The 57,671-nt window shown below is 53.8% G+C and carries 40 protein-coding genes (1 of these 40 running past the window's edge); 24 read left to right on the top strand and 16 right to left on the bottom strand.

All coding sequences use genetic code 11. The features are described 5' to 3' along the window. From VK738_06280 to VK738_06260, 5 genes are all read left to right on the top strand, one after another. Positions 1–177, top strand: partial view of a hypothetical protein gene (locus tag VK738_06280; GenBank protein HTD22240.1) — the 3' portion only. The gene continues 510 nt to the left of window position 1, outside the view; 177 of the gene's 687 nt are visible here — the last part of the coding sequence; its start codon lies beyond the left edge, outside the window; it ends in the stop codon at positions 175–177. Between the two features lie 195 nt (positions 178–372). Then, positions 373–909 (top strand): hypothetical protein, encoded by a 537-nt coding sequence (locus VK738_06275; protein ID HTD22239.1) that lies wholly within the window; start codon positions 373–375, stop codon positions 907–909. 326 nt (positions 910–1,235) lie between these two features. After that, positions 1,236–3,338, top strand: a complete 2,103-nt coding sequence (locus VK738_06270; GenBank protein HTD22238.1) for a hypothetical protein — start codon at positions 1,236–1,238, stop codon at positions 3,336–3,338. Next, a complete protein-coding gene (locus VK738_06265) occupies positions 3,335–5,056 on the top strand; it encodes a flippase activity-associated protein Agl23 (GenBank protein HTD22237.1) in 1,722 nt (573 codons plus the stop codon). Before VK738_06270 ends, VK738_06265 begins: the two co-directional genes overlap by 4 nt. 158 nt (positions 5,057–5,214) lie before the next feature. After that, on the top strand, positions 5,215–6,681 hold the full coding sequence (locus VK738_06260) for an RNB domain-containing ribonuclease (GenBank protein ID HTD22236.1): 1,467 nt from the start codon (positions 5,215–5,217) through the stop codon (positions 6,679–6,681). Between the two features lie 98 nt (positions 6,682–6,779). On the opposite strand, the gene VK738_06255 is transcribed toward VK738_06260, so the two are convergent. The 4 genes from VK738_06255 to VK738_06240 form a co-directional block, all read right to left on the bottom strand. Then, positions 6,780–7,346, bottom strand: a complete 567-nt coding sequence (locus VK738_06255; GenBank protein ID HTD22235.1) for a DinB family protein — start codon at positions 7,344–7,346, stop codon at positions 6,780–6,782. A 162-nt stretch (positions 7,347–7,508) separates the two neighbouring features. Beyond that, positions 7,509–10,220: a hypothetical protein gene (locus tag VK738_06250; protein HTD22234.1), complete on the bottom strand. Its 2,712-nt coding sequence runs from the start codon at positions 10,218–10,220 to the stop codon at positions 7,509–7,511. A 568-nt stretch (positions 10,221–10,788) separates the two neighbouring features. Further along, positions 10,789–11,268: a hypothetical protein gene (locus tag VK738_06245; GenBank protein HTD22233.1), complete on the bottom strand. Its 480-nt coding sequence runs from the start codon at positions 11,266–11,268 to the stop codon at positions 10,789–10,791. Positions 11,269–11,485: 217 nt separating this feature from the next. Further along, positions 11,486–13,393, bottom strand: coding sequence for a glycoside hydrolase family 97 N-terminal domain-containing protein (locus tag VK738_06240; GenBank protein ID HTD22232.1), 1,908 nt, complete (start codon positions 13,391–13,393; stop codon positions 11,486–11,488). A 248-nt stretch (positions 13,394–13,641) separates the two neighbouring features. On the opposite strand from VK738_06240, the gene VK738_06235 reads away from it, so the two are divergent. The 8 genes from VK738_06235 (at position 13,642) to VK738_06200 (ending at position 25,739) form a co-directional block, all read left to right on the top strand. Further along, the gene (locus tag VK738_06235) at positions 13,642–16,080 is read left to right on the top strand and encodes a glycoside hydrolase family 88 protein (protein ID HTD22231.1); all 2,439 of its coding nucleotides are present in this window, start codon (positions 13,642–13,644) and stop codon (positions 16,078–16,080) included. 267 nt (positions 16,081–16,347) lie between these two features. Continuing rightward, positions 16,348–16,602, top strand: a complete 255-nt coding sequence (locus tag VK738_06230; GenBank protein ID HTD22230.1) for a hypothetical protein — start codon at positions 16,348–16,350, stop codon at positions 16,600–16,602. 585 nt (positions 16,603–17,187) lie between these two features. Further along, positions 17,188–17,676, top strand: a complete 489-nt coding sequence (locus VK738_06225) for an HTH domain-containing protein (protein ID HTD22229.1) — start codon at positions 17,188–17,190, stop codon at positions 17,674–17,676. Positions 17,677–17,897: 221 nt separating this feature from the next. After that, the gene (locus VK738_06220; protein ID HTD22228.1) at positions 17,898–18,884 is read left to right on the top strand and encodes an IS1595 family transposase; all 987 of its coding nucleotides are present in this window, start codon (positions 17,898–17,900) and stop codon (positions 18,882–18,884) included. 818 nt (positions 18,885–19,702) lie between these two features. Next, entirely contained in the window at positions 19,703–20,401 is a 699-nt protein-coding gene (locus VK738_06215) for a hypothetical protein (protein HTD22227.1), read from the top strand. A gap of 346 nt (positions 20,402–20,747) precedes the next feature. Continuing rightward, positions 20,748–22,739 (top strand): DUF3857 domain-containing protein, encoded by a 1,992-nt coding sequence (locus VK738_06210; protein ID HTD22226.1) that lies wholly within the window; start codon positions 20,748–20,750, stop codon positions 22,737–22,739. A 79-nt stretch (positions 22,740–22,818) separates the two neighbouring features. Then, positions 22,819–24,735 carry a DUF3857 domain-containing protein gene (locus VK738_06205; protein HTD22225.1) on the top strand — a complete coding sequence of 639 codons (1,917 nt, stop codon included), beginning with the start codon at positions 22,819–22,821 and terminating at the stop codon, positions 24,733–24,735. Between the two features lie 473 nt (positions 24,736–25,208). Further along, positions 25,209–25,739 carry a GNAT family N-acetyltransferase gene (locus tag VK738_06200; GenBank protein HTD22224.1) on the top strand — a complete coding sequence of 177 codons (531 nt, stop codon included), beginning with the start codon at positions 25,209–25,211 and terminating at the stop codon, positions 25,737–25,739. A gap of 159 nt (positions 25,740–25,898) precedes the next feature. Here VK738_06200 and VK738_06195 read toward each other — a convergent pair whose 3' ends face one another. Next, a complete protein-coding gene (locus VK738_06195) occupies positions 25,899–26,024 on the bottom strand; it encodes a helix-turn-helix domain-containing protein (protein ID HTD22223.1) in 126 nt (41 codons plus the stop codon). A gap of 424 nt (positions 26,025–26,448) precedes the next feature. Between VK738_06195 and VK738_06190 the strand changes: the two genes are divergently transcribed. Together VK738_06190 and VK738_06185 are read left to right on the top strand one after the other, a co-directional pair. Next, complete coding sequence (locus VK738_06190; GenBank protein HTD22222.1) at positions 26,449–26,835, top strand: hypothetical protein; 387 nt, start codon at positions 26,449–26,451, stop codon at positions 26,833–26,835. 119 nt (positions 26,836–26,954) lie between these two features. After that, a complete protein-coding gene (locus VK738_06185) occupies positions 26,955–27,500 on the top strand; it encodes a peroxiredoxin (protein ID HTD22221.1) in 546 nt (181 codons plus the stop codon). Between the two features lie 95 nt (positions 27,501–27,595). Here the strand turns inward: VK738_06185 and VK738_06180 are convergent, their stop codons facing one another. Further along, positions 27,596–28,975 (bottom strand): sorbosone dehydrogenase family protein, encoded by a 1,380-nt coding sequence (locus VK738_06180; GenBank protein HTD22220.1) that lies wholly within the window; start codon positions 28,973–28,975, stop codon positions 27,596–27,598. A 471-nt stretch (positions 28,976–29,446) separates the two neighbouring features. Between VK738_06180 and VK738_06175 the strand changes: the two genes are divergently transcribed. Further along, a complete protein-coding gene (locus VK738_06175; GenBank protein ID HTD22219.1) occupies positions 29,447–30,214 on the top strand; it encodes a hypothetical protein in 768 nt (255 codons plus the stop codon). 99 nt (positions 30,215–30,313) lie between these two features. Here the strand turns inward: VK738_06175 and VK738_06170 are convergent, their stop codons facing one another. The 4 genes from VK738_06170 to pqqB all read right to left on the bottom strand — a co-directional run bounded on the left by VK738_06170 (position 30,314) and on the right by pqqB (position 33,800). Continuing rightward, positions 30,314–30,703: a response regulator gene (locus tag VK738_06170; protein HTD22218.1), complete on the bottom strand. Its 390-nt coding sequence runs from the start codon at positions 30,701–30,703 to the stop codon at positions 30,314–30,316. Positions 30,704–30,714: 11 nt separating this feature from the next. After that, positions 30,715–31,455: a PilZ domain-containing protein gene (locus VK738_06165; protein HTD22217.1), complete on the bottom strand. Its 741-nt coding sequence runs from the start codon at positions 31,453–31,455 to the stop codon at positions 30,715–30,717. A gap of 273 nt (positions 31,456–31,728) precedes the next feature. After that, positions 31,729–32,676 (bottom strand): transporter, encoded by a 948-nt coding sequence (locus VK738_06160; protein HTD22216.1) that lies wholly within the window; start codon positions 32,674–32,676, stop codon positions 31,729–31,731. A gap of 194 nt (positions 32,677–32,870) precedes the next feature. Beyond that, positions 32,871–33,800: a pyrroloquinoline quinone biosynthesis protein PqqB gene (gene pqqB, locus VK738_06155; protein HTD22215.1), complete on the bottom strand. Its 930-nt coding sequence runs from the start codon at positions 33,798–33,800 to the stop codon at positions 32,871–32,873. 216 nt (positions 33,801–34,016) lie between these two features. Here pqqB and VK738_06150 point away from each other — a divergent pair, with 216 nt between their 5' ends. Continuing rightward, the gene (locus tag VK738_06150; protein ID HTD22214.1) at positions 34,017–37,430 is read left to right on the top strand and encodes a carboxypeptidase regulatory-like domain-containing protein; all 3,414 of its coding nucleotides are present in this window, start codon (positions 34,017–34,019) and stop codon (positions 37,428–37,430) included. Between the two features lie 85 nt (positions 37,431–37,515). Here VK738_06150 and VK738_06145 read toward each other — a convergent pair whose 3' ends face one another. Beyond that, the gene (locus VK738_06145) at positions 37,516–38,508 is read right to left on the bottom strand and encodes an aldo/keto reductase (GenBank protein HTD22213.1); all 993 of its coding nucleotides are present in this window, start codon (positions 38,506–38,508) and stop codon (positions 37,516–37,518) included. 191 nt (positions 38,509–38,699) lie between these two features. Between VK738_06145 and VK738_06140 the strand changes: the two genes are divergently transcribed. Beyond that, on the top strand, positions 38,700–42,323 hold the full coding sequence (locus VK738_06140) for a hypothetical protein (GenBank protein HTD22212.1): 3,624 nt from the start codon (positions 38,700–38,702) through the stop codon (positions 42,321–42,323). 542 nt (positions 42,324–42,865) lie between these two features. On the opposite strand, the gene pqqE is transcribed toward VK738_06140, so the two are convergent. From pqqE to VK738_06120, 4 genes are all read right to left on the bottom strand, one after another. Further along, positions 42,866–43,984, bottom strand: coding sequence for a pyrroloquinoline quinone biosynthesis protein PqqE (gene pqqE, locus VK738_06135; GenBank protein ID HTD22211.1), 1,119 nt, complete (start codon positions 43,982–43,984; stop codon positions 42,866–42,868). Then, positions 43,984–44,262, bottom strand: a complete 279-nt coding sequence (gene pqqD, locus VK738_06130; protein ID HTD22210.1) for a pyrroloquinoline quinone biosynthesis peptide chaperone PqqD — start codon at positions 44,260–44,262, stop codon at positions 43,984–43,986. Before pqqD ends, pqqE begins: the two co-directional genes overlap by 1 nt. A gap of 11 nt (positions 44,263–44,273) precedes the next feature. Continuing rightward, positions 44,274–45,035 carry a pyrroloquinoline-quinone synthase PqqC gene (gene pqqC, locus VK738_06125; GenBank protein ID HTD22209.1) on the bottom strand — a complete coding sequence of 254 codons (762 nt, stop codon included), beginning with the start codon at positions 45,033–45,035 and terminating at the stop codon, positions 44,274–44,276. 224 nt (positions 45,036–45,259) lie between these two features. After that, positions 45,260–47,968 carry a glycoside hydrolase family 2 protein gene (locus VK738_06120; GenBank protein ID HTD22208.1) on the bottom strand — a complete coding sequence of 903 codons (2,709 nt, stop codon included), beginning with the start codon at positions 47,966–47,968 and terminating at the stop codon, positions 45,260–45,262. A gap of 254 nt (positions 47,969–48,222) precedes the next feature. Here VK738_06120 and VK738_06115 point away from each other — a divergent pair, with 254 nt between their 5' ends. The 6 genes from VK738_06115 (at position 48,223) to VK738_06090 (ending at position 56,750) form a co-directional block, all read left to right on the top strand. Beyond that, a complete protein-coding gene (locus tag VK738_06115) occupies positions 48,223–49,296 on the top strand; it encodes a LacI family DNA-binding transcriptional regulator (protein ID HTD22207.1) in 1,074 nt (357 codons plus the stop codon). Between the two features lie 337 nt (positions 49,297–49,633). Further along, a complete protein-coding gene (locus tag VK738_06110; protein ID HTD22206.1) occupies positions 49,634–53,095 on the top strand; it encodes a TonB-dependent receptor in 3,462 nt (1,153 codons plus the stop codon). 359 nt (positions 53,096–53,454) lie between these two features. Further along, positions 53,455–54,447 (top strand): ROK family protein, encoded by a 993-nt coding sequence (locus VK738_06105; protein HTD22205.1) that lies wholly within the window; start codon positions 53,455–53,457, stop codon positions 54,445–54,447. 220 nt (positions 54,448–54,667) lie between these two features. Continuing rightward, complete coding sequence (locus VK738_06100; protein ID HTD22204.1) at positions 54,668–55,795, top strand: isomerizing glutamine--fructose-6-phosphate transaminase; 1,128 nt, start codon at positions 54,668–54,670, stop codon at positions 55,793–55,795. Positions 55,796–55,820: 25 nt separating this feature from the next. Beyond that, the gene (locus VK738_06095) at positions 55,821–56,321 is read left to right on the top strand and encodes a DinB family protein (protein ID HTD22203.1); all 501 of its coding nucleotides are present in this window, start codon (positions 55,821–55,823) and stop codon (positions 56,319–56,321) included. Between the two features lie 51 nt (positions 56,322–56,372). After that, the gene (locus VK738_06090) at positions 56,373–56,750 is read left to right on the top strand and encodes a VOC family protein (GenBank protein HTD22202.1); all 378 of its coding nucleotides are present in this window, start codon (positions 56,373–56,375) and stop codon (positions 56,748–56,750) included. A 404-nt stretch (positions 56,751–57,154) separates the two neighbouring features. Here the strand turns inward: VK738_06090 and VK738_06085 are convergent. Then, the coding region (locus VK738_06085) for an AraC family transcriptional regulator (protein HTD22201.1) at positions 57,155–57,671 on the bottom strand (517 nt) is incomplete at its 5' end.

Below are 57,671 nucleotides of genomic sequence, written 5' to 3'. Positions count from 1 at the left end.
CATCGGGCACGTAGCTCTCTGGCCATGAGTATGAACGCCGCTTTTGTGACGCCGCTCCCGGCGCTGGTGCTGAGCGGCCTGGCTGCGGCTGTCGTCTGGTGGCGTCGAAGCCGTAAGAAGGCCTCAGTCCTCAGTTCCGAGTCCTCAGGAAGACAATCGCAAGAGGAGCAGCGATAAGGTGCAAACTACAAAGACACTTTTTGATTTCAGCCGTAGCCTTTCCAGCAATCGCGTCCTCTGAGGTAAACTTTTAAAAATCAAATACTTATGAATTTACCTCTGGATTAGAGTGAGTTGATCTCTAATTTACCCGTCGTGTATTGCCGGTTTTTTGCTGATCAGCGATGCTGGGGGGCACAGGAGGAACCAACCATGCATCTTTGTTCAAGACTGAGTATCAAGCTGACTCTTTTATTGCTTCTCATTTTTATTCTCACAGGCTCATCGCTGGTCTGCTTCGCGCAAAGCGACAGTCACTCGAGCAGTGCGCCCGGCGAGCTGGTGCCTGCGACGACATCAGACGAGATGTCCGATAGGTCAGACGCCCTGAAAAACTCGAAAGATCGAGATTTCATCTTGCGGCGTTTCAGAACTATGTATGTGGACGCGCGGGAGGCCACCTATTTCGGCAGCGACTTGATGAAGTCCGCGCTCGCGAGAAACGACGATTTCGAGGCGTTGAATATCCGCATCGTAGATGACCCCAACGTCGCCGACGTGGTGCTTGTGGTGGGCTATACCTTTGCATGGGATTATCCTTTCGAACTGAAGCACCAGAACACCACCATGGTGCTGCTGGCCGGTCAAGGCGAAGGGCCGTTCTCAGGACCCCTTGGCGCTGCCAGCGTCGCCGATGAGTTCGTAAAACTCGCCAAGCGCTATCGGACTCCAGCGGAGAAGAAGAAATAAGTCATTGTTGATTGAGTCATTGGGTCATTGAGTCATTGTGTCTGGCAACAGCGAAAGCTTGAGGACTGTCGACTGAGGACTCAGTTTGCCGGTACTTTTACCGGAACTGAGAACTGCCTTTCAATCCGCGTGATCCGTGAAAATCCGCGGTAGGCTTTTGCTGTTGCTTTTGTTTTTGAAATCCCCACTAAAAATTCAAGTTTTCAAGTTTGGCCTACGAGATATAATGCAGCCAACGAAATAACCCCAAAACCGTGCTTCCCATCCTCATATTATTAATAGCCATTGCCAGCGGCACACTTCTTACTTATGTGTATTGTTCAAGAATGCATTTTGCCGCCCGCCTCTGTGGCGGCACATGCACTGGCTTTGTCCTCCTCGCAACGGTGGGTTTTGTTGCGGCCTCGTTTTTGGGACTGAACCACGAATCCATTGGGATTGCCGCCGGTCTGGTTTCACTTCCTTGGCTTTTACTGTTAAGGGCAGGCTATAGATCGCAGGTTGCAAGCGATCTGGGGGAGACTTGGCAGGGAACCAAGCAAGCGGTTTTGCATCCTGGAAGGGCGGCGAGCGGTTACGCCATCTTCTATATATCAGTTGCGGTACTGTTGGGAGTGATTTTTGGCGACGTCATGTTTCAGCGCGCGGATGGCATTTATACCGGCTTTACCAATAATCTGGGCGATTTGCCCTTTCACCTGCAGATCATCTCCAGCTTCGCCCACGGCCAGAACTTTCCGCCCGAGGATCCGGCTTTTTCCGGGGTGCGCTTTGCCTATCCTTTCCTCGCGGATTTTCTCACCGCTATGCTGGTGCGCAGCGGCGCGTCATTGATCTTCGCGATGTGGATCCAGAACTTCGCCTTGGGTCTGGTCCTGGTGGGCATGATGCATTACTGGACTTTGCAGTTGACCCGCGACCGGCTGGCCGGAGTGATTGCGCCGATTCTTATTTTATTGAGCGGTGGGCTGGGGTGGTGGCTGCTGTTAGGCGATGCGCAGGCCGGAGACTCCGGTCTCATAGGGGTGCTGCAACATCTTCCGCGCGATTACACCATCGCGGGGGATACGATCTGGCGCTGGGGCAACTCTTTGACAACGTTGTTTATACCCCAGCGCAGCATCCTGTTCGGCGTGCCGCTGGCAGTGTTTATATTTTCGCAGTGGTGGCTGGCTTTGAACGACGGAGAACAGAATCAGACAGCGTGGCAGACGCCGGCTTCCACCAGCACCGGCACCAGAAAGAATCCAGCGCCAAAGAATTGGGAAGCGGTTTCGGTTTCAGTTCCAACTTCGGCTCCCACTCCGAAACGAGTTTCAAGCAAAGCCACTAAAGCGCAATCATCCGGCGAAGCGACTGCAGTTGCGATCCAACCCGGAGTGGAGGCCGAAAATGCAGTGGTGTCGAAGGAAGATATTGCGTCTCCCGCTTCTGCGGTTCGCCGCCGCATGATCGCAGCCGGTGTGTTTGCAGGAATGTTGCCGCTGGTGCATGCCCACAGCTTCATCGTGGTCATGGGAATGGCGGGATGCCTGGCGCTTTTGTTCCCGCAGTGGCGCGCCTGGATTGCGTTTTTTGTGCCTGCGCTGGTGATCGCCTTGCCCGAGATTTTGTGGCCCACGCACCGCAGCGGAATCAACGCGCAAACGTTTTGGGGCTGGGCGGTGGGCTGGGACCGGGGCAACAATAATGCAATCTGGTTCTGGCTGGCCAATACTGGAGCTTTCATCCCGCTGCTGATCGCGGCAATTTTTTGGCGCAAGCAAGGGCGCGACCTGGTCTCTTCAAAATTATTGCGCTTCTATCTACCGTTTCTGCTGTGCTTCCTCGTACCGAACCTCATGAAGCTGGCCCCGTGGGCGTGGGACAACATCAAAGTCCTCTTTTACTGGTATGTGGCCTCCGCGCCACTGGTGGCGCTCATGCTGGCCTCGTGGTTCAGAGAAGCAAAGTGGCGCTGGGCCGCGGCGACTTTGCTGGCAGTCCTCACACTGGCCGGGATGCTGGACATCGCGCGGGTCTTAACTGGCACGACGGAATATCGCGAGTTCGATTCGGATGGTGTTGCCATCGCGGAACAGATTTTGCAGCGCACCGAGCCGCGGGCGCTGGTGCTGCATGCGCCTATTTATAATCCTCCGGTGTTTTTGACGGGAAGAAGGTCGCTGCTGGGATATCCGGGAAGCATCTGGTCGCGTGGCCTGGACTATGGGTTGCGGGAAAGCGATATCCGGCAGATCTATTCCGGTTCTCCCGAGGCGTTGTCTATATTGCGGCGCTACAAAGTCAATTATGTTTTGCTCAGCCCGCTGGAGCGCGATTACCTGAATGGAAACAACCTGAGCGTGAATGAGAATTTTTGGAACCAGTTTCCTGTGATTGCACAATCGGGCGAATATCGTCTTTATAAAATCGAGTCTGGGCGATGAGTAATATTAGAACCCGTAATTTGTTGAACAAAACTCCGGCAAAGGAGCAGGAAACAATCGAACCGCAGCCGTCGCTAACCCGAGCGGCCGACACAAAAGCCACAATTGAGGAAAGTGATTCAGGCGTGGGCTTGTCAGGACGTCGCTGGTGGCTGGCAAGCATAGCGATCTTGATCGTGGCTGCAGGCCTGCGTTTTACCTACCTGGAATCAAAGCCGCTGCATAACGACGAGGGCGTCAATGGCAACTTTATGACGCAACTCTTTCGCGAAGGCTATTACCGGTACGATCCGGAGAACTATCACGGGCCGAGCTTGTATTATCTGGCGCTGATTACTTCAAAGGTGAATGCTCTCCTGTACGGCAAAGCGGGGCTGAGCACGGTTTCGCTGCGGATTGTTCCAGCCATCTTTGGGGTGGGGATACTGTGGCTTATCCTGCAATTGCGGCGCTACCTGGGCAGCTACGGAACCCTGGGAGCGGCTGTGCTGGTGGCGCTCTCACCCGGCGCAGTTTATTTTTCCCGCTACTTCATCCACGAGATTCCGTTTGTATTTTTCACGCTGGGCATCGTGGTAGCTGCCCTGCGCTACTACGAGACTACACGTCCGATTTACCTGATGCTGGGTGCGGCTTGTGCAGCGCTGCTGGTAGCGACCAAAGAGACATCCATCATCTCGATCGCAGTGCTGGGGTTAGCGTATGCGTGCGCTGTGCTTTACCAGGCCTGGAGAAAAACCTGGGGAAGGGGTGAGCAGAAGGCGAGCGCACGGAAGTCCCGCGTTCGGGCTTCCCGTGGAGATGAACATATAGAAGATAACCCGCAGGAAGAGCTAGTTGCTCGTTTCGGCGGCAGACGCAGACTGGCGGTCCTGCTCCTCATTGCCTTAGTGCTGTTTTTAAGCATTCATGTTCTGCTGTACTCGTCGTTTTTCACCAATTTCCCAAAAGGCATTTACGATTCAGTGGGCACCTACCGGACTTGGCTGGGAACCGGGCTAACAGACGACCGGCACGATATTTACACCTATCTTTTGTGGCTATGGGAGGAGGAGATGCCCTCGCTATTGCTGGGCGTCGCAGGTTTTGCCCTGGCCTTGTATCGTGGGAACAATCGCTTTGTACTCTTCGCTGGTTTTTGGGCGATGGGAATTCTGGCAGCGTATTCGCTGATTCCATATAAGACGCCATGGTTGACCCTGAATATCAGCATCCCATTGGCGATTGTCGGTGGGTATTGTATCGAGGAGGTTTACAACAAATTCCGGCAGAGCCAGCGGCAACGAGTGAGAGTAGCGCTGGTTGGTTTAGCGGGGATCATCGTCGCGGTTTCTGCGTACCAGGCAATTGACATCAGTTTTTTCCGCTACGATGATGATTCGGTTGCCTACGTTTACGCTCACACCACGCGCCAGATATTTTCTTTGCTCGACAAAATCAATGAGATTGTGGCCCGCGGCGGCAAAGGAGAGAAAACCGGCATCATGATTACGGCTCCAGATTACTGGCCGCTGCCGTGGTATCTGCGGGAATTTCCTAATGCGGGTTATTGGGGCAAGGTCATGACGCCCACCGAAGAGGCCATGGTCATCGGAGAAGACACGCAAGAAACTGAACTGCAACAAACCTTGGGCGACAAGTATGAGCGGATTGGTTCTTATGAATTGCGGCCAGGTGTGACGTTAATTGCGTATGTGCGCCGGGATTTGCAGAAATAGATTAACCACAAAGTCACAAAGGCATTTTTTAATCGCGGAGAAGGATTGGGAAATTCCTGGACCGAGGCCTCATTCGCCTAAGCTGGCGGCAGCGTGTTAGGCTTAGTGCTTCCATATATTCTGGGTTCTAAATTTCTGGGGTTCTTTCACTAACATCCATGGACAATAAAAGCGTCTCTCACGTTGATTTGCAGGCCATAGCCAAGCAAGTCATGCTGGAAAACGGCTTTGAGCCGGAGTTTCCAGCGCCAGCCCAACAGCAGCTTTCCCAACTGCAGGCGCATCCGCCGCGAGTTGCCGCAGATGGAAACATTCGCGACCTGCGCAATCTGCTTTGGTCTTCGATTGACAATGATACGTCTCGCGACCTTGACCAGATTGAATTTGCCGAACGCCAACCTGACGGACAAACCAAGGTCCTGGTGGGAATTGCCGACGTGGATGCCTTCGTTCCCAAGAGTTCCCCGATTGATGGACACGCAGCAAAGGAGACCACAACGGTTTATACCGGGGTGAGGAATTTCCCCATGTTGCCGGAGCAGCTTTCAACCGGCGTGACCTCGCTGCTGGAGAACCAAGATAACCTCAGCATAGTCATTGAGTTTTTGGTGGATCAGAATGGCTGCGTCAGCGCCGGCAACGCCTACCCGGCAATTGTGCGCAATAAGGCGCAGCTTACTTACAATGCTGTGGGCGCGTGGCTCGAGGGGAAGAGTGCTGCCCCGCCTAAGGTAGCTGCGTCGGCCGAGCTACAAGCGCAACTGAAGCTGCAAAACGAAGTAGCGCAGGCTTTGAAGAATGAACGCTTCCGCCACGGCGCACTCAATATTGAAACTACGGAAGTTCATCCTGTCATGTTGAATGAGCAGGTGGTGGATATTGCCCGGCAGGAAAAGAACCTGGCCACCGAACTTATTGAAGACTTCATGATCGCAGCCAACGGGGTAGTGGCGCGCATGCTGGAGCAGGTTTCTTCCATCCGGCGCGTGGTGAAGACACCGGAGCGCTGGAACCGGATTGTAGAGCTGGCAGCTCAAAGTGGCGAAAAACTCCCGAGCCAGCCGGATTCTAAGGCCCTTAATGATTTTCTAATGAAACGCAAAGCTGCTGATCCCGACCACTTTGCCGATGTGTCACTGGCAGTGATCAAGTTGATGGGGCCAGGTGAATATGTGCTGGAGCGGCCAGGCGATCCGGCGCAAGGGCACTTTGGCCTTGCCGTGCAGGACTATACCCACTCCACGGCCCCCAACCGCCGCTTTGCAGACGTGGTGACCCAGAGGCTGATCAAAGCCATGCAGACAAAACAAACGGCGCCTTATTCCGACGACGAGCTTACTGCGATTGCGAACAACTGCACCCAGAAAGAAGATGCCGCACGCAAGGTTGAACGGGGAATGACAAAACGGATTGCCGCGGTCGCCATGAGCCACAGGATCGGCGAAAGCTTTGATGCCATCGTTACCGGAGTGACCCCACACGGGACATTCGTTCGCGTGCTGCAGCCGCATGTGGAAGGGTTGCTGTGCCGAGGAGAGCAGGGAGTGGATGTTGGAGATAAGCTGCGGGTCAAGCTGATCAGCACAGACGCGCAGAAAGGGTATATTGATTTTGCGCGGGGCTAACCTGCGAGATGGAGACGGAAGGACGCGGGAGCGAGCTTTGCGAGTTCCTGATCGGCATGGAAGCACACGGTAGATCTCCAGAGTAGGTCGAATACACACTATCCCTGGTCACCTGGCGCTCCTCGCCAGTGATAAATGTCTTTGCTGGTGACGGGCAACCCATAGAGTTTCAGATAGAAGAACAACTGGTATTTGTGATTGATCAGGTGCTCGAGATTCCCCAACAATAGCGTTAGCAGTGTCTCACCTTGGGGGACAAATACTGAAGGAATCATTCGCCTCAGATCATTATCGTTGCAGAGAGCAAATGCCTGTTCGATATGCTTCGTATATTCGCGGATTCTCTGCAGTGCTTCTTCGGGTTGACAGGCATGATTCACCGGCAGCGACTGCAGTTGTGCGAGATGCGCAAGCTCATGGGGAAATGCGGCGTGGAAGACTGCGCAAACGCCGGCCAGACAATCAAGCAGGTGGCCAAGCAAGTGGTTCAGGTTTGTTGAAGTTGTCTGCAATTGTGGCTTCCAAGCAAGAGCATTGGGAGGCACCAGCCGAACCAGGTGTTCGGTGCGTTCAATCTGTTCGCCCAACTTCAGGCGAATATCCTCAACTATGATTCGTTCCGGCAATGTGTTCGGCTCCAACAGGATGGAAATAGAACCACTCATTGTAGTCGATGGTGAGGAGCGCGAAAATGTGTCACAGCAAGACCTCAGGCAAGCGATCTTGCCCATTCTCGTTCCATCATGAACCGCCGGATGCGGAACCGTACGTCCGATGGTGTGGGAGGAGGCGGGGGTAACCCCGCCTCCTCCCCGATTGCTTTCAGATTACTGGAGTGTGAAGTTGCAAACCCGGTCTGAACCTGAGGAGGCTTCTGTTCCCCAGAAATTCAGGCTGGTCACTGTGCTTTGCGTAGAACGGAAGGCGAAATTGGAGCCAACGGTCAGCTCCGCCGATCCTGGCGGCGTCACGAAGATGGAATACGTATGCGCCGGGACATTAATCACCAAACGGAAGTGGTACGTCAATCCTCCGGTGTAGTGAATGGTAGAAGCAGCCTGGAAGCCGCCGCCATTGCGCGCGTCAATGTTTCCCGTAGGATTGAAGCGCGCCTGCGTAGCAAACCCGTCGAATGTGGTTGCGGCCCCATGCGAGAGTCCAACGAAGCTGTTGATGGGGGAAGCTGACGGGGTTGCGTCAAACGCAGCGGTGAAAGTTCCCGTCTGCGTGGAAAGCAGAGGACTATCGTGGAAGCCGCTGCCCGCCGTCGCGCTGACACAGGGCGAAGTCACGACCAGAGTTACGGAAGCAGAGTGCGAGACACCGCCGCTTGTGCCCACAATCGTCAGATGGAAGGTGCCGATCGGAGTCGAAGTGGCAGTCGAGATGGTCAGCGTCGAAGTGCCAGAAGCGGTGATGCTGGCCGGATTGAAGCTTGAGCCGGCGTTTGCCGGCAGGCCCTGGACCGAGAGCGCCACAGTTCCGGAGAAGCCGTTGATGGCCCCGACGGTAACGGTGTAAGTGGTGCTGCTGCCCTGGGTTATCATCCGAGATGCAGGCGCTGCGGAGACCGAAAAGTCGCCTACCGACTGCGAATTCACAGTCAGCGTGACCGTTGTGGTGTGCGAGGTGCTGCCGCTCGTGCCCGTAATCGTAAGCGTATAGGTTCCGGGAGGAGTGGTGGTGCTGGTGGAAACTGTCAACGTTGACGATCCTGAGCCGCCGGTAATCGGGTTCGGAATGAAGCTTCCAGAAGCTCCGGAGGGCAGACCGCTCAAAGAAAGAGAGACATTGCCGGTAAACCCGTTGAGTGGAGCCACAGTAGCCGTGAAGGTAGTGCTGCCGCCAGCCGTAACTGTCTTCGGACTCCCTGATTCGGAAAGCGTGAAGTCGGGCTGGTTGGTAGTTCCGCAATTGGGAAACTTGAAATTCGCGATGCGTGTGTTCCAGTTAAAGCTGCCGTTGGTCTTTATGTACTCATCGGTGTACCAGAAGGTGCAATCATCCACCGGATCAACCGTCATGGCGCTGTAGTCGCCCCAGCGGTGAAGGGTCCCAGTTTGCGAACCGGCTCCGGTGACGATATTGGTTTCGGCCTCCAAGGTGCCTGATGGATCAGAAGGAACCCGGCCCGCGAAGGCGATGGAGGGATGTACGGAGCTGCTGGAGACACTATAGCCAACGGCGATGTCCCCGGCCTGGTCCATGGCAACGCTGCCCATCCAGCGGAAGCTTGAATCGGGAGCAAATGTGCCTTGTTGTGCCAGAGTGGGGGTGCCACCGGGGTTCTGGATTTCATACCAGCGCACACCGCCACCGGAAGAAGTAGCCACGGAGTGGTTTACAACCAGGGATTCGTGACTCCCGAAATTGCGATAGGCGAGGCGGTACATGAGACGGTCAGCAAGGGAGTCCAACTGATTCGAGGTACCAGGCTGAACAACGCACGTGCCTCCGTTGCACAACGGAGTGAAGGCGGCAACCGGGATGACCGTAGGACCAGTAAAAGTAGAGTTGGCGGGAGTGGCGAAGTCCACGTGGAATTTGAAGAGGTTCAGATTGTTGGTGCCGAAGAACACCATAAAGTTCGGCGAGCCTGCCGGTGGTGCTGTGGTGCCATCGAGATCGGAAGGCAAGAGCCCGCCGACAGAGGAGTTCTGCTGGAAACAAATCTGTGTAGCCGGCTGTCCGTTCAGCATAGCGGTGCGATTGTAGGCGCACGCATCCGACCCAACAAAATTATTGCCGTTGAACATGTTGAAGGTTTCGTAATATGCATCAGGCCAGACTCCCATTTTGGGATAATCGTCGAAATTAGGGTACTGGAAAGAATAGCGATTGTAAGTTCCGGTGGCGTCGGAGGTGGTGGAAACCGCGATGCACTGCAGGAATGGCGTCGTGGAAACCGAGAACTGAGAGAAGATCCAGCGATTGGCAAGCTTGTCGTAGAGAACGATAGGATCGCCGTCGTTATTGGTCTCGCAGCCCCCGCCGAAGCCCAACCAGAGTGCGTTGCCATTGGTCGGTCCGGCGATGAGCGCTCCGGTCGTCTTGTTGAACACTGCAAAAGAGGTATTGACCCATTGCACGTATTGCGTAGAGCCGACCGCCCCGTTGGTATCGGGTGGAGCGCTGGTTACGCTGAAACCAAACTGGCCTTGTCCTATGCCGTCGAAGCTATGACTCACGGCCGGCGAGGCAGGAAGAAAGCTGGTTTGCCGTATTGCATCTTCTCTTATTAATCCTGTTGTTGCCATGCCCGCTGGCAACGGAATGCGCCGCCACGGTTCGGCCTCGTGAAACAAAGTGGGAGGCTCGGGCGCAATCGCCGCCAGATCACGCAGGGCGGGAGAAACGTCGCGGTGCATCTCCATGCGCACAGTGGGAGGCGCACCCGGGGCCATAAGGGGAAGTTGGTTGTCGGGTACCGCTTCGGGATCATGGTCGTTGCTCTGAGAGAACGCCAGAGGGGCTGACAGCCCTATCAAAATAAGCACAGACAAAACAATTTTGGAAAAACTCGCCATTCTTACGTCCATAAATAAGATCTCCTTAATTACGCGTACAGCGGGTGCTTCCTCATGGGGGGAGGAGTTGTAGTGTGCATTTTCAGCTTCCAATGGAGCTGGGCGTCGTATTCACTAACCCACAGAACTTGAGTGATGAAACTTGGCCGGATTCTTTCGGGAAAACATTGGACACGAAGTTAAATACAGTATCTACGGAGTCAATAGTTTTTCTAAACGATATCTCTGCCTTCGCCTTCCTTTTAAGTTTCAGCTTCCTCGGTTTACGGATGAAATAAGTGCTTTCAGATGTGAAAGCAGTTTGTTGCAAGAATTATTGAAACTTGATTTGTCGTTTGGCAGTTACAATCTCGTCTACTCAACCGCTCAATCCGACTTTGTGAAGCGGGCAGAATTGTACCCCAGTTTTTCTCAGAGAGTAAGTTTTTTGTCTATTGCAGACAATTTTTTTTACATCCTGAGTACATGTCCTTTGGGAGTAAGCAGCGTGAAGCAAGCAGGCAGGGCCTTGCTCTGGCCGGCAAAAATGGTTTTCATCTTCTGCCGGCCAGCGAAACCTTAAATCGCATTCAAAAAGAAATTACTTTGGATCAGACTTGGGCTGCTCGTCGGACTTGGGTTGCTCGTTGCCCTCGGAGTTCTTCCGGTGCTGGCCCATTTCCTGTTCGCGCTTCTGCTGCATTTCATCAAACTTCTTCTGCTGATCATCAGTGAGAACAGAGCGTATCTGGGTCATAGTAGTCTTGCGCAGGTCCATCATCTTTGCATGTTTGTCGTCTTGGGAAAGAGTATTGTCATCCCGCAGGGTCTGCATCTGCTTTTGCTGGTCTTGCAGAGTGGTCAGGATCTTGGCTTGTTGGTCGGCGGTCAGGTTCAAATCCTGGGTCAGGCGTTGCACCATTTGTGCAGGATCACGCGGGCCCCATCCTCCTCCTTTTCGCTCATGCGGCTGGCCCTGGTTGTCCTGCCCGCTGGGTTGATTCTGATTCTCTTGCGCAAAGGCACAGGTGCCGATCGCAAACAATGCTAAAACTAACGTAATTGCACAGCGCTTCAACATAGAGAAATGCTCCTTGATTTCAATTTTGATTTGGCGCGCAGGTGAGAGTTGACTTCCCCGAACTAGATAAGCGGGTTTCTTGGCTGCGTTCAAATTCCAATAGGAATCGCCCTGTAATGTCAGACGCAACTATAACCCTGAGGTTGCGGCTCAAAGCGCTGATTAACAATTCTTTACAGTAAACTTTTCTTTACAATAATTTTCCTGGAGCAGGAAGTCACTTTAAGAACCTGCCTATAAAACCGCCGCCGGCCCGTAAATCTATCGTGAGTGAATCGGAGGGGCTGAGAACGGTGTTTTCAGTTTTTTCTGCGGCCGGGTTGTCTTGCTGGTCGCGGATAAGCATTGCCGGATGCGGACCTTCAGCGAGAAACGAGAGGTTCACATGAATTGTCTTCGGGGTTTCGCCGTTCATGACAGCCAGAAACCATGTGTCATTTTTGCGCCGCGCGAAGGCAGCAATTCCGCCGATTTCCGATACCGGCAGCACAATGGTCTGGTCCCAGGTGCTGGGAATGCTTTTGATCAGATCAACCCCGGGATTTTCCACGATGCTCTTGGGATTGGCAGCGAAGGTCAGCAGCGGAGAGGTCAGAATAACCGCGCTGGCAATCTGGTTCGGCCATGAGGTTTCCTTGCGGCGGTCGCCGAAGAGCATAGGAGTGAAATCAGCCGGTCCGGCGAGCAGACGGGTGAAGGGAAGCGTTGTGGTATGCTGCGCCCACGTGGGATTGGATTTGTGCTCAAATCCGAACACAGCCTCGCGAGTCACTTCATTGGGCCAGGTGCGCGACTCGCCCGTAGGTTTGTTGGCCCCGTGAAATACAACCATGATCTGGAACTCGGCTGCATCCTTGAGTATGGCCTGATATAGGTCAACTACTTCTTTGGCTTCATGGTCGAAGAAATCTATTTTCGCTCCGGCAATGCCAAGGTCATGAAGGTGGCGGAAGAACTCACGGCGCTGTCTCGGATCATGTAGCTCCTTGCTGAATTTCCATACGAATAGTTTGACGTTATGCCCGTCTGAGTATTCCACAAGCTCACGCAATTGATCGTCATTCCATTTCTGCCAAAAGCCCTCAATGACGTTGTATTCAAAGCCTAGATCTCCGGCTTCTTTGGAGAACTCCTTCATGCCGTCCAAAGTGCTGTCACCGCCATCAAGATACTTCCAAACCGCGCGGCCAGGTCTGACCCAGTAGGTGTTGAGTCCATCGGGAAAGAGCCTGGGATCGGGCGGCGGTGAAACGTTATTCACAATGTCGCAATTCACCAGCGTGTTCAGGTCGGCGCCGACCATCACGATCCGCCAGGGAGTGGTAATAGTCCCGGTGATCGTGGCCGGAACTGAAAGGCGTTTTGCTTCGGCGTCACCAAACCTCAGAGTGAATGGGTAAGAGGGCGGCTCGGCGTTGCCTAAGCGGGCATCGAAGGCACGATGGCCATCGGCCTCGAGTCCCATGCCGCTGTAATTCATCAGAGCACCTTCCGTTATGGAAGCGTAACCAAGGTTGTTGGGCAGTTTGAAGGTCAGAGGCACAGCGGCCCAATCGCCAGCGGTAACTTTCGAGATGTCTTCCTTGTTGTGAATGCCTTCATAGTGGCCGGTAAAACCGTGATACCAGACTGTACTGCCATCCGGGATGGTAAAAACCGTAGCTTCATCCGGGGTGCGCGTGAGTTTTTCTCCGGGGACGACATAGCGGAAGGCAACGCCATCATCGTAGGCGCGGACATCCACGGTGTAGGTAGTCTTGCTGTTCGGGTGATTGATAGAGATTTTTGCGCCGTTGCAATGATCGTTGGCCACAGAATGAACGCCGCGCGAGGGATAACTTTCTTTTATGTTGTAACGTTCTGTGTGTTTGATGGCGACGCCCTGGCCGAGGTTTACGTTATCCACGACAATCCCCAGGGGAGAAGCTTGAATGACGGGCTGTTTCTTGAAAGTGAGCTCGTAGCTCAAACCAGTCTTTTCTGTGACAAAAATTTTGATTTGTACGTTTCCGTTAGGACTGCCGACCGTGACATCACTTGCTGAAAAAGCAGGAACCGCCAGGCATAGGCACAGAAGAACAACAGCCATGCCAGATGCCAGTCCGCTTAATTTTGTAAGTTTCATTTTTAACCTGGTCTCCCCTAATTTGTTTTCTCCACCATACCAATTCTCGCTGGCCTCAGTTAGATTATTCCAGCAACCCTTTTCAGCATAGCTGGTTTCATATTCTGAAATGTAAAGATATTTTTCGCCGTGATGAACGCAGATCAACACCGATTGACTTGAAGAACCTGATCAAGACTGCTACGGTATCAGCCGGATTTCTTACTGGAGAGATGAAAACTCTTATGAGGTATTTTACGGGGTCTTTAATGAGATCTTGGAACAGGAGTATCGCCGCAGCGGTGCTGACCATAGCTACTGTCATTGCACAAACGGCTGCCGTCTTGCCTGCAGGCGCACAAACTACCGGCGACAAACAAACGGCGATTTCCCCCGACGGCCAACGGCAATTCAAACTTGAGCCGAAAGTTGACTGGTCGAAGGCCGTGGTTGAGGCCACGATGAAGCGCAATCCCGATCTGGGTAGCTGGGGATATGCCAAGGCGTTGTATCTGTTTGGCGAATATTTAGTGTGGAAGAGGACCGGGGACCCCCGCTACCTTCAATACATAAAGACTTGGGTGGATTCGCATGTGAGTAACGGAGGCGATATTGACCACACTCTGGATGCCCTGGATTACATGTTGCCAGGAAACCTGCTGCTGGTGCTGTACCAGGAGACCCACGACGAAAAATATAGAGTTGCCGCCGAAAAAATCAGAAAGAGATTTGATACCTATCCCAGGACTTCAGAGGGCGGCTTCTGGCATGCGACCGGCGAAAGCCGCAAATCACAGTTATGGCTGGATGGAACATATATGTCCATGCCATTTCTTGTTCGCTATGGGCAGATGTTTGGAGACAGCAAATATGCCAACGATGAGGCCGTCAAGCAACTGCTGATTGATGCCAGCCATTTGAAAGACCCCAACACCGGCCTGCTCTACCACGCTTACGATGAGAGCGGAGCCTCGACATGGGCCGATCTAAAAACGCACCACTCGGCCGAGTTCTGGTGCCGCGCCATGGGATGGTACGGGATGGCAATTATTGATGTTCTGGAAGTTTTGCCGGCAGATCATCCCAAGAGGGCCGAACTGATCGCCGTGCTGCAAGACCTTATTAAAGGTCTGGCGAAATATCAGGACAGCAAGACCGGCCTCTGGTACCAGGTGGTGGATAAAGGCTCGGTAGACGGCAACTGGCTGGAGACATCAAGCTCCAGCATGTACACCTACATTATCTCGATGGCGGTGCGCAGGGGTTATGTGGATAAAAGCTACGAAGATGTAGCCCAAAAGGGATACAACGGTGTGCTCACCAAGCTTAGCTTCGGCGACGATGGGCTGGCCAATATAGCGGACATTTGCGAGGGTACCAACGTCGCAGATCTTGCCTACTACTTCGCACGAAAGAGAAACGTAAACGACTTCCATGGTTTGGGTGCATTTCTCATCATGAATGAGCAGTTCCTGACCTCGGCTTCATCCATGGAAACCAAGGCGCCGCGAAGCAAGGTCATCAAAATGGCGGTAACGAATTCAACCGACGAGCCACATCCTGCGGAAGATATTGTCATTAATGTAGCCGCGGTAAAAAAGCAGGTTCCCGACTTCGATGCTTCCGCCGCCATGGTCACTGCGAGCAACGCGGCAACGCTCGATGAAGACGCTGTCGCAGTGCAATTCACAGAACTGCCCTCGCAGGCGGATGACACCGATGGCGATGGCAAGCCCGATGAGCTTGCTTTCCAGGTTGATCTGCAACCCAAGCAGACACGAGTGGTGACGATTTCCTATGGCAATCCGGAGACGATTGCCCACATGAAGAGTGATTATCCCAAGCGGACCCATGCCAAGTTCACCCGGCACTATGACGGCATGGGCTGGGAGTCAGAGGTGACTGCCTGGCGGCTTTATTTTGACAAACGCAATGCCATGGACCTTTGGGGCAAGAAAAAACGTGGTCTTGATCTGGAGATGTTTGGCGCTGAGGGCTACAAGTATCAGGAAGAATCGCCGATCGCGCGCGATATCTACAACGTGGGCCCTTCCCTGGGTTCTGGCTCGGTCGGAGCGTGGGTGGATGGCAATGTGGTCAGAGTGGCCGATGTCACCGACCGCCAGTGGCGCATCATCAGTACGGGGCCGGTGCGGGCGATCGTTGAATTTACATATAAAGGATGGAAGATCGGCGACCGCTCGACTGACCTGACCACCCGGGTAACGCAGTGGGCCGGAGAGCGCGGCTTCGGGGAGCGCGTGACACTGAGCAATCCAGAGGGAAAAACGCTAGTGGCTGGGCTTTCGCGTAAGCCAGACCTGAATGAATTTTCGGTGGAGCCATCGTGCTCCATCGCCATCTGGGGGCATCAGGTCGTAGAGCCGGGTACGGGAAAGACAGAATCTCTGCCTGACCAGAACCTCGGCCTCGCACTGCTGGCTCCGGGGACGCCCAAGGATTGCAAGATCAATACCGATGCCAACAACTTCCTCGCAAAAGTCGCGGTCAAGGACAAGGTCGCGCGATGGTATGTGCTGGCCGCGTGGGACCAGGAAGAGACCGAACGAATCAGCACGCTCGAAGATTTCACCAGGATGGTGAAAGAGCAAAGCGCACGGCTGGAGCATCCGGCGTCTGCTGTCATCATTACTACAACCAGTGTGTTCAGGTCCGGAGCGCCCGCAGAGGTAAAAACGGCAAAGTGAGTGTCTCCGTGTGCGAGACGCGCCTGCTGTCCATTCCTAAATAGGAACATCACTCAGTCTGGCTAGAGCGAAGGGTTTTGCGGGGGCTATTGATTTTCTAGTAACGTGCGGCTGTAGCCAAAAATGGGTCGCCCCCCACCCCATTACTTAAGGCATAAATATACCTGAGGCACCAAACAAAAGAATCGGGCGCATCCTGTTTCTGGAGTGTTACCGAAGTAATTTGCTAAGAACAGCAGTCATTGAGAGACTAGGGAACCCTAAAACATGAATAAAACCGACACGACTGCCGACTTGGAACTGATAGAGCGCCGCGCCAAGGGACTGCACGACTGGTTAGAAAAAAATGGGCGTGGATGTTTTGAAGAACAGTTGCACGTCCACGCCGGAACAAAAGAGAAAATTTACTGGCACTACGGGTACATGGTTGCCCTTGCTGATGTTCTCCGCTATTTATGCGGAGATACTTTAGCTACCGATTCCACGCCCTCGCACACCCACTCACAGGACAAACATAATTAGTTCCATTCGGTGCGTCTGGATGAATGATGTTATCCGGCGGATCGAAGTCGTGATAGATTTGGCACTCTTTCTCAAACGCGGCTTTCATCGTTTTGTAATACCCGTATTTGAAATAGGCGTACCCCTCGCCAATCCACTTTTTCAGCCTGCCTGGAAGGTCATCATCTGACCTTCCCACATAATCCACTTTGAAGTTACCATCCGTTGTGCTATCGAGCACGTAAACACCCGGCCCTTTCCCGGCAAGGTATTGGTTGATATTTTGTTGGTTGAGCTGGTGAGGCCCATAAAGTCCAGTTGAAGCCATTTTGCTAACCTCAGTTTGATAGTCCACCGCCCGAACTCTCTCGTCGCCTTTGCGTTCCGCTAGAAGGTTGAACTGTAAGCACCGGCAGCAAAAACAAGTCGTGCAATGGCCGTATTTAGAGTACATCAAAAACTAGTCACTTTACCATAAAAATCTAGAATTTATTTAGGCACGGCGGATTTCTGCATGTATGTGCCTAAAGTGCCTATAAATTTTCTAGGCAAAGCTATTGACATGGCACGTCGCCGCGCTTACTATTAGGCAATCGGAGGTGGATTATGGAGCGAGATGTCATTCAGCGAATGATCTCTGAATACAAGAAACGGATCGAGACCTACCAAGCAATGATTGCTGAGTGGGAAAAGGAACTTGGGTTAGCGCCCGGTGCTGTCCTTACGGGTGACTCGGAGCAGCCGAGCGGAAAGGCAAAATCTTCTACTGGCGATATTCCTTCCCTAGTCCGCAATTTTCAGTTCTTCGGCAGAACGCAGACTGAAGCGGCAAAGGCGCTTTTGGAGCTTGTGGGCCATCCTTTAACTACTGAGGAAATCATGGAAGGGGTTGTGAAGGGCGGCCTTAAACTCGGTGGCAAAACCCCGAAAGACAAGAAGCAGAACTTCTACACCATCCTGAACCGCAGCAAGGAATTTGGCAGGGCGGCTAAGAACACATGGGGCATTTCGAGCTGGCCCGGAATCACTAAGGATGAGGACGAAGGTGCTGACGACAGCAAAGAGGCTAAGAAGGAAAAACCGTCCCAAGAATAGGCAAGGGCCGAAATCGGTTGCATCCGATTCGGCCCAGTGAACCAAATCTCTTCTAGCGGAAGAAAGGTAAGCACAATGAAGTGCCTGAGGTTCTTTTTGATTCTAAACAAGTCGCCACCAAAAGGAAAGAAAACTTTTTTCTTCCCACCCTAACCAAAAACAGCGCCCCGTTGTAAGCGTCAACTTACAGCGGGGCTAATCAGCACACGGAGTGAGCCGCGATGCCAACTACGAATGAATTATCCCCCAAGACATTACAGGAAGCAATCCTGCATTTCAGTGACGAACAAAACTGTATTGATGCCGTGGCTAAGATGCGCTGGCCCGATGGCGTAACGTGCCCTGCGTGCGGTCACAAGAAGCATTATTACCTCAAGACAAAACGGCGCTGGAAGTGTGCTGAGTGCTGGCGACAGTTCTCAGCGAAACTCGGCACGATCTTCGAGAAATCTCCCATCCCCTTGAATAAATGGTTGCTAGCAATGTGGCTGGTCACGAGCTGCAAGAATGGAGTTTCATCTTGGGAAATCCATCGTGCAATCGGAGTGACGCAAAAAACCGCTTGGTTTATGATGCACCGCATTCGGCTTTCAATGCAGGATGGCTCCATTGTGAAACTGGGTGGCGAGGGGAAAGAAGTTGAGGCAGACGAAACTTTCATAGGTGGCAAGGCGCGGAACATGCACATGGATGTTCGCAAGCGCCGTATCACCGGGAGAGGCATATCGGGAAAGCAAGTTGTGTGGGGAGTTTTAGAACGCGGTGGCGATGTACGATGCGAAGTTATTGTTGATACCATGAAGCCGCGCATTCACAGATTAGTCAAGAAGCACGTTGCTGCTGAAACCGCTCTCTATACCGATGCCCTAGGTTCCTATCGCGGATTGGATGCCGAATACGCTCACAAAGTCGTAGACCATGCCGTCGCGTATGTGGATGGTCGCGTGTCCACGAATGGTCTGGAAAACTTCTGGTCTTTGCTCAAGCGAAGTATCAGTGGAACCTATGTGAGCGTAGAGCCGTTTCACTTATTCCGATACCTTGGGGAGCAATCATTTCGTTTCAACAATCGCTCACGGCGAGAGAAACCCATTCACGACGGCGAACGGTTTAGCAAGGCTTTGGCGCAAATAGCAGGTAAGCGGGTTACATACAAAGAGCTAACCGGGAAGGAGCATCTTCCAGTGGTGGCAGCAGAGCCGTTCTAGAGCCATTCTGTGTCTGGGTCGGGTGAAACGCGGCCCGAAAGTAAAGTCTGGTTAGTTTGGTGACTCAGAGATATTATTGCCTTACTTAAAGTAGTCTCCGTCGAGTTAAGTCATTCCAATTCAGGTACATACGAGAGGACGAAGAGTAATGAAAAGAGATAAGTCCCCGGCTGCCAGATAGATACTGATCAGTTAACTCTGGAACTCTGGGTAGTGAAACAGCCTCGCAGTTCCAAGCTCCAAAGTTTTTCAAACCGTCATGACCTGCGGAACGTAGCCGAGTGGGTGCCACCCCTCCCGGGCTCGCTCTCTTTTTCACGCTTACCCACCACTTCGTGGTGGGCTAAACTCTCCGCCGCGCCACCCCACCCCGGTTCCGGCGCTTGGAAGCATGGCAGAAGCGTACATCTTGGAGCACCTTGGAACCCCACGCACACTGGAACGATATTCGTTTTGTCAAAGAGCAACCCTGCACGACACTGAGCCATGCATTTTCCGAAAGATAAAGCCCCAGAACCAAGCCAAGCATTCTGGAATGCTCTAGGAGAATGGTACCTGCAATTCCTGAAAACTCAGCAAAGTGATATCACTTTTGGGTGAGGCTGGGACTGCCAGCGCTTTCGCGCTCACGCTGTGTTTTGTATGATTTCTCCCACGGGTGTTTAATGGCTGACACGTTCAGGTTCTGGCTCTTAGCAGGCAAGCCTTTCAGAATCAATGAATTAGATTGTGGTTTTAGGACTGCACTCTCTCGGAGTGCCCGCCAGCGACGAAGGCAAGCAGAAAGCCTCGAGTTGGCGAGGCACGGGAGAGAAAAAATGCGGCGGATTCTGGTTCTTGCAGTTGCAATGTTTTTGGCGTCAGCGGTCCAGGCACAGAAGGGTAAGATTTTCACGGCAGAAGACTTCACCCAGAACGCACCACAGTGCTCCAAGGGCACTGCGAGCTTCATGGTTCAGGTGGGCCCGAAGCTACCGGTTTACCAAATTCGGCTGATTGAAGACCCGGTTACGGCGGAGACAGCCACGCTCCACCATGTGGGCACAATAGAAATTTCGCAGGCCGGCTCTCTGCTGCAGAGCATTGACGTAAACAGCATATGGGATGACAGTCTGTGCAGCTTTTTTGAGATGACAGATGTAAACTTCGACGGGTATTTGGATATTGCAGTCCTAAGAGACGCGGGCGCGAAGTGGATGCGCCGCGATTACTACGTCTTTGATCCATCCTCCGGACGCTTCGTCACCAATGCTCTCACCGACGATTTGGCGCAGGTGAAATCCAGCAGGATTGTTTTGAACCATGAGACTGAAGAGATACGCGCCTCATTCTTCAAGGGCCGCTGCGCCGGTGAGGACGTCTACAGGGTCGAAAATGGCCGCCTGGAAAAGATCCAGGAGCAAGACGTTACCCCAAGGGGCGATGAGTGCCGGATCACGATCAAACAAAGCCTGCACGGAAACTGGGAGGTTGTTCGCACCAGCAGGACCCTGGATATGGGAGACCCGGGCTTTTAACAACCAGCCTGACGGATTCAAGGGAGAAGGAGAAAGGCGGCGTGAGTTCACGCCGCCTGGATCTTTCTAAGGCTCGCGCTCCACGCCAAAAAACGACTCGAAAAGGGCATTGACGACCCTCGTCAGCGCGAGTATCTTTAGCTTTCATCTACATTTTTGGGGCCGTCCCTGCGTTCAAATGAAAGTGGAAACCGGCGGAGTAATGCCGAGAAGATTCTGCCGTGCAGAGAACATCAGTTTGGTGAATCGTTGAAAGTTTTTTCGCAAAACTGACATATATACATAGGCACACCAATCGCAACTCTGTCGTGGCAGCCAGCATACACCTTAAAGAGGAGAAGATATCGTGAAGCGTGTCTTGGGTTTGGGTAGCGTTGCAACCATGTGTTTTGGACTTGCCGTGGCGATAGCGGGTTTTTTGCCCGCGGCATTGGCGGAGGACTGGCAGCCAATTGCAAAAGAAGACCTGGCACTCAAAGACAATCCAGCCAGTCCAGGCGCGCACGCCATGATCCTCTACCGGGAAAGCAACGTGGACACCACCGAGGCGAGTGTTTCCGAATACGTTCGCATCAAGATTTTCACGGAAGCAGGGAAGAAGGCGGGAGATGTCGAAATCCCCTTCATCAAAAGGGGGGAAGGTGGATATGATATCCACGATGTGCGTGCGCGCACGATTCGCCCCGACGGCAGCATCGTGAACTTTGACGGCAAAGTGTATGAAAAAGAGGTACTCAAGACAGGCGGTATAAAATTTCTGGTAAAGGCCTTCAGTCTGCCCGAGGTACAACCGGGTTGCATTATTGAATACAAGTATCGTGAGCAACACGACCGGGAATACCTGGTGGAACCCGTTTGGATCCTGCAAAAAGATCTTTTCACCCGCTATGCCAAATTCGCTTTCCATCCTTCCAAGCGGGATATTGATTACCAGTTGTACTGGCGGTACAACACTCCTCACAAAACCGAGCCCAAAAGACAATCAGATGGCTCCTATATGATGGAGCTGCATGATATGCCGGGGATTGATGATGAGAAATACATGCTCCCGCGGCCGGTCCTGGAGGCCCGCCTGGAATTTTTTTACCGTCAATCGGATGAACCCAGCAATGAGCCCCCGGACCATTACTGGAAGCGCATGGGCAAGAAATGGAACGACGAATTTGAACACTACATCAACCGCAAGGGTGCGCTGGAATCAGAGCTAGGCCAGATTATTTCTCCAAACGATTCTACAGAGACGAAACTGCGGAAGATTTACGCTCGTGTTCAGAAGATACGGAACACTCTCTATGACGTTGAAAAGACCGAAAAAGAAATCAAGGTCGAGAACCTCAAAAAGAACGACAACGTCGAAGATGTGCTGAAGCACGGCTACGGAACCGGCCGCCAGATCAACTTTCTCTTTATTGGTCTGGCGCGGACGGCTGGCTTTGAGGCCACCACGGTGTATGTGGCCCCTCGCAGTAACAACTTCTTTCACGAACAGATGGAGGACCCATCAGAAATTGACGACGACCTCGTTTGGGTAAAACTGGAAAATAAAGACGTTTATCTTGATCCAGGAGACCCATTCTATCCTTACGGCCTGTTGCCATGGTCAGAGACCGGGGTCAGAGGCATACGGCTGAATAAGCAGGGTGGTGATACCATCACCACAACCGTTCCCGATGCTAATGATGCGAGGCGCGAACGCAAGGCTGACATCGGGCTCGACGCAGACGGCAATCTTTCGGGCAAGATCATCGTTGACTATTTTGACGCGTCTGCCTGTATGCGCCGGCAAGAGGAACATGAAGACGACGATGCCGGCAAGAAAAAGGACATGACAGATCTGGTCCGCGAGTGGTTACCTTCTGAGGCCTCTTTTGAAATAACCGAGACCACCGGTTGGGACAATAACAATGCCCCGCTGCATATCGAAGGAAAGATTCGCATGACCGGCTTCGGCGCGACCACGGGGCGCCGCATCCTGGCCCCGGTCACGGTGTTCCGCTCGCCCGAGGCCCAGGCGTTCGAATCCGCCCAGCGGGTGAACGTCATATACTTCCACTATCCTTACACGGAGCACGATGAGATCATTCTGCATATCCCCGACGGGTATAGCATCGAGACGGCGCCGCCTGCGGTAAAGACGCCAGAAGCAGCGGTCATTGACTACAGCCTGGCTGCTACACCGCAAGGATCCATCGTACATATTGATCGTCGCCTGGATGTAAAGCAAATTCTGTTCGAGGTGAAGTACTATGGGGCACTACGGAGTTTTTTCAGTCAGGTCAAAAGCGACGATGAGTCACAGCTCGTCCTCACGACGGCACAGGCTGCCCAGAAAAAGTAGTTTCTTGCGCAAAAGCGAGCGTTCGGCAGTTTGGGCCGCAATGTGCCTTGCTTTGCTCGTTTTGGGATTGCCATCGCCGATGAAGGCGGCTGACAAAGCTCCCGACTGGATGCACGAAGCGGCACGGCAGACCCTGCCCGCGTATCCGCCCGAGACGGTTGCGGTCATCCTGCTGGATGAACGCAACACCACGGTCAAGGACAACGGTGAAATCGAGACGCTGTACCGGCGTGCCTATAAAATCCTGCGCCCGGAGGCGCGCGACGAATACGGCACAGTCGTAGTCAATTTTGATAGCGAGACCAAGCTCTCATATCTGAAAGCCTGGGCCATCCCGCCGACCGGGCCCGAGTATCAGGTGAATGAAAAGGACGCCATCGAAAGTGGATGGACTGAAGATCTCTATAGTGACGAACGTCGCAAAGGTTTGCAGCTTCCAGCGGTTGAACCTGGAAGCATTGTCGGTTACGAGTTCGTGCAGAAGGAGCGGCCGTACGTATTCGAGGATATCTGGCAGCTACAACATCAAATTCCGGTGCGCCATAGCCGTCTCACGCTAAACCTTCCTGCTGGTTGGGAAATGGCTACATACTGGTCCAACTATGCGGAGGTCAAGCCCCAGCCCGATGGGCCCACTCAGTACGTATGGGAGACGGAGAATCTGCCGGCGGTTGAGCACGAAGACGATATGCCATCGTGGCTGGCCGTTGCCGGGCGTCTGACGGTGAAATATTATCCGCGCGATTCTGCATTGCGCGCCAAGAGCAGCGGATCGTGGCGTGATATTGGGCTGTGGTATGCGCAGCTTACCGCTGATCGCCGACAACCCACTCCGGAGATTCAAAAAAAGGTGGCAGAGTTAACCTCGAATGCTCCAACGCTACTCGACAAGATGCAGGCTTTGGCGTCTTTTATGCAGCATGATATACGCTACGTCGAGATCCAGATTGGCATTGGCGGTCTTCAACCGCATTCTGCCGATGCAGTCTTCCGTAACCGCTATGGGGATTGCAAGGACAAGGTGACGCTGTTGAGCACCATGATGCATGAAATCGGCGTTGAGTCCTACTACGTTATCGTGGATACTCAACGAGGCATTGTTGTCCCCGAGACCCCTTCTATTGCTGGCAATCATGCTATCTTGGCCATTCGGTTGCCGGAAAGCGTTCCCAGCGCCAACTTGTACGCAATTGTCCAACACCCCAAACTGGGCCGTCTTTTGTTTTTTGATCCCACAAGTTCGTATACGCCTTTTGGCTATCTGCCTTACTACCTTCAGGATAGCTATGGACTTGTAGCGGCACCGGAGGGAGGCGAATTGGTGCACACGCCTTTGCTGGCGCCTTCTGCCAGCCGTCTAACTCGTTCAGCGAAATTTACGCTGAGTCCTACGGGGATGCTTTCGGGAGACGTGGACGAGGTCCGCTCGGGAGGGGAGGCGGCTTCCCGTCGCGCAGAGTTTCAAGCGGTGCAACCGGCAGAGCGCGCAAAAGTAGTGGAAAATATCGTCGGCAATTCAGTGAACAATTTTTCCATCAAATCGGCATCTGTGGGGAACCTTGATCAGTACAATCTTGCATTGACGTTGAAGTATAACTTCGTTGCAGAAAACTACGCACGCTCTTCGGGTAATCTATTATTAGTACGCCCACGCGTACTCGGGCAAAAAGGCGGGGCACTGGGAAAAGAAAAAGACAAGAAACGCCTTTACCCGGTGGAGTTACGCGATCCCTCCCTGCAGACCGATGATTTCGAGATTACGCTTCCGCCGGGCTACGTTGTGGACGAGCTGCCGCAGCCGGTCGAGGCCAAATGCGATTACGGATATTACTCCAGCGTGGTCGAAGTCAACGGCAATACGCTGCACTACAAGCGCACGTACGAGATTAAGGACGTAGCTGTGCCTGCAGAGAAGCTGGATGCATTCCGCGATTTCTTGCACCAGATCAATTCCGATGAACGGCAGAGCGCCGTGCTGCGCAAGGCAGCCAACTGAAGATATTCAGGTCTTTACTTTAGAGCGTCTTCAGGGTTGGTGTAAAACTTTTTCTAGCGCTCAGCTTCGCTACGCCATGCCTTCGGCAGAGTGGAGTTGTTCATTTTTGGCAGCTTAGCGGCACAACTAAAGAGGCTGCGGAAAAACGTTTTTCTGGGGCGCTCCGCTTTTCATCTGAGGGCTTTGCCCTCGCTTTTGGTTCGTGCGAGACAGCACTCACCAAAAGCTCACCCGGCTGCGCGCATGCCTACGGCAGCAAGGAAGTGTTATTTCCCAACGACTTCCGGCACAGCTAAAGCTGTGCCCCTCCGAAAGACTTCACGAGAATTGAGTTTCTCCGCAACCTCTAAAGTCGTGCCCCGACACATGTCTTCACACACGAGGGACTTTTTCCGCAACCTGTAAATCCGTACCCTGACACGTGATCCCACCGAAAGGGCATAGCCATGCTGGAAACGCTCTAGAATTGGGATATGCACAAGCGGAAGACGAGATCAAAACATCCGGGCGTAGAGATACGCCAGGCTGTTGCAGAAGATGCTGCCTTGATTGCGGCAGTCCTGCTCGAGTCGTTCCTGGAGTACAGAGCTTCTTATACGGAAGAAGGCTTTTCGGCAACTACTCCGAAGAGTGATCAGGTGCTTGCCCGTATGAGCGAAGGCCCGGTCTGGGTTGCGTTGCATGATAACGCTATTGTGGGCACGGCTTCCGCGGTGTCCAAAGGCACACAACTTTACATTCGTGGCATGGCGGTTGTTCCCACAGCAAGAGGTTTGAAAATCGGGAAACTGCTTTTGCAATACATCGAGAGCTTCGCTGCTGCACACGGCCACAGGCGTTTGTTTCTGAGCACGACGCCTTTCTTAACTCACGCGATCGTGCTCTATGAAGGCCTGGGTTTTCAGCGCAGCAACGAAGGTCCCCATGATTTGTTTGGAACACCGCTTTTTACTATGGTGAAGACTTTGGGCCATCCCGCTAAAGCTCCCTTGCGGGGGATTTAGGTTTACGTCCCTTGCATCGGTTCCTGAGACGCAGACTCCCAAAACGTGGAACACATCAGCCAAGAGTTTTGAATATCACCTTAAATACAAACGGAGAAAGACGGTGGACAAAGCCTGAAATTGCCCTTTCGTCAAAACAGATTGATTTCGGATGAAGTGCTAGGAGATTTTCCGATAAATCGTCGTCTTCCCCACGCCCAGTAGAGCCGCTACCAAAAGCTTGTCTCCCTTGGTGGCCCGCATTGCTTTATCGATGGCCAATTTCTGCATATCGCGCCATTTCATAATATGGTGCTTTTTGCGTAATTTGGCCAGGACATCTTTGGAATATCTGGGTCTTGCCGGCTTTCGCTTAGTTCTAGTCTTCTTTTTTGATTTGCGCACTTAAACTCCTCGCGAGCTATTTTTTTACTGCCATTCTGGTTCTTACAGCGACTTGGGGGGAAGTCGAGCGAATCAACTCGCTCACTAGTAGCATATCAAACTCTATTCCGATTTGGGAACCGTTCCTTTCTGGGGCCAAGGCTCGCCGGGACATGGAAGTTCGCTCGAAGGTCAGGTACGAAGGTAACTACAGAGTGGTGGCTGTTCAATCCAAGAGACAAATAAGCCTCAAAACCTATGGCTATTAACATGAGGGCTTTCTGCCGAGTGGATTTTAGAGTTTTTACCTGGAATTTGGGTACAATCGCTGCAATTGAGGACAACTATGCCCGATGACAAAAGTGCAAATCCAGAACTCACTTCCCGATTGCAGAAAACCAGTGAAGAGTTGAAGCAACTAACGCAAGATATCAAAACTGGAACGGTGGATGTACGTGTATTAGTGGAATTCAGGAAAGCAATGAACAATGCGCGGCATACCGCGTTTGCCGTGCAAAAGTGGATCCAGGAGGAGCAGAAGGCCGGTGGAAATCCATTCTCAGTCATTGCCATGGTCGTGGAGGAACGTATGCGCGTCGCCAAGGAACTGTCAAAGGACTTGATGAACGACATACACAGTGGCGACCTCGATCTGGATACTCCTGGGATCAAAGAGTTTTACCATCAGATGAAGATGCTGGTGGAAAACCTGGGACGATTCGTTCATGAATAGTTGATTCGGCGAAAAAGCGTCTTTGTAAATAGTTTGTAAATTATTGGATAAGCGGAGCCTGTTTCTGGCCAAAGTTTAGACAAATCATTTATCCTTTCTAACGAAAGGAGAACGGTATTATGAGGATTCTCGTTGTATCGCTGCTGTTTCTAGTGTGCGCGTCGGTGTTATCTTTCTCGGCTGACGAGTCACAGCAGCCCGCAGCCCCGGCAGCCGGAACTAAAGCTCCGGATTTTACCCTGTCATCTCAGGAGGGAAAACAGGTTTCATTAAACCAGTTTCAAGGCAAGTGGGTCGTACTTTATTTCTATCCCAAGGATTTCACCTCCGGTTGTACGTTAGAGGCCCACAACTTCCAAAGAGACATGGATAAATACGAGCAGAAGAATGCCGCCATCGTTGGAGTAAGCGTGGATACGGTGGACTCGCACAAAGGTTTTTGCACCAAGGAAGGCCTGAATTTCAAGCTGCTGTCTGATGCCGATCACACGGTGTCGCAGAAATATGGCTCGGCGAAGGACTATCAGGGTCAAACCTATGCAGCCCGCCATACTTTTCTGATTGATCCGACCGGCACCATCCGCAAGGTGTATCTTGAGGTCAAGCCGGCGACGCACAGCGACGAAGTGCTGGCAGACCTGCAACAACTGCAGGCCAGCAAATAATTTATATTGAGACAGAGAAAAAGGCAGCCACATAGGGCTGCCTTTTTTGTTGTCAGCTTTTATTTGTAAGCTGAATGATTGAGCTTTCTTCGCTCCTACTTGCCTACGTAACTGACTCGCCAAATCGAGTTGGAGCCATCGTCGGTGACAAACAATGAACCATCATTGCCGACAGCAACACCCACGGGGCGTCCCCAGACGTTGCCGTCGTCGGTGGTAAAGCCGGTCAGGAAGTCTTCGTATTCGCCTCCAGCTTTACCTTTCTTAAGAGGTACGCGAATCACCTCATATCCTGAACGCTTGTGACGGTTCCAGGAGCCGTGCTCCGCGGCGAAGATATCGCCGTGATATTCGGCAGGGAACTGCCTGCTTTCGTAAAAAACCATTTCCAGCGAAGCAAAGTGGGGTTGCAGAAGCACATCGGGAGTTATTACTTTGCTCTGAAGTTCAGGATGTTTGCCTTTGTGCTGGGGATCATAGTGTCCACCCATGTAGTACCAGGGCCAGCCGTAGAATCCGCCTTCCTCAACATGAGTGATGTAATCGGGAACAAGGTCATCGCCCAAGGTGTCGCGTTCGTTGACTGAGGCCCACAATTCGCCGGTCTCAGGTTGGAAGGCAATACCGACAGCATTGCGAATGCCATAGGCATAAATGCGGAAGCCCGAGCCATCGGGGTTGTATTCCAGAATGTCGGCCCGGCGGTTTTCGACAGAATTTCCGTCAGTGTCATCTTTATTCGAGTGCGAACCAACAGAAACATACATCTTTTTCCCGTCTTGGGAAAAAGCGATGTCGCGCGTCCAATGGCCTCCGCCGCGCAAAAAACCGCCAGAGGGCAGATTAGAGACGATGACCTGCTTCGGGCCGGCCGCCTTGATGTCTCCATTGTGATAAGGATAGCGGACAACTGCGTCGGTGTTACCGATGTAAACCCACTGTGGATCGGGACCTGGAGGGTAAAAAGCGATGCCGAAAGGTTTCTTGAAACCTGTGGCGAAGACCTCCGTTTCCGCAGCTTTTCCATCGGCAGTCACGCCACGGAATATCTTCACCACTCCGGGATTGCTCTCAGCAAGAAAGATATCGCCGTTGGGAGCGGTACGAATGAGCCGTGGATTGTCGAGCTCTGAAGCGTAGAGTTCAACCTTGAATCCGGGCAGGGCCTGGGGCCAGGCTCCCGAAGGACGGGGTACAACCTTCGGTCCATTATCAATAGACTCGGTTGCAAACGGCTCCGGCAAATCTGGCACCGTAATCTTGCGGTAGGCGCCTGGTTTTTCCTGGGTGTAATCAATGAAAGCGTCTTTGCCTGTAGTGATCACGGGAGCTTTGATGACTGGCGCCGGAGCGGTCGCAGACGCAGCAGGAGTTTTTTTCTTCTTCGCATGGCTTTTGGTCTGAGCGTGAAGCAGATACGCTCCTGATGAAATCGAAACCATGGTGACAAGCGCAACGAAACGAGAGAATTTCATCGGAAGATCCTTTTATTGTAAGTTTCAAGTTTCAAAACGATTTATGGGAAGGAAGAACAAACGGCTTTATTGTAAATGAGTTTTTTCGTCAGTTGCAGCGGCGTTTCGCAAAACACCTGGGACTTCTCGCATATATTCGAGCCGTTCTAAACATTGGTAAAAATGTGAGTATGAATCAGGGGGCAACGCGTTCGCAGCGCTGCTCCTTTTTTTACAACGACTGCAAGCACCTTTTCCAACATCGGCCTCCCTTCGGTTCATGTATAAACAGTTTGTAATCAAGCACTTCTGGGAAGGCCAAGTGTGCGCCATCCAAAAGCCGGTCGCCTAAGCATTAAAAATACTTATCATTGCTATTCAAAAATACAGTGACATCAGCCCAGGTTTGGGCTACTATCTTGTTGTAAATACCCCTCCAGAAATAACTGATCCCCCCAAAAGCTATCCCCCATTAAACAATGGAGGTTTCCCATGTTCACACAGCGTTCTGTTATGAATGCTTTGCTGTGTGCCATCGTACTGGTGGCATCGCCCTTGGTAGGTCAGATTCTAAACGCTAGTTCGTTACCGCAAAATCCCAAGCCAACAACAACGCAGAGCGCCTCTGCCAGCACAGCCGCTATGCCGGCGCAAACTGACGCCCGCCCGGACTATGGCACCATCAATGCAAAGCATTATGTGAACGGCTATTTCGGATTTTCGTACCATTATCCAGAGGGATGGGACGGCAACGTGGTGCAGTCTTCCAGTACTGCAGCTACACGGATGTACACACTGTTTACCGCCAATCCCTCGGCTTCCAATGGGTCCGACATGCGCTACGTCAGCATTAGCGTGGATACGATAGGTTCGAACGTAACACCGAAGGATTTCGTGGAGGGGGCGCTTAATGTGTTTGCCGGACCTCAGGGCGCATTCCAAACTCTGCATGCAAATAAAAGCAATGACAAAAGCAACTCCGATAAAAACAAGAATAATCCCGACAAGAGCTATACATTTGGAGGCAAGCAATTCTATCGGATTGATATGATGTCCAAGCCCGTACCGGGAAGTCCGACCATTTATCAGACCCTGGTTTTCACCTTGCTTCCCAATTACGCAGTCACATTTTCCTTTATGGCCATGAACCCCAAGGACATAGAAGACCTGGTCCACAGCATGGATACGATCAGCTTTGCGCCGGAACATGCTGCAGCATCGCAGGTACGCGAGGCCAAAGTTGTGGCTCAGCCTAAATAGCTTCCGGTTGCCAGTTCGAGTTGATGCAGGCCCTTCGGGGCCTGTTTTGTTTTATCGCGGGGAAATCGGCTGGGTGATGCGGCAGATATTGGCTTGATTCTATGCTACGCGTTGCTTCAGATGCAGACAGCTTTCGGCGCTGGCCACAACCGCCGCCAGATCCAGGGTTGCTTTAGCCAGGCACTGGGTAGCGCCGTTGTTCATCAGATCTCGGAGCTCATTCTCTTTGGCGATGCCGCTGAGCACGAGGACAGGAATATCGTTGGTTGCGTAATCCTCTTGCAGGCGCCTTAAGACGTCATACCCGGTGAGCTTGGGCAGGAAGAGGTCAAGCACGATCAGATCAAACTTTCCCTCTTCCTGCGCTATTCTTAAGCCCTCTTCACCATCGGCCGCCATTCGAACTTCAAATCCTTTTCTGGTCAGAGATTTTTCCAACGCTTCACGCAGGAACCTCGAATCTTCAATCAGTAGCACTCTGGTATGCATATATCGCTCCTTTAGTTCAGCCGGTTGGCGTAATCGGCGAAAACCTGCTGGTCCATCAGCTTGGCTATGCGGGTTGACAGCCATTGCTTCAGCACAGTGAACTCACTCGGAGGCACGAAGGTGAAGCAAATGCCCGCACGGTTCTTGCCGTCTGTGTTTACCACTTTGCCGGTTATATGGATAAGAGTAGAAGATCCCGCAAGCTTGAAGCCGAAAGATACCTGTTGGCCCACCTGCAGGGCTTGCTTGCTGTAAAACGCTAACCCGCCAACGCTGAGGTCGGTAATCTTGCCTTCCACCTGGCCCCCGCCAACGATATTCAGGGTCACCGGAACATCAACCGCATAGCGCGCCGCGCGCCGGCGCTGCTGAAGCATGGTCCCGTAGGCAGCACGCAGGCAACGTGTAGCCTGCTCGAAGTTGATAGGCTTGTGCATGATGAAGTTGGCGCCGGCGCGGGTTGCAGCCTGCATATCCGGGGTGCCATCCACCATCACCAGCACGGTGGACTTGGCGTTGTCCTGAGATTTGCGTATCGCACTCAAAACCTCTGCGGGTTGGTCGCCGCCGTTCCAATCTACAATCAAGGTATCCAGCTTTCTGCTGGAGACGGCATCGAGCGCCGAGTCAGACTCGGTGCAGACTTCAGTTTCAATCTCGAAATTATCAAGCACCTGGTTCATTACACAGAGCACTTGAGCATCGTGGCTGAGCAGAACACCTTCAAGCCGCATTACTTCATTTTCTTTCATTGGACTATCTCCTCTGGGTACGTTCGCTTTCTGGTTATGTAAGAGCACATCGGTTGCCAAAGCCGACCAGTACGGTAAGTCTTGATACATCAGCGTCATAGCATTGTTTATACGAAGCTCGGCCGAATGAAGAAGATGCAGATTGTGGAAAGCAGTCCAGTTTTCAGACAGAATTAAAAGCAGAATTGAGATTTGTTCCACAATGGAATTTTCCTATTTTGGAACAAATGGGGTTTTCGTACCTGTTGATTTTGTAGCAGTCTTTAAACGCATCTAGTGATTTGCAGCGGAGTTGTAGGGAAAGACCTTAAAGATTCGGACAACGACTTTCAATCCCTGCGGCCGATTCTCCGCGCCCATCTCAAAGAAGGTATGCAAATAGAGGTCAAAGGGCCTGGTGGATACCACCAGGCCCGGCCCGATTGCTCCGACCTGCTCTCGGGCATTGAAGACAGTGCGTCCATCAACCTTGGGGTCGGTAATTTGCTTCAAGTAGTAACCCGCAATGCCCGCCCGCAAGCGCGAATTCACCTGGTACGACAGCGCTGCATTCAAATGCACGGCTTGACCAGGTTGAATGCTGCTGGCCTTGAACACCGGGGCAGGATCGTCGTTCCTTGAATTCCAAAGATAATGAAATCGCCAGCTTGTTTCCAAGCGCGGCGCAAGAAACAACGTGAAAGCATAGTTGGGATTGGCACTCACCAGGTGACTGCCGATGTTGACACTGGAGTTAGGGCTGTACCGGCCGGTGGGAAAAATAAAATCAGCGTCGAAGCGATGGCTGATTGGTTTGCCGAATAGCTTACCTCCCGTCCACTGCAGCAGTAGTGGGCTAAAAATGAAGTCGCCCATTGCACCCGATGCCCCGCGAACACCGAGATCGGTCTTGACGTCCGCGTGAACCACGGGCAGCAAGGCCTCAACCCCGTAGAAAGCGCCGAAAAATTTCTTGTTGGTTTGATAGCCAAGCTCGGAGACCGAAGCAGATGCTTGAATGGAGTTATTGCCTGGAAGCTTTTCTCCGTGAGGGCCATTGAGACGGCCACTATAAGACGAGTCAAGTATTTCCTGCAGCAGCACGCCCGGCCCACCAACGCCATCCTGGAAACTTGTATCGCCAAGATCCACCGGTGGCAGGGATACATGCTGGGCCGTTGCCGTTGCCGGCGCCAGCAACGCGACGAATAACAGTGCTTTCGCCAAAGATTGGAGAGTCATTGCGGGATACTTCACTTAAATTGTGCAGGGAGCGAGAGGATCGTTACGGGAATGTTTCGGTAGGGACAAGGTCAAAACCTCTTGATGCACCACAGCTAAAGCCCAAAATTATCATGAAGCACTAAACGCACGCCTGAAAGCCGTGCTCTTCCACGGTAGTTCTCACGCACCCTTGCCTTTGCGGTGGGAGTTCTTTACAGCTCAATCTGCCATCCATCTTCCGCGATCTGCCAGCCGGCGGTGAGCGCCTCGGCGTACTGAGGACTCGTGGGATTAAGGATGGGATTTGTATTGTTAATGTGCAGAAAAATCTTGCGCGGACGGCACACGCTGGCGAGCTTGTGCAGGCTGCCATGCGATGAGGAGAGAGGGATGTGTCCCATCTGGCGCGCGGTGTGTCCGCTGCCTTGCACCCGGATCAGCTCATCATCGCTCCAGAAGGTGCCGTCGAAGAGCACGAGGTCGGTGGAGTCGAGCTGCTTCAGCAGGGCGTCATCCACTTGGGGGACGGCGGGCATAAAAGCCAGTCGCTTTCCTGACGGAGACTCGATGATGAGTCCCAGAAGCGCTTCGCTGGAAACGAGTTGCGCTGCCCGCTCTTTGGAAATATAAGCGGAATAGTGCGTACTCAGAGGGATGGGCTCACAGGTCAATCCGGAAACAATACCTCTCACCGTGTCGAGCGAGAACGGTTGCCGGGGAACGATATCGGCCCACTGCACCTGGTCAGGCACGCGGTTGAGCATGGCGAACATGCTGTTGTCTTCGAGGAGAATGCGGCGAATGGAATGCGTGGTATAGACGCAGAATGGCTGCAGTTCACGCAGCAAAAGCAAACCGAGTACGTGATCAATATCGGCATTGGTCAACACCACACCGGCAATGGGCGACTGGCGCGCGCCACTGCGCGGATGCAACTGGGGAGTGGCTTCGATCTGGGTGCGAAGATCAGGAGAGGCGCCCAGCAGGAACCACGAGTGCCCATCTTCACTTATAGCAACCTGGGTTTGGCTGCGGGCTTTACCCTTGAAAGTTCCCGCGCGCAGGGAAGAGCAGTTGCGGCAGGCACAGTTCCATTGTGGAAAGGCGCCACCTGCAGCAGAGCCGAGAATTTTTACGTGCATGGCAAACAGTTTACCGTCGAGAGAAGGAATTAGCACTCTGCAGCCAGTTGCAGTTTTGAGTTTTCAACTGCCCCACGGTTTGTGCTGCAAAATCCAGATTTGATGATATCTTAGAACGCGCTCCCCCAAATAAAACCGCTCCCAAGTGATCCGATGCAGCCAGGCTCAACCCCGGCCGCCGTTCGCGCTGAGCCGGAATGAAGAACGGAGATATACATGTCTAGACCCTACACGACTTACTTCACTGGACGAATGGCAAGAGTTTTTTCGGTAGCCGTTATAGGACTGCTTCTCGCGCCCATGCTTACTGCTCAGACAGATTCAGGGCACGTGCGCGGCTATGTGCGCAACCAACAGGGCGGAGCTCTTAGCAGCGCCGAGGTGACCCTCACCAATCAGGGAACGGGCCGCGTACAAAAAGCCACAGCTGGTGTTGACGGGATATTTGACTTTGAAGCCGTAGCTCCGGGGTACTACAAGATCATGGCTCATGCCAGCGGCTACCAGAATCGGAGCGCCCAGTTTAATCTCGATCTGTCGCAGACGCGCGAGGTAGATTTTGACCTTCAGACCGGAGGCGAGGAAATCTGTCCCTGCGCCAATGAATTCGATCCGGGGCGTTCCTGGACAGGTCTGACGGTCAACGCCTGGCAGATCAGCGATCTTCCGCTGAATGGGCGCAATTTTACCCAGCTTGCGCTGTTGACTCCCGGCGTCACACGCGGTGATTACGGCGATCAGGCCAGCGGCATCAACAACAACGTCGAGACCTTCCGCAACGGCGAAACCGGCGGAGCGGCGCTCGTCGTGAACGGTCTGCGTGCCCAGGCCAATAACTTCATGCTCGACGGCTTAGACAACAACGAGTCCCTGGTGAATACCATCAATTTCTTCACGCCGGTGGAGGCGACTCAGGAGTTCAGTGTAACTACATCTGTAGCTGATGCGGAATTCGGTCGTGCCGGCGGAGCCATCGTGCGAAGCTGGACCAAATCGGGCACCAACAGCATTCACGGATCGGCATTCTGGTTCATACGCAACAGCGCCCTGGACGCCAATAACGATTACTTTGCTACGCCCGACCCCATCACCGGCAAAGTGCGCAAGCAGCCCTTCAAGCGCAACCAGTTTGGCGGAACGCTGGGCATGCCGCTGATCAAAGACAAGCTGTTTATCTTCGGCGATTACCAGGGCCTGCGCCAGGATCTTCCTTTAAATCCCGAGTTCGCTACCGTTCCTACGCTCAAGATGCGTAATGGAGACTTCTCGGAATTGCTTGGAACCGGATTGACCACGACGCCCGCCGCTCTTACCGGTTGCGGCGCTGTTGTGCCGGTGAACGGGGCCATTTACAATCCGCTGACCTGCGCTCCCTTTCCAGGAAATGTGATACCGGCAGGCCAGATCAACCAGGCTGGCTTCAACCTGCTCCGCGCGTATCCTTTGCCCAACCTGCCCGGCATACTGCACAACTTCAAGAACGCGCGCCGCGAGATCCGGCAATTCAACGATTTTGATGTCCGCCTCGACTTCAACATGACGGCAAAAGATGCGCTCTTCGGACGCTACAGCTATGGCCAGGAAGTTTTCAACGTGACCCCGAGGCTGCCCACGCTCTCTTCGGGCTTTGGCTCCGGCGCAAACGTGAATCATCCGCGCGGGATTGCTTTCGGCGAGGGCCACCTCTTCAGCAGCACCCTGGACAATTATTTCCGCTTCGGATATTCACGGCCGTTCTACGCTTTCCTGAATCCCTTCAACAATATTCAGCAGGCGCAAAGCCTGGGTATCGCCAACGCCAACCGCTTGCCACAGTTGGGTGGCACCCCATTGATCGGCGGATTCAACACCGAACTCGAGTTTACCGGCGATGGAGGCCCTTTCATCGTGCCGCAGGCCACCTATCAGTACGCCGATACACTTTCCTGGGCCCACGGCAAGCATGCTTTTCGCTTTGGCATGAATCTTATCCGGCGTGACGTGGATTACTTTATCTCCGACTTCCGCGGCAAAGGATTCTTCAACATCGGTCCCGGCACCGGAGACTTCACCGGCTATGAGGTATCAGAGTTGCTGGCAGGCTTCATTGACAACTACTCGGTTTCCAGCCCGAACAATGTACATACCCGCAGTTGGGAGACGGGATACTTTGCGCAAGACGAGTGGAGAGTTACCCCGCGGTTGACGCTCAATCTGGGTCTGCGTTACGACCTCTACACCAATCCCTATGAGTTGAACAATCAGTGGTCGAACTTCGATCTTTCGACCGGAACCCTGAAGCGGGCCGGTGTCGGTGGAAATTCGCGCAGCCTCGTGGCGACAGATAAGAACAACTGGGGGCCGCGTCTGGGATTTGCCTACGACGTCACTGGAAGCGGAAAGACCGTGGTGCGCGGCGGCTATGGCATTTTCTATTTTCTCGATCGTGGTGGCGTGGGCAACCAGTTGAGCGCCAATCCGGAGTGGAGCGGGTCCAGTTTTCTGCTCGCCGCTACGGGCGCGCGCATCACGCTCTCCGGGCAGGGACCTTTGAACAACAACAACAACCAATTGGCGACCCAGGCGCTGCCCCAGCCTGTGGTTACTGTGAATGATGCTTTTCCTACCAACACCTCGGTGATTGCTCTTCTGCCCAACAACCAGAATTCATCCATCCAGGAGTGGAACCTGCAGGTTGATCGGCAGCTCGGACGAAAGACGGTGCTGAATGTCGCTTATGTCGGAACCAAAGCAGACCATTTGATGACCTGGTTTAACTACACCAACCAGCAGCTCGCGCCCAATGCCGCGGCCTTCCCTGGGCGCGGACTGAATATCACCGTGGGCGGAGCCTCTGGAACATCGCACTATAACGGCCTGCATGTGTTGCTCACCCACCATTCGCGCTTCGGTTTGCAGGGTACGCTTGCCTATACCTGGTCGCACGCTACCGATAACTCCAACGGCGCCTTCAGTATCAACAACAATAGCCCCATCTTTCTGGACGCCGCCGGGCGCGGCGTGCTCAGCCAGAACAAAGGCAACTCCGACACCGATCAGCGCCATGCATTTGTGTTGAGCTCCATCTATGAACTTCCCTTCGGACATGGAAAGCACTGGGGCTCAAACTGGTCCGGTGTCGCAGATCATGCGCTGGGAGGATGGCAGTTCAACAACATCATTTCCGTCGGCAGCGGCACACCCTTCGACATCTCCATCTTTGGGGTGCGTCCGGATATTCTTGGCCCAGTTTCTACCGGATCGCTGCAGGCCAAGTCCCCTTTTCCCGGAGTCCCAGCACGGCAATGGATCTCCGCGCAGCCGTTTGCCTTTGCTCTGCCTCCCATGGGTACGTTCGGTAGATTTACCCGCCCTGGCACGCTGGGCCGCAACCACTTTTATGGCCCTGGCTACGGAACCTGGGATACCTCGCTGTTCAAGAACTTTGCGCTTTGCGAACGCGTGACCATGCAGTTTCGCACCGAGGCTTTCAACGTTCTGAACCATCCGCAATACACGGCGCCTAGTACCGATCTGGGATTCATAAATCCGGCTACAGGCCTGTCAACCAATACCAACTTTGGACTGATCAACAGCACGCGCGCCTTCTCCAGCCGCCAGATTCAGTTTGCGTTTCGCTTCCTTTTCTGAAGAGTCTCGAAAAACTATGTCCCTTCGACTCCGAGCGAAACTCAGCTACGCTTGGGGTCTTGAGGACAAACGCGGAGGAGGCGGTTTAGCGGTCAATCGCCTTCATATTCGCGGCAGCGTAGCGATCGCCCACAATCTCATTTTGCGGAACCGCAGCTTCCAGCTCCCTTACTTCAGCGGAGGTCAACTTGATTTCCGCCGCAGCTGCATTCTCTTCCAGATACTTTCTTCGCTTGGTTCCCGGGATCGGCACCAGATCATCGCCTTTCGCCAACACCCACGCCAGCGCCAACTGCCCGGGCTTCACGCCTTTGCGCGCGGCAATCGCTCTCACCCGCTCCACCAGCATCTGGTTCTTGCTGAAGTTCTCAGCCGCAAAGCGCGGAAAGCGCTGCGCTCGCGAGTCGGTCTCGCTGATGTCGCCCGGCTTGGTGATCGCACCGGTCAGGAACCCGCGCCCCAGCGGGCTATACGGCACAAATCCGATACCCAGCTCGCGCACCGTGGGCAGAATCTGTTCTTCCACATGCCGCTCCCACAGCGAATATTCCGTCTGCAGCGCCGTAATGGGATGCACCTTGTGCGCCCGCCTTATGGTCGCCGGCGATGCCTCCGACAGTCCCAGGTACTTCACCTTGCCCGCCTTCACCAGCTCCGCCATTGCGCCGACGGTGTCTTCAATCGGAGTCTGCGGGTCCACCCTGTGCTGGTAGTAGAGATCAATGTGGTCTATCCCCAACCGTTTCAGCGAAGCATCGCAGGCCGCGCGCACATACTCCGGCTTGCCGCTGATTGCCCAGTACGTGGGATTATCCTTGGTGCGGATGTTAGCAAACTTGGTCGCGAGAAAGACCTCATCCCGCCGCCCGCGGATCGTCTTGCCGACCAGCTCCTCGTTGTCGCCAATGCCGTATGTGTCCGCCGTATCCAGAAAGTTGATCCCCAGATCCAGCGCCCGCAGGATGGTCGAGGCCGACTCCTCATCGTTGCGCTCGCCATAGAACTCACTCATTCCCATGCAACCGAGTCCCATGCGGGAGACGATTGCGCCTTGTGAACCAAGCTTTACTTTTTGCATGCTCATACCCGATTTAGATGGCCGCGCCTGCCTTCGGTCACTTTTTTTCAATAAGCTGATTCATCTGGGAATCAACCGAGGCTTGCTTGCAAGCAGGCAAGCCTTTCCGATATAGTTGCAGCCCTACCTCCCTTCGTTCAGCCACAAAAATTTTGCGGCGTGAGTCTGATTGTGTCTGCCCAGCAGGAGCTATGAAGCTAACGAACTTTGTCTCTCTATCGAAATTAAAGTCTGTGGGCGAGACGCCCACAGGACGACCGACGAGACGTCACTGCTATTTGCTGGCGCTTACTGTGCTGTTTTTCGTTTCGCTCTCTTCACTCTCCCGGGCAGCTACGCGGATGGTCAACGTGGGGCAGGGCGGGACGAATTTTGTGGACCAGGTGAGTGGCACCAGCACCACCGTCATCAATGTGGGCGACACGGTGCAATGGAATTGGGTGGGCAGCCCGCACTCAACCACCGGTGGGAACTGTTCACCTGGCTGCACAACTAACAGCACCTGGGATTCGGGCGTTCATTCTCCGACATTTACATTTTCAGTTACCTTCACTCCGGTCGTGATTACCTCATTTGGCGGGGGCAATAAGTTCCCTTACTACTGCTCGGTCCATTTGAACTCTATGACGGGAACTGTATTGATCAACCCGGTAGTCACCAACACCAACGATTCCGGGGCGGGCTCGCTGCGGCAGGCAATTCTCGATTTCAATGCAAATGTAAACTTGACCAGCATCACCTTCAATATTCCCGGTGTAGGAGTTCACACCATCACACCGCTCTCGCCGCTTCCCGTAATGACGCATCCCGGGGTTCTTGATGGAACCAGCCAGCCCGGCTGGGCTCCCAATGCGCCTCTCATAGAACTCAATGGCACCAGTGCCGGACCGAGCGTCGTCGGCCTTTCAATTCAGGCGGGGAATACCACGGTGCGCGGGCTGGTGATTAACCGCTTCTCGCAAGGTGGAATTGCGCTGCAAAGTGGTAACAATACCATTACGGGAAATTTTATCGGAACCAATGCGGCCGGCAATGCCGCCCTGGCCAATGGTGGAGACGGGGTGCTTATCTCCAGCGGTCAATTCAACAACGTGATCGGGGGGGCGACGGTTGCGGCGCGCAATGTGATTTCCGGAAATGCTCTTTTCGGAATCCAAATCGCGGGACTGGGCACGAACGGGAACACAGTGGAAGGCAACTATATTGGCACCGACGTTAGCGGCATGGCTGCTATTGCCAATGCTGCCGACGGAGTGCGCATCCAATCGGGCGCAGCCAACAATATTGTAGGGGGCGCGAGCGCGGGAGCAGGCAACGTTATTTCCGGGAACGGGCTTAACGGGGTCGTTATCACGGGTGGGGGAACGACGGGAAACATAGTGCAAGGTAATTTCATCGGCAGCAATGCTGCGGGGACAGGTGCGCTGGGCAATAGTCAGAATGGCATGCTGATGAACAACGGCGCAAGCAACAACACCATTGGAGGCTCGGCGTTAGGTTCAGGGAACGTGATTTCCGGTAATGTGGGAGCTGGCATTGTCATCTCTGATGTGTCCACCGGCAGCAACCTCATCCAGGGGAACTTTATTGGGACCAATGCCGCGGGTGCAGCCGCGATACCCAACACCACGGGTCTGGTCCTGCAAAACGCCACGAGCAGCAATACCATCGGCGGCACGAGCGCAGGTGCGCGCAATGTTATCTCTGGGAATGGAGGCAATGGGGTCCTCATCAACGGCCTCGGGACGAGCGGAAACACGGTGGAAGGCAATTTCATCGGCGTCAATGCCGCAGGGACGGCCTCGGTCGGCAATACTCCCAATGGCGTGCTGCTCAACAACGGCGCCGCCAGCAATATCATTGGCGGCCTGGGTGCGGGCGCAGGGAACGTGATTTCCGGCAATGCCGGCGCGGGGATCAGCATCAGCGATCCCGGCACCAGCAACAATCAGGTATTCGGCAATTTCATTGGCACGAATCCTGCGGGGAATGGCGCGATTGCCAACAGCAACGGCGTGCTCCTGCTCAACAACACAAGCAACAACACGATTGGAGGTACGAACCCGGCGGCGCGCAACATTATCTCCGGCAATACTAGCACCGGCGTTACGCTCAACGGTGCCGGTACGAGCGGAAACCTGGTGCAAGGCAATTTTATTGGCACCGATGCTGCGGGGAGCGGCAGGAACGCCAACAGCATCGGCGTTTACATTATTGGCGGCGCAAACGGCAACACCATCGGAGGCACAACTCCCGGTGCGGGGAACGTTATTTCCTACAATAACGGCGATGGCATACACCTCGACGGCGGGGGCACTACTGGAAACTTCGTGCAGGGCAACTTTCTCGGCACAAATGCCAGCGGGACTGCCGGCGCCGGCGCCAGCAGCGGCAGTGGGGTGTACATCACCGGAGGCGCCAGTAACAACACCATCGGCGGCACAACAGCGGCCGCGCGCAATATTATTGCTGCCTATGCTGACGGTATTCTCATCGTCAACGGCAATTCCAATCTTATAGAGGGCAACTTTATTGGAACTGATGTTTCCGGGACCACCGCCCTGGGCAATATCGGACCAGGCGTGAGAATTGCCGGTGGCAGCAACAACCTCATTGGGGGTACAGGACCGGGGACGGGAAATGTCATCTCCGGCAACTTCCAGTACGGAATAGACCTCTACGGCGTCGGCACAACTGCGAACACCGTACAAGGCAACTTGATTGGCACGAACGCAAGCGGCTTGGCGGCCCTTGGTAACGGTAGCAATGGCGTCTATATCTCAGTCGGCGCAACCAATAACACGATTGGCGGGTCCACGGCTGCAGCTCGTAACCTGATCTCGGGAAACCTCGGGCATGGCGTGGCGATCTCCAATACAGGCACGACCGGAAATGCGGTGCAAGGTAACTACATCGGCACGGACGTCAACAACATGGGCTCCGTGGGTAACCACGGGAATGGAGTCAGGGTTGACTCGGGCGCAGCCGGCAACGCCATCGGAGTCCTCTCCGGCAATGTCATAGCGTTTAATGCAAAAGGAGTTGTGGTGACCGGCCCCGGCTCAACCGGAAATGCTATTGAGACTAACGCCATTTTTTCCAATACCGGATTGGGAATTGATCTCAACGACGATGGGGTCACAGCCAATACGCCGGGCGGTCCGCATACCGGTCCGAACAACCTGCAAAACTACCCGGTGCTGACGAGCGCCCTATCCAGCGCCGGCACAACCAACGTCACTGGAACTTTGAACAGCACGCCGAACACGACCTTCCATGTCGAGTTCTTTGGCAACATGGCATGCGACCCCTCCGGCCACGGCCAGGGATTGAACCTGCTTCACACCAGCGCTGTTACCACCGATGGGAGCGGCAATGCTCCGCTGAGTTTCAGCTTCTCGACCTCGCTCATAGGCTCAGGATCTCTCAGCGCAACCGCAACCGATCCCTCGAACAACACTTCAGAGTTTTCCGCCTGCCAGCAGGCGGATTATGCCCTCACCAATGTAACCGGGCGCAACTTGCACGTGCGTTTAGGGAAGGCTGTTCCGCTCGTTGTGGCGAGCTTTACCGATGGCGATCCAAGCGGCCTGCCGAGCCACTTTTCTACCACCAGTATTGATTGGGGTGACGGAACCGCACCCAGCACAGGAACAGCAGTCTCAACCGGCGGTCAAAACTATAACGTGATCGGCACGCATGCCTACACCAAAGTCGGTGCATGGAATGTGACGGTGACCATCAACGATTCCGGCGGCGCAACGGCCACAGCCAACAGCAAAGCCCGCCTGTGGCCCAAGCCGTTTTCTTACTAGGTGGACCCTATAAAGTTAGACCGAGCCATACGATCATCCCTTGTTCGTGGTCCCATTCTGGTACCAAACTCTTAACTCCTGAGAGAGTATGGATTATCATTGTCCCTGGAAGTGTATTCAGCATCCCGGGATGCCTGGGCAAGGTGAGATTTTGGGAGGCTAGTGCAGCCCTCGTTTCGGCTGCGAAGCCTTGGAATAACCAAGCCCTGAAGGTTCTTTGAAAATTCGACGCAGAACATCTGAAATTGTGTGACCAGCCGCTCCTTTCAGCAGCGCCCCTTCTCTCAGCACTAAGATGATATCTATCCAGTAAACACCCGAGGCTACTCAGCAAGTACCTCACCGCGACACGACTCTCCCCAGCAAATACGCGGCGATCACGCGGTTTTAAGAGGTTACAACCACTTGCAGCAAGTGTGGGCTGGCCAAGCTTCATGCACCCCGAAAGCCAGCAGCCGAAGATTACTAAATGATAAAGGGCAGCCTGACCGCCCTCAGGAACGAAATCGTATTGGCTGATTGCTGAGCGCCGAGTGCTCGCGTTACGCCGGGTTTATCCGGTAGAGCCAGGAAGCAGTTTGCGGTTGTGCAACGCTTATAGGTTTCGAGACCGGCAGCCGCTCGGTATTCATCTGCAACAGGGTTGTTTCTACAAGGTGATGCGTCGGCGATAGCGAGCAAACCGGATCGGTTGCAGCCGCATCGCCGGCCAACAGAAAAGCCTGGCAGCGGCAGCCGCCGAAGTCTTCCATCCGGCGGTCGCAACTGCGGCAAGGCTTCTGCATCCATGACTCGCCACGGAATTGCTGGAACGCCGGCGACTCCTGCCAGATCCATTCGAGCGAACGCTCGCGCACATTATCAAACTGCAAACCCGGAATCACTCCGGCCGCGTGGCAGGGAAGCGCCTTGCCCGCCGGATCAATGAGCATCAGGCGGCGTCCCCAGCCACCCATGCAGGCCTTGGGATAGCGTGCGTAGTAATCAGGTGTAACGGAATCAATGCGGATACGGCCCTGAAGACGCTCGCGCGCTTCATCAACTACCTTCACGGAATTTTCCAGTTGCTCCCGCGTCGGCATCAGGGCAGCGCGGTTCTCAAGGGCCCAGCCGTAATACTGGGCGTGGGCGATCTCCATGCGATCAGGAGACAGCACTTCGATCAAAGCGATCATCTCGTCCAGGTGGTCGAGGTTCTGGCGGTGCACCACCAGATTGATAGTGAAAGCGACCTTGTGTTTGCGGATGATTCCTGCCAGCTCCAGCTTGTGGGCATGAGCGCGTGTGCCGGCAATCCAGTTGGCGGCGTCTTCGCGTGAATCTTGAAAGCTGAGTTGGATGTGGTCCAGCCCGGCTTCGATCAGCGCTGCCAGACGAGGTTCGGTCAGGCCGATGCCGGAAGTAATTAAGTTCGTGTAAAGGCCTGCCGCGTGGGCCCCGGCAATAAGCTCTTTCAGGTCTGCCCGCGCCAGCGGTTCGCCTCCGGTAAGGTGAAGGTGCAGAAGCTTCATCTGTGCAGCTTCGTTAAATACGCGCAGCCAGGCTTCAGTTGGCAACTCCAGCTTCGCCGCCGTCATTTCCAATGGGTTAGAGCAGTAAACACAGTGGAGCGGGCAGCGGTGCGTAACTTCCGCGATGAGCGCGAGTGGATTGGGCAGCATCAGTAATCTACGATTCGCTTTCGCTGCAGTTGTTCGAGGAAGCTGGCGATATCCTGCCGGATTTGGGTTGCGTCAGAGGCGTTGTAGTGGGTCTGCAGAGCGCCAACAATTTCTAAGAACGTACGTTGCCCATCACAAAGCTCCACGATCTTTTGTCCGGTGCCTTGCAAGCGAAGAGCGCCTTCAGGAAAGAGCAGCACCTTATCGTCTTCTCCGCTGTTGCCCCAGCGGCAACCGGGGGCGAGTCGTGGCTGAGCGGAATCGGTTGGAAAAGCCATGAAGAAACTCTTTAAGACTCCTGGATACGGAATGCCCCGGGAGGTGGCCATCCGGGTTGCACATAGGCAAAGTAAAGCGCATCCAGTTGCGCCCATAGGATGTCACATTTGTCGCGCAGGGCGGTGACGGCCAGCTCCTGCTGGGCACGAGTTTGCGCGTGCTCATACACATACTGCACAGCGAAGTGCGCATCTTCGGGGGCCTGATGAAGCCGGGCCTGGAAATAATCGAGACCCCCAGTGAGCCATGGATAGTGCTCGCGCAGGCGCTCCATGCGCAGTGTAATAAGGTCTTTGGAAAACATTTCGGTCAGCGAAGAAGCCACCGCTTCGAGCAACGTACGGTTCTTCACGATGTTCAAATACTCATTCACGGCATAGCGAGTTGCAGGCAGAACTTCTTCTCCCCGTGCAACCCGATCCGGATCAAGGCCGGTAGCTTCAGCCAGCTTGAGCCAGCGCAGAATGCCTCCGTCGCTGGCAGAGTCGCCGTCGTGATCTACGATGCGCTTGCGCCATGCGAGCCGGAAGGCGCGGTCCTCGCTGCGCGAGAGGATAATGGCATCTTTTATAGGGATGCGGCTCTGATAGTAGTAACGATTCAACGCCCAAGCCTGCAATTGTCCGCGGCTCAGGCCGCCTTCATGCATCAGCAAGTGGAAAGGATGGCGGTGATGATAACGCTCTTCGCCCACTTTGCGCAGCGCAGCTCGCAGCTCTTCCAGAGAGAGCAGTTCGCAATCGCCTGCAGTTGTTAACTCCAAGTTCTTCACGCGCGATGCAGAAGTTTAAAGCTCCGCGGGCGCGTAGGAGTTGATTTCGCAGTTGAGCAGAATTTCTTCAAATTGCGGTTTTTCCCAAGTCATATTGTTTTGTTGCCTCCATGGTTTGAAATTAGAGCCTACAGATAATAGTTCGTCGCCCTCAATCAAGCAAGCTTTAACGTCATAAATTAACTCAATCAACCGTTCCATTAAACCGGTGATCCCAGAAATTATCACTTCTTTTTCTCCTGGGGATGTCCAGAAGCTGATATGAGCTTTTCCTGCGGAACAATGTTCCATCCGCTCACTTTAATTTCAGGCTGAACATGCTGCAGTTGTGACTGCTCCAATGTGGCCGTGACCACCCTGGATTCACCCGGCAGAAGCGAAAAGTAATTGTCATCCCAGAGGACGGGAAGTATCTCTTTGTCGCCATCCTTTTGCAGAACCTGCAGACAAACCTGGAAGGCAAGCTGCTTACTGGGATTTTTCACACGGACGGTTACCGTACCGTCGTTATGGGCTAAAGCAAGATCAGCAGCAGCTTCCAGCTTGACCGGCGATAAACGGTTCAAGGCCGTGAAATCTTCATAGACAGGAGAAGGAGTATAGAAGAAGGTGGTTTTTTCCCAGTCGAAAGAAGAAGTCTTGGCCGAAAGCCAGTAAAAATTGGAGCTAACCGTGCGACCGGCAGCATCGCGCAGCGCAAGCTTCACAAATGTTACCGGGCTGGTATTGAGCGCGGTTTCGGGTATGACGAAGATGCGCGTGCTGCTGTCTTCAGGAACATCGGCATTGGCTTGGTTAGAAAATTTTTGCTTAAGGTCGAAGTCATAAACTTCGGCAGCAACTTTCAATCCGGAAAACGGTTGATACTGGCTGTTCACCACCACCACGCTGCGGTCGTCGTAGGAGTACTGCACATGCAGCGGTTCGTTGGCCTTTCGCGTACCGAAGTAACCGCCTGCGGGTTGCAGGTAATAGTCATAGAGGTGCCAGATGAGGGAGGGCCAGGCGTTGTTAAGCATCCATTGAATGACGCCAGTAGAGGTGTACTTGTTGCGGCCATAGGCCTCGAACATGGCACGCTCTCCGTCGTAGGCCATGGCTTGCGATTTCCTGAGGTAATCATCGAGGTCTGAGGGAGGGCCATAAATGGCCTTCATGGCATCATCGTAAATTTTGGTATTGGAGAACTCCTGGCTGCCGGCGTGAAAGTTCCAAACACTGTCTCCTGGCGTCAGGTGATCTGCAGGCAGCATCTTTTTCAGCGATTCCAGTGTGGGAATCGCCGGGCCTGGACTGGTCTCTGTGTTGAAGCTGAAGCCTCCGCCTAACTTGAGCGTGCCCGCCGCAGTAGCATTGAGCCAGTACGAGGGCGGGACATAGTCATAAGGTCCAGACATCTTGACCCCTGAGACCCCGCTGACCAAAGTGGGCTCAGCCGAAGCCGAGGAGAGGGTTGGGTTGGGCCAGAGCGTATCCTGTATAACTTGCAGGTATTCTTTTTCGACGTCTGCCGGCGGAGGCCCATCGCTTCCATAGAGCCACACCAGCAGACTGGGATGCGAGCGCAGACGTAACAATTGGCTGCGCAGTGATTCGACAGCTATAGGATGAGTTTCCGGCTGCCATTTATTCCACTGCTCCCAGATATCGCAACAACACCAGCCGGCCATCACCAAGATGCCTTCTTCATCAGCCAGGTTGAAGAAGTCTTCGGTTTCTATCTTGCCTTCCAGTCGGATGGTATTTAAGTGCAGATGCCGGACGTAACGAAACTGATCGCGCAGGCGTTGCTTGGGTTGCCGCCAGAGCATGTCGGGCGACCAGCCGCCGCCGCGGATGAGCAGTTTGCGTCCATTAATGCGGAAGAGACGGTTTCCCTTGTCGGTAAGCTCAGATGTGATCTCACGAATGCCGAAGTGAAAGTCGGCTTCGTCCGATACGTTGCCATCAACTTCAAATTGAAGATGAGCGGAATACAAATTTGGCTCACCCATCTGGTAGGGCCACCAGAGCCGGGGATGAGCAAGTTTCAATTGCGGAAATGCATCAGGCGTAAGCGTTATCAACTTCACTTCCGAGGGTGCAAACTCGACCTGTTGCTGAAGAGTAACTTGGCCGAAAGCCGCTTTCAGTGTTCCCGTTACGGGCTGGTCGGAGGCGTTGCGGACTTCCACAGTAAGAGAGAGAGCAGCCGAATCGAGCGACGGGGCGGCCTGGCTCTTGATGAACGGATGCCGAATTGAAACCGGACCGGTCGCGGTCAGAGAAACATCCCGCCACACGCCCATATTTTTATCGGCGGGCATCGGGTTCCAATCCACCCAGTTGATGGCCAAATCGCCTGGTTCCGGCGCAAAGACCTCAACCGCGAGAGCGTTGGTCTCTCCCGGATGAATCTCTTGATGCACCTCAAATTCATAAGCACGGAAGGCGCCGGCTATCTGGGCGGCGTCGGCGATTTTTTTCCCGTTAAGCCAAATGTTGGCGTGATAGTTGATTCCGGCGAAGTTCAACCATGAATTTTTCTTTTGATAATCAGCGGGAACCTTGAATTCAGTGCGATACCACCAGGAACAGTGATAAGGGCTGTCTTCGGGCGTGGGGAGATGGGCAAAATTTTTGGCGACCGGATACGAAGTGCCGGGAATGGACCTCAGATTTGTACCGAAATACGGATCAGGGTAGGTTTTATCGGCCACCAGCGCCGCCAATACGGTAGTCGGAACTTCTGCCGGATGCCAGCTTGCAGGGTGGTATCCGGGAAGTGAGATCTGTTCACCGTTACCGTAGGCCAGGCAAGAAGATTGGATCCACCAATTCAGGTGAAGAAGCAGTCTGGGCGCAGCCGGGGTTGAAGCCGAGGCCACAGGAACTAAGGCGCCGAATATTAAAACGAAGATGAACCAAAAAGGAAACCATCGTAAGCGTGGCATTGTTCTCTCCATGATATAAAGACCGCCAAGGCTGCCTTCGTCTGAGGGCGATCTTAAGTGGCAGCAATTAATACTCTATTAAATCGGTTTAGTTCTATCGGAACTATAAAGCCTGATGTCAAGCGAAGCCTAACACAAATACGCGCACAATGAGAATCTGCGGCGTGAAGATATAGCCCTAAGCAGGACTGGCTCACGCAGAGAAAAAGCATACAATCTGGTTTGTCAGGCTGTGTTACGCTAATTAACTTCCAGTGAACCTGCGAAAAGCAAAAGGAACCACCACGATTCGTGATGTGGCCCGGGAGAGCGGTTTCTCGGCGGCTACGGTTTCCATCGTCCTGAATCAGGCCCCGCTGGCGCGCTACATTCCATCGCAGACCAAAGAAAAGATTGAGAAGACGGCCAAGAAGCTGGGATACCGCCCTAACCAGTTGGCACGCTCGCTGCGCAGCAGCCGAAACCATACTCTGGGAGTGATGGTGCTCGATCTCACGGACCCATTTTGCGTACCGATCTTGCGGGGGATTGAAAACTCTCTTTACCGCGCCTCGTATGTTCCGATCCTGGCCGATGCCCATAATGACCGGGTTCGTTTTGAGCGTTATCTGGAGATGTTGCTGGAACGCCGGGTCGAAGGACTTATCGTGGTTGCCAACTGGATGTACGTTGATATCAACCTGCTGGCTGATTTGGAAAAACGCGAGATCCCAACCGTAGTGCTGGGTTACGATTTGCAGCGCGGCGCCATCGGCTCGGTACTCACCGATGATGAAACCGGAGCGCAGTGGGCCTTGCAGCACCTGCACTCACTCGGGCACCGTAAGATTGCGTTCATCCGCGGCCCCAAGATGCTGGCCGACAGCAGCCGGCGATGGAAAGGGATACGCACTTTTGCAAGCTCAGTGGGACTGGAAATTGACCCCCGCCTGGTGCTGGAGCTGCCCGACCTGCGCGAACCGAACTCAGGCTTTGAGGGAGGCTCGAAAGCTACCGAAGAGCTGCTGCGGCGCAAGAAGCCTTTCACCGCGATCATGGCATTCGACGACATGACTGCGCTGGGATGCATTCGCACCCTGACGCGGCTGGGAATTAAAGTGCCGGAGCAATGTTCAGTGATAGGGTTTGATGATATTCTTCCAGCCGCGTTTTCCATGCCTGCGTTGACTACGGTCCGCCAGCCTATGGAAGCCATGGGCACGACCGCGGTCGAGACTGTGATTGAAGCCATCCGTGCCAGTTTCGAACGCCGCGAATACGCCGTGATCCACCACAAAATCATGCCGGAGCTTGTGGTCCGAGAATCTACGCGCGCAGTTTCCTCCTAATTGATCTTCCCTTTTTGGGCTTTTCTAAAATGGGAATCATAGGTATCGATTTCCCGTCAAGGTTACCAAAGTTTCTTGACAGCCTAATTCTTCAGCCCTATGCTGCCTCTATCTCAATGGGCTCTTGGAGGCAAGGCTCATCCCTAGGTTCAGGGCAGTAATTCGCCCGGCCATACCGTGGTGTCATTCACGAAGAGGGCGGAGTCCTGCCCCCGATACTTTTTCCCTTGACAAAAGCTATAGTTAATCGTTTTAATAAATGGGTTTAACTATTGCCCGGGGGAGCGGTGAAGCACTGGAGTCACTGTCTTACATTTTTTCGCGGGAGGGGTTTTATATGCAACGTAAAGCAATTGCGATTCTCATTCTATTGTTCCTGAGCGCTTGCACATTGATGGCCCAGGAAGTTACGGGGAGTATTTTAGGCACGGTAACCGATACCAGCAATGCCATAATCCCCCATGCGAAGGTTACGGTCACCAACACGGACCGGAATGCGGTGCTGCGCACAACGACAACCGACAACAATGGCTACTACGTAGCCCCGTTGCTGCCGGTGGGACACTATGCGGTTTCCGTAGCTGCCCAAGGCTTCAAGACCTTCAGCAAGACTGGCATTGAGCTCAACGTAAGCGACCGGTTGGCAGTCAATGCAGTGTTGTCTCCGGGCAGCGTGCAGGAGGTGGTGACGGTAGAAGCCAATGCGCTTCAGGTAGAAACACAGTCGCCCACCGCAGGCGGCCTGATTGACGGCACCCAGATTCGGGAACTCGCGCTCAGCGCCCGCAACTATGAAGAGATGGTTGCCCTGATGCCAGGAGTCTCGTCCGCAGTGTCGGACACGATCTTTGTGGGCGTGGAAACCCCAGGCGGCGGAACCAATGAGATTGACTTTTCCATTAACGGAAGCCGCTTCTCGCAAAATAACTGGACCATTGACGGCGCCGATAACGTAGACCGCGGCGGCAACTTCAGCCTGCTCAACTTTCCCAGCGTGGATGCCATCGCCGAATTCAAAGTATTGCGCAGTCTCTACAGCCCGGAGTACGGGCGCGGGGCCGGCGGAGAAATTGACATCATCACCCGTTCGGGAGGCAACAAGTTCCATGGCGGACTCTACGAATTCTTCCGTAATGACGTGTTGAACGCAAACCGCTACCTGAACCAGCACTTTGCAGATCCAACCCAGCGTCTGTCGCGTCCTCCGTTACGGTATAACGACTTTGGCGGAACGTTCGGTGGTCCAATCTTTATTCCGGGACACTACAACGCCGAGAGGAACAAGACCTTCTTCTTCTTTTCCGAGGAGGTGAGGCGGATTATCACTTCGAGTACTACGCTGGTCACCGTCCCCAATGCGAATGAGCGTAAGGGAATATTTACTGATGCAACCGGCGCGCCGCTGACGATATGCACAAGCTACGATGCCAATGGAAACTGTCTGACTACCAACCCAACTGGCATCATCAGCCCGGCGAGCTTTAATCCCGCGGCAGTTGCTTATCTAAAAGACATCTATTCGCATATTCCTCTGCCGCAAGACCCAATAGGCGACAAGCTCACCATGAGCGGCAAGAACCAGTTCAACTACCGGCAGGAACTCATTCGGGTTGACCACACCTTCTCGCCTAAGCTGATGGTGACCGGGCGCTGGATGCATGATGACATTCCGACCGTCAACCCGGCCGGCTTGTTTGGCTTTACCAATGTTTTGGGTTATGCCACCAGCCAGACGAATTCACCCGGCAAGAACCTCTTGGTTCGGGGGACTTGGACCATCAAGCCCACCGTGCTCAATGAGATGGGTTATTCATGGTCTTCGGGTGGAATTGTTTCTAATCCTGTGGGTACGAGCACGTTCGCCAATTCGCCCGATGTGGTGAAGGCCATCCAATTACCGTTTGCCTCGCCGCTGCCGCGCATTCCCAATCTGGCCTTCGGCAGCCTCAGCGGTCTAGCCGGCTTTGGGCCGTATCGTGATTTCAATATCAACCACAATTGGTTTGACAACCTGACCTGGGTGCTGGGGAAGCACACGGTGAAAGTGGGTTTCTCTTACAGCCGCTATCAAAAAAATGAAAATGATGCCGGCGGAAACCCCAGCAATGGCAGCTTCGGTTTCTTCAGTGTAGATCCCAACAGTTTGCTTGCGACGCCTCAGCAGGAGTGGGCCAGTTTCCTGTTAGGGAACGTGCAGACGTTTAACCAGGCGCAGCAAGACTTCCACAACAAGATCCGGCAGCACACACTGGAGGCCTATGCACAGGATGAATTTCGTCTTCTGCGCAACCTGACGCTGACTTATGGGGTGCGTTACACGTACTACGGCCAGCCGGTTGATGACCTCGGGCGCGCGACGAACTTCTACCCGGCTTTTTATAATCCGGGCCTGGCGCCACAGCTTGACCCGACCGGGGCCCTCGTTCCGGGAACAGGACAGCCTAACAATGGATTGATTATCACCGGCCTGAGCCCAGTTGCGGATGCCTCGCAGCCATCACCATTCGGTCATGCGGTGGCACGGCAGACATTCGGAGATTTTGCTCCGCGTTTTGGTTTGGCCTGGGATCCCTTCGGCAACGGCAAGACCTCTATCCGCACCGGCTTCGGCATGTTCTATGACGCGCCTGCAATCGGCTTCCTGGAAAACAACCTGTTCATCAACCCGCCCTTTGTGGGCAAAGTCAGCATCAGCAACACTACATTCGATAATCCAGCAGGAGCAGCACCCAATCCGAACACCAGCCCGGAATTCGTAAAGGGCGTTGCCACTCGCTGGCACCTGCCTTACACGGAGATGTGGAGTTTGGATGTGCAGCAGGAGTTGCCGATGAGATTCATCCTCGATGTCGGCTATTACGGCAGCGCGGGCAGACACTTGATTGGGATTGTGGACATCAACCAGCCGCTCGCAGGAGCGTATCTGGCCCCGTCCGAGACCGCTATCACCGGGGCTACGAATCCTATTACTGCTTCCAATACGGGTGTGCTTAACCGCGTGCGCCCGTTCCAGGGATACGGAGCCATCAACGTTTCTTCTCCAATTTTTAAGTCGAATTACCACGCGTTGCAAACCAGCTTGCAAAAGCGCTTTCGTGGCGGCGCGCAGATCAATTTGAACTACACCTGGTCGCATGATCTGACCAATGCCGGCAACGACTTTGCCACACCACAGCAAAACACGAACTTGCGCGCCGAGTATGGCCCGGCCGACTTTGACCGCCGCCACATCTTCGACGCAAATTTTATTTATGAATTTCCCTGGATGAAGTCGCAGCATGGGGTGATCGGGCATCTTCTAGGTGGCTGGGAGTTCTCGGGAATCATTACCTATGAGTCGGGCCTGTTCATGACGGCAAACGGCGTTATCACCGATCCGGCAGGCTTGGGCTTGCTTGATCCCAACGCCAATTCGGATTCCACCAGTAATTTCGGCAGTATTGCCGCTGGCCGGCCCAATCAGATCAGCAATCCCAACGTAAACGCACCGCACACGGCCGAACAGTGGTTTAACACCGCTGCCTTTGTTGATCCTGGGGTGTCAGGTCTTGTCCTTCCCGGCAATGAGAGACGGGGAAGCATTCGTGGACCCGGCGTTGAGCGTTGGGACCTCTCGTTATTCAAGAACATCAAGGTAACAGAGGGCTCAGCTTTCCAGTTCCGGCTGGAAACGTTCAATGTGTTCAATCACACGAACTTCCAGCAGATTGACTTGGGCACACAGAGTGGGACTTTTGGTCAAGTTTTATCCACCCACGAACCGCGCATCCTGCAACTGGGGTTGAAGTACAATTTCTAGGGTAGGGATTTTCGTGAGTGAAATGCAAGGTAACCGTTAAGTGGAGTGTCTAGTACGCAACCTGTTTGCGCGTGATTGGTCGGGACGCGCAAACAGGAACTCCCCCCAGCGTACATTCATCTATCCACCCGGGTTTTGAAGTAACTTGGTTGTTCCGGTTCTGAGGTGGCGAGATTCTGAAGGCTCCGCAACTCTGTCAGCGAGACTGCAGAGCCATCATTCCTGCTTTGCGGGAGCACACGAAAAGTTTGCGTTGAAGAGCGCTCGCTTTTCGCTCACCCAGCGTTCAGCACAGCCTTGTGTAAGTTGCGATGTTGCTGTTGAGCATCGCTGTCGGTGAACTCTGTACGCGAGGAAGCATGCAAACAAAGCTGGTCTTAGGGGTCGATATCGGTGGGACGAAAGTGGCTGCGGGATTGGTGAACGCAGACGGAGAGATGCTATTTAATCTTCGTGTTCCCATGAACACAAGCGGAAGTGCATCGGATGCCATGGGCTGCGTCCATAATGCAATTGAAGGAGTAATGCAGGCCAACCCGGCCGTTGCATTGCGGGCGATTGGAGTTTCTTCTCCTGGCCCGCTCGATCTCCATAATGGAATTGTCTTAAACAGTCCTAACCTGCCATGCTGGCAGAATTTTGCGCTGCTTCCTGAAATTCAGAAAACCTACCGCATACCAAGCCGGCTTGATAATGACGCCAACTCGGCTGGCCTGGCAGAAGCTCTTTGGGGTGCGGGGGCGAAATACAACTCGGTTTTTTACGTTACCATTGGGACCGGCATCGGTACTGCCATCGTTTTGAATCAGCGCATCTATTATGGAAGGACAGGCGGCGCAGCCGAAGGCGGACACATGACCATTGACTTCCGCGCGCCGGTGCGCTGTGGATGCGGAAAGCGTGGTTGTATGGAAGGCCTGGCATCGGGGCCTGCTATTGCTGTCCGGACGCGCGAAAAACTGGCCGCCAGTTCAGACGGTGCGAGGATTCTGGCTGCGGCAGGCGGAGAAGCAAGCAGCATCACGGCCGAAGCCGTGGTCAAGGCGTGGCGGGCAGAAGACCCGTTGGCGACCGAGGTCCTGCGGGAGACGGCGGACTTGTTTGCCATATGGTTGGGCAACGTCGTTGATCTGCTCGAACCCGATGTCATTGTGATTGGCGGCGGAGTCGGAGCAGCCATCACAGAGTGGTTTCCCTACATCCAACGCAAGATTCCAGACTGGAGCATCAATCCGCGCGCCCATGAAATTCCGCTGGTTGCGGCAAAATACGGAGCCGATGCCGGTATTGTGGGTTCAGCGGCGCTCTGGTTGTGCGAACAGCCATCCTACGAACCGGCAGCAAAAATATAAATTGAGAGCTATATAGCATTGGCGAGGAACGCGGCTATGAGCAGCCCATAAGCAGTTTTCAGAAATATCTCCCAGGTAAAGCGCTCACCCGACTTTAAGAGCGGTTTCATCGAGCTTGGCCGCTGCAACGAATTAAGCACTGAATAAGATTTGGTATCTCGGCAGCAAAAATATAGAATATATAGAGCTATATAGCATTGAAGAGAAATGTGGCAAACGTATGAGCCAACCAAAACATTTTCAGCACTACATGCTCAAAGAAATCTATGAGCAGCCGCTGGCAGTCTCGGAAACCGCCCAGGAGACAGGTTCACCCGACCTCGCCGCCGGCTTCATGGAGCGCGTACCATGGTCCCTGGATGAGCTCAAGGCGCTGAACAGAATTTGTATCGCAGCCTCGGGCACCAGCCGCCACGCCGGCATTGCCGGCAAATTCATGCTGGAAAGTCTGGCGCGCATTCCCACCGAAGTTGAATTTGCCAGCGAGTTTCAACATTGGCCGGTGGTGCTGGGTCCTGAGGTCCTCATGCTGGTGATCACGCAGTCGGGTGAAACCGCCGATACTCTGGGAGCCATGCGCAAGGCAAAAAAGAGCGGCGCCAAAGTGCTGGCCATCTCCAATGTCGCGGAATGCTCGATCATGCGTGAAGCCGATGTGGGCATTCACACTAAGGCCGGCCCGGAGCTCTCCGTCCCTTCCACCAAGGCATTTACCGCGCAGCTCGCCGCGCTGTTTATACTCGCAATTCATTTGGCGGAGGCGCGCGGAAACATTTCCGCAGACTATGCCAAACAGTGCATTGCCGAACTCAAGCGCATTCCGGAAAAACTTAAATCAGTCCTGGAGCTGGACCAGCGCTGCCAGGAGTTGGGACACAGATACTACAAGCACGAAGATTTCTTTTTCGCCGGTCGCGGCGTCCACTACGCCATTGCCATGGATGGCGCCCTGAAGCTGAAAGAAGTCTCGTATATACACGCAGAGGGTTACCCCTCAGGAGAGATCCTGCATGGGCCGCTCGCACTGATTGACGAACGCGTAGTCGTGGTTGTGATTGCCACCTGCGACCCCGGTGATGCTGAATCCATGATCCGGTATGAAAAGACCGTTTCCAATATCAAAGAGTTTAAAGGGCGGTCAGGGAAGGTGATCGCGCTGGCCTGCGAGGGAGATAGAAGCATCGAAGGCCTGGTGGATGACGTTCTCTACATACCTCCCGCTCCGGATATGCTCTCCTCCATTCTGGAAATCGTGCCTCTACAATTGCTGGCATATCACATCGCGGTTCTCCGGGGACTTGATGTGGATCGCCCCCGCAGTCTGGCCAAAGCTGTAATCAGGGAATAAGCGTATCCTGTTTCACGGAGGTCCTATGACCATCAGTGAAATGATGCTGCCCGAATTTGAGCAAGAGATGGCCGGAACCCGCAAACTGCTGGAGCGCGTGCCCGAAGACAAATTCACTTGGAAGCCGCATGAGAAATCCATGACCCTTGGCCGCCTGGCCAGCCATGTGGCCGAACTTCCGGGTTGGGCGGTGAACACGATCCGGCAGGACGCGCTGAACATAACCCCCGGCCTCAAACCCTATATAGCGTCCACGCAGAAAGAGTTGCTGGAAACCTTCGACAAGAACGCAGCCGAGGCCCGCCAGGCCCTGGCAGGCGTTAGCGATGAGCATCTGCAGAAAATCTGGTCGTTGCAGTTCGGGGGCAAAACCATGCTCTCCATGCCGCGCGCCGCCGTGCTTCGCGGCGTAGTCATGAACCACTTGATTCATCATCGCGCGCAGTTGGGAGTGTTTCTACGGTTGAATAATGTTCCCATTCCGGGCATGTACGGTCCTTCGGCCGACGAAGGGCGCATGTTCTAGATCAGGAGAGGGTTTTGCGGTTGAAGCCCTTGTGATTTGAAGGAGAGAACAATGCTCGACCACATGATTCTGACTGTCAGCGATGTCGAACGTTCGCTGACCTTCTATGAGGCGGCCTTGAAGCCGCTTAATATCAAATTCTTCATGCCGTATAAGGGCAAAGACGGTCATCCTGATCTGTGGGGATTTGGTAATGGCAAAAGGGCGTTCTTCTGGATAAAGCAAGGGAAGCCCGATCCAGCGGCTATTCATTGGGGGTTCGTGGCAGAAAATGAGAATAAGGTCGATGAATTCTACAAAGCCGCAATGTCCGCTGGCGCCAGGGACAATATTTCGCCCCGCGCCCGACTGGAATACTATCCAGGATATTACGCCGCTGATGTATTCGACCCAGACGGATATTCATTCGAGGTCGTCCATAAAAGCTAATGGAGGACACACGCATTCTCAGATCATATAGTGATATCACTCTGATATCAAAATCTTGATTTCCCGGAAACTGCGGGCAATAATTGGGCTAGACGTGTGTTTACGCTACGCATTCAAGAATGCGGGGGCTTTTTGTAGTCCTTCAGGTCTTTGAAAATTCGTGGAGCAGCGCCTGCCCCGGCGAGCCGTGGGAGCTTGAAGCTATCTTCTTGTGACTCTCTACCCACTGCCCCGAGGACTACCAGCAAGTCCCCCACCCCGGATCGCTTTTCGCCAGTAATGACAGGGGGCAAACGCGATTTTGGGACTTCAAATCACCTGCTAGCAAGTGGGGTGGGGGCCATCCCCCTCCCGCCTACTTTTTGCCCGTACCACCGGCTCTACTTAATCGGGATGGCGGGAATTTATTTACCCGAGTGGTTGGGCATCCACATGACGCTTGAGAAATCAGGGTCAATGAATACGTCTTTGCAGATGCCCTGGCAATACTTGCGTCGCCAGGCCGCCGGGGGAACGCCTGTCACTTCGCGGAAGACGCGGGTGAAATGATGGATGGTTTTGAATCCGGTCAGTTCGGCAATCTCTTTGAGCGCGTAGTCGGAATAACGGATCAGGTCTTTGGCTTTTTCCACGCGGTATTGCAGCAGGTAGCGCATAGGCGGCATGCCCATGCTGTCTTTGAAATGCCGGTGGACACTGCGGTTCGATAACCCCAGCGAGTTGGCAATCTGTTGCAGGTCTAATTCCTGGGCGCGCTGCGTGCGGATGAGATCGAGAACCTGCCGGCTTACGGCATCGGTGATGACGCCATCCATTTTTCGCTCGGTGGGGGCTTCATCCTTTGCCGCAGGCCGATCGCTCCGCCGCAAATAGAGGATCAGGATCTGGAACAAATAACTGCTGCACAATTCACGAAATAGC

It is taken from the genome of Terriglobales bacterium (assembly GCA_035487355.1).
GTDB lineage: Bacteria > Acidobacteriota > Terriglobia > Terriglobales > Acidobacteriaceae > QIAW01.
This window is presented reverse-complemented; position numbering and strand designations above follow the sequence as displayed.

Coding starts and splice junctions, on each gene's coding strand:
- VK738_06275 (HTD22239.1), top strand. CDS start 373: ATGCATCTTTGTTCAAGACTGAGTATCAAGCTGACTCTTTTATTGCTT.
- VK738_06270 (HTD22238.1), top strand. CDS start 1,236: ATGCATTTTGCCGCCCGCCTCTGTGGCGGCACATGCACTGGCTTTGTC.
- VK738_06265 (HTD22237.1), top strand. CDS start 3,335: ATGAGTAATATTAGAACCCGTAATTTGTTGAACAAAACTCCGGCAAAG.
- VK738_06260 (HTD22236.1), top strand. CDS start 5,215: ATGGACAATAAAAGCGTCTCTCACGTTGATTTGCAGGCCATAGCCAAG.
- VK738_06255 (HTD22235.1), bottom strand. CDS start 7,346: ATGAGTGGTTCTATTTCCATCCTGTTGGAGCCGAACACATTGCCGGAA.
- VK738_06250 (HTD22234.1), bottom strand. CDS start 10,220: ATGGACGTAAGAATGGCGAGTTTTTCCAAAATTGTTTTGTCTGTGCTT.
- VK738_06245 (HTD22233.1), bottom strand. CDS start 11,268: ATGTTGAAGCGCTGTGCAATTACGTTAGTTTTAGCATTGTTTGCGATC.
- VK738_06240 (HTD22232.1), bottom strand. CDS start 13,393: ATGAAACTTACAAAATTAAGCGGACTGGCATCTGGCATGGCTGTTGTT.
- VK738_06235 (HTD22231.1), top strand. CDS start 13,642: ATGAGATCTTGGAACAGGAGTATCGCCGCAGCGGTGCTGACCATAGCT.
- VK738_06230 (HTD22230.1), top strand. CDS start 16,348: ATGAATAAAACCGACACGACTGCCGACTTGGAACTGATAGAGCGCCGC.
- VK738_06225 (HTD22229.1), top strand. CDS start 17,188: ATGGAGCGAGATGTCATTCAGCGAATGATCTCTGAATACAAGAAACGG.
- VK738_06220 (HTD22228.1), top strand. CDS start 17,898: ATGCCAACTACGAATGAATTATCCCCCAAGACATTACAGGAAGCAATC.
- VK738_06215 (HTD22227.1), top strand. CDS start 19,703: ATGCGGCGGATTCTGGTTCTTGCAGTTGCAATGTTTTTGGCGTCAGCG.
- VK738_06205 (HTD22225.1), top strand. CDS start 22,819: ATGAAGGCGGCTGACAAAGCTCCCGACTGGATGCACGAAGCGGCACGG.
- VK738_06200 (HTD22224.1), top strand. CDS start 25,209: ATGCACAAGCGGAAGACGAGATCAAAACATCCGGGCGTAGAGATACGC.
- VK738_06195 (HTD22223.1), bottom strand. CDS start 26,024: ATGAAATGGCGCGATATGCAGAAATTGGCCATCGATAAAGCAATGCGG.
- VK738_06190 (HTD22222.1), top strand. CDS start 26,449: ATGCCCGATGACAAAAGTGCAAATCCAGAACTCACTTCCCGATTGCAG.
- VK738_06185 (HTD22221.1), top strand. CDS start 26,955: ATGAGGATTCTCGTTGTATCGCTGCTGTTTCTAGTGTGCGCGTCGGTG.
- VK738_06180 (HTD22220.1), bottom strand. CDS start 28,975: ATGAAATTCTCTCGTTTCGTTGCGCTTGTCACCATGGTTTCGATTTCA.
- VK738_06175 (HTD22219.1), top strand. CDS start 29,447: ATGTTCACACAGCGTTCTGTTATGAATGCTTTGCTGTGTGCCATCGTA.
- VK738_06170 (HTD22218.1), bottom strand. CDS start 30,703: ATGCATACCAGAGTGCTACTGATTGAAGATTCGAGGTTCCTGCGTGAA.
- VK738_06165 (HTD22217.1), bottom strand. CDS start 31,455: ATGAAAGAAAATGAAGTAATGCGGCTTGAAGGTGTTCTGCTCAGCCAC.
- VK738_06160 (HTD22216.1), bottom strand. CDS start 32,676: ATGACTCTCCAATCTTTGGCGAAAGCACTGTTATTCGTCGCGTTGCTG.
- pqqB (HTD22215.1), bottom strand. CDS start 33,800: ATGCACGTAAAAATTCTCGGCTCTGCTGCAGGTGGCGCCTTTCCACAA.
- VK738_06150 (HTD22214.1), top strand. CDS start 34,017: ATGTCTAGACCCTACACGACTTACTTCACTGGACGAATGGCAAGAGTT.
- VK738_06145 (HTD22213.1), bottom strand. CDS start 38,508: ATGCAAAAAGTAAAGCTTGGTTCACAAGGCGCAATCGTCTCCCGCATG.
- VK738_06140 (HTD22212.1), top strand. CDS start 38,700: ATGAAGCTAACGAACTTTGTCTCTCTATCGAAATTAAAGTCTGTGGGC.
- pqqE (HTD22211.1), bottom strand. CDS start 43,984: ATGCTGCCCAATCCACTCGCGCTCATCGCGGAAGTTACGCACCGCTGC.
- pqqD (HTD22210.1), bottom strand. CDS start 44,262: ATGGCTTTTCCAACCGATTCCGCTCAGCCACGACTCGCCCCCGGTTGC.
- VK738_06120 (HTD22208.1), bottom strand. CDS start 47,968: ATGCCACGCTTACGATGGTTTCCTTTTTGGTTCATCTTCGTTTTAATA.
- VK738_06110 (HTD22206.1), top strand. CDS start 49,634: ATGCAACGTAAAGCAATTGCGATTCTCATTCTATTGTTCCTGAGCGCT.
- VK738_06105 (HTD22205.1), top strand. CDS start 53,455: ATGCAAACAAAGCTGGTCTTAGGGGTCGATATCGGTGGGACGAAAGTG.
- VK738_06100 (HTD22204.1), top strand. CDS start 54,668: ATGAGCCAACCAAAACATTTTCAGCACTACATGCTCAAAGAAATCTAT.
- VK738_06095 (HTD22203.1), top strand. CDS start 55,821: ATGACCATCAGTGAAATGATGCTGCCCGAATTTGAGCAAGAGATGGCC.
- VK738_06090 (HTD22202.1), top strand. CDS start 56,373: ATGCTCGACCACATGATTCTGACTGTCAGCGATGTCGAACGTTCGCTG.